This is a genomic window from Williamsia sp., from assembly GCF_016462415.1.
Lineage (GTDB): Bacteria > Actinomycetota > Actinomycetes > Mycobacteriales > Mycobacteriaceae > Williamsia_A.
Genome location: NZ_JAEMTF010000006.1, coordinates 10,369 through 65,662, shown reverse-complemented (window position 1 = coordinate 65,662; position 55,294 = coordinate 10,369). Strand labels below are relative to the sequence as shown.

Sequence of the window (55,294 nt, the reverse complement as noted above, 5' to 3'; positions counted from 1 at the left end):
CCGGCATCTTTTGCCTGAAACCGGAACGGTCAGCTCAGTCAGGGCAGAGGCCGTTGCACCTCGGTAGCGTGAACGACATGGACACCCTGGTGACGACCCCCACGCCCGGCGGAGAGATCCGCGGCGGTCACGGCGTCGAATGGCTTTCATGAGTTCTGACACCACGGGGCCGCTGACGCCTGTCCTGCACTGGGTGGCGACGCCGGCCGACCCGTCGGCGGTGGTCCTGGTGCTGCACGGCGGCAAGGTCCGCAGCACTGCGCCCGCGCAGACCAACCACCTCTCCGCCGCAAGGATGCGACCGTTCGCCCGGGCCGTCGCCAAGTCGGTGCCGGACACCGCGGTGGTCATGCTGCAGTACCGGATGCGTGGCTGGAACGGCGCCGACCAGAGTCCGGTCGCCGACGCACGCTGGGCGCTCGACGAGATCCGGTCGCGCTTCGGTGACACCCCGGTGATCCTGCTCGGACACTCGATGGGCGGACGGACCGCGGCCGCGGTGGCCGACGACCCGTCGGTGTGCGCGGTGATGGCGTTGGCGCCGTGGTGGATGGACCCGAGCGCGACCGACACGTTCCGACCCGGACAGCAGCTCGTGGTTCTGCACGGGACTATGGACCGCTGGACCAGCCCGCGGATCTCGCGCGCGGCCACCGAGCGCGCTGCCGGTCGTGGCGTCGACGCCACCTGGACGTCGATGACCTTCGCCGGACACTTCATGCTGATGCGCCCGTGGGTGTGGACCCGCAGGGTGGTCGCGACGATCACCGCCATGACGCAGCGCTGCCGAGACGATCACCCCGAGCACCGGGCCCGACAGGAGAACCGACGATGAGCATCACCGAGACCACCCCCGCGCAGGCCACGACCGGCGCGGCCGGCACCGTCGCCGACCTGCTGGCGCCGTACGTCGGCGGCGAGATCCCCGTGCACCTCACCGCCTGGGACGGCAGCACCGCCGGCCCGGTCGACGCTCCGCACGTGACCCTGCGCAGCCCCGACGCGCTGCGCCGATTGCTGTGGAGTCCGGGCGAACTCGGTGCCGCACAGGCCTACGTCACCGGTGAGATCGACGTCGAGGGCGACCTGAACGAGGCGCTGACCCACATCTGGACCGTCATCGCCGAGCGCAACCTGTCGCGCATCAAGATCACCCCGGCACGCGTCGCGCAGCTCGTCCGCGCGGTCGCCAAGCTCGGTGTCCTCGGTCGGCCGCTGCCCGCTCCTGCATCGCAGGCGGTGGTGAAGGGCAAGCTGCACACCCTCGCGCGCGACCGCGCCGCGATCAGCCACCACTACGACCTGTCCAACGACTTCTACTCCATGGTGCTCGACCCGAACATGGCGTACTCCAGCGCCTACTTCACCTCCGACGCACCGGATTACACGCTCGAGCAGGCGCAGCGCGACAAGCTCGACATGGTGTGCCGCAAGATCGGACTCGATGCACGGCCCGGCATGCGGTTCCTCGACGTCGGCTGCGGCTGGGGCTCGCTGAGCCTGTTCGCCGCGAGCGAGTACGGCGCGCAGGTCACCGGCGTCACCATCTCCAAGGAGCAGAAGGCGTTCATCGACGCACGCATCGCCGAGCGTGGTCTGGGTGACCGCGTCGAGATCCGCATCCAGGATTACCGCGAGATCCCCGACGGCCCGTTCGACGCCGTCGCCTCGATCGAGATGGGTGAACACGTCGGGCAGGAGAACTACCCGACCTACACGAAGGCGTTGTACGACAACGTGATCGAGGGTGGTCGCGTCCTGATCCAGCAGATGTCGCGCAAGCACGGCGACAACCCCGGTGGCGGACCGTTCATCGAGCAGTTCATCGCCCCGGACATGTTCATGCGTCCGGTCGGTGAGACCGTCGCGATGATCGAGGAGTCCGGACTCGAGGTCCGCGACGTCCACGCGATGCGCGAGCACTACGTCCGCACCGTCGACGTCTGGTACGACACCTTCGAGCGCCGCTGGGACGACGTCGTCGCCATGGTCGGCGAGGAGACCGCGCGGGTGTGGCGGCTCTACCTCGTCGGCGGCGGCATGGCTTTCCGTGATGGACGGATGGGAGTCGACCAGATCCTCTCCGTGCGCAACGATTCGCGTGGCCGGTCGTCGATGCCGCCGGTGCGGAACTTCTGATGACCTTCGATTGGAGCCAGTTCGTCCTGGTGTCCGCGTCGAGTCTGGCCGGCGTCATCATCCTGCTGGGCATCACCGCCGCCATCGGCTTCTCGATCGGCAGGCACAACGTCGTCGACGTGACCTGGGGTCTCGGATTCGTCGTGATCGCGGCGATCACCGCGGCGCTCGGCAACGGCGATCTCTGGCGCAGGCTGCTGGTTCTCGTCCTGATCGGTGCGTGGGGACTTCGCCTGGCGTCGTCGATGTTCCGACGTTCGCGCGGCAAGGGCGAGGATCCGCGCTACGAGAAGCTCCTCGACGACGCGGGCGGCAACCGTGCGCTGACCGCGATCACCAAGATCTACGCGACACAGGGGCCCGCGCTGTGGTTCGTCTCGCTGCCGCTACAGGTGTCGTCGGTCGCGCACGGCACGCTCTGGTACCTCGCGGTGATCGGTGTGATCATCTGGATCGTCGGCGTGACGTTCGAGACCGTGGGCGATCTGCAGATGGATCGGTTCAAGGCCGATTCGTCGAACAAGGGCACCGTGATGGACAAGGGGCTCTGGCGATACACGCGGCATCCCAACTACTTCGGCGACGCCTGCGTCTGGTGGGGCACATTCCTCGTGTGCATGACGTTCTGGCCCACCGTCGCGACGTTCCTGTCCCCGATCGCGATGACCTACTTCCTGGTCTTCGCGACCGGTGCCCGGCTCCTTGAGCGTCACATGGAGCAGCGCCCGGGATACAAGGAATACCAACAGCGCACCAGTTACTTCATCCCCCTGCCGCCCAAGAAGTCGAACGCCTGACGGCGAAAAGATTCTGGGGACGGAATCGGGTGGCTCTGGACCTGCGCTGTTGACTCGCGTTCGCATCGTTTCCGGGGTTCGCACCCAGATGCGCTGTTCGCACCGCGCATGGGCGAGGCGAATGACTCGAAACCGCGCGAATCCATGGCTCGCACGCTGATGCACCGCCCGCATGCCGTCGGCGGCATGCGACGAGTGACCGGGCGTGCGAGGAGTCAGGGACCATGCGAACGCGAGCCGGCAGGGCAAGTTTCGGGCCACCAGACCCTGTCCCGAGCATCTTCTGCAGTAGAACGTGACGCGAAGACTAGGCAGGCGCGGCAGCAGGCAACTCGTGCAACGCCCGCACCAACGGAGCGAGTTCCGGTGCGCGACAGGCGGCGTCGAGTGCTGATTCCAAGGTCTTGTCATGCGTGGGACGTGCGGCGGTCAGCATCTCCCGCCCGCTGTCGGTGAGCTCGGTGTAGATCCCGCGCCGATCGTCGTCGCACAGGTATCGCGACAGCAGCCCGCGCTGCTCGAGGCGATTCACCAGACGGGTGGTGGCACTCGAACTCAGTGCGGCGGCGCGGGCGAGCTGTGCCATCCGCATGTGCCAACCGTCCTGCCGGTTCAGTGCGTCGAGAACCGTGTATTCGACGACCGACAGGTCGTGTTCACGCGACAGCGCTCGCTCCAACTCCGCTTCCAACGATCCGTGGAGCGCGGCCAGCGTCCGCCATCCCTGCGCGCGCACCTCGACGGCATCGTCGGCGATCGACATCCTGACCTCCTCGTTCAGAGCCCCAATCTATCAGCTTGCGACGACTACAGGCGTGTGCAACTATCTAGCCCGCGTCTGCAATAGATGCAGACGCGCTATAAACGCTTGCGACACGACGTGGATCGGAGTGCAGACATGCCAGTGGGACTTTTCGCCCTCGCGCTCGGGGGATTCGGCATCGGACTGACCGAGTTCGTCATCATGGGCCTGTTGCCCGAGGTGGCGGCGGATTTCGCGGTGTCGGAGTCGACGGCCGGTTACCTCATCTCCGGATACGCACTCGCGGTCGCGGTGGGCGGCATCGGCGTGACCGCGGCGGTGTCCCGGTTCGACCGCAAGCGCGTCTTGCTGGGGCTGTTGGTGTTGTTCATCGGAGGCAATCTGCTGTCGGCGCTCTCGCCGACCTATGAAGCGATGCTGGGCGGACGGATCATCGCCGCGCTGTGCCATGGTGCGTTCTTCGGCATCGGCGCCGTGGTCGCCGCCGACATGGTGCCCCCGGCCAAGCGTGCGGGCGCGATCGCGATGATGTTCGCCGGCCTGACCATCGCCAACGTTCTCGGTGTGCCGTTCGGGACCTTCCTCGGCCAGCAGTTCGGATGGCGCTCGGCGTTCTGGGCCATCACGGTGATCGGTGTCCTGGCCATGATCGGTGTGGCCACGCTGGTGCCCGACGACAGCACGACCCGCCCGCCCGTGGTGGGAGCGGACGGTGTGGCGGTGTCGAGCGCTCCACAACTGCGTCACGAACTCGCTGCGTTCCGGTCGACCCAGGTGTGGCTGTCGATCGCCATCACGATCCTCGGATTCGGCGGCATGTTCGGCGCCTTCACCTACATCGCCTACACGCTGACCGAGGTGACGGGGTTCGCATCGTCGACGGTGCCGTGGTTGCTGGTGCTGTTCGGGCTCGGTCTGTTCGTCGGCAACTACGTCGGTGGCAAGGTGGCAGACCGGGCGCTCGCCCGCGGATTGATGGTGATCCTCGCCGTCCTGGTGGTGGTCCTCGTGTTCTTCGCCGCGACTGCGCAGAACAAGGTCGCAACGGTCATCTCGTTGATCCTCATGGGTGGCTTCGGTTTTGCCATCACGCCGGGCGTCCAGACCCGGATCATGAGTTACGCCGCCGCGGCGCCCACGATGGCGTCGGGTGCGAACATCGCGGCGTTCAATGTCGGTAATGCGCTGGGCGCCTACATCGGCGGGTTGACCATCGCGGCCGGGCTCGGGTTCACGTCCCCGATCTGGGCGGGTGCGGTGATGACCGCGGCCGGGCTCGGTGTCCTGATCGTCGCGACCCGGCTCGACACCAGGGTTCGCGGTGATGCCGAGAACGCCGCGACCGCGGCCCCGTCGATGTCGTGAACGCGCGCTGTGCGCACTTCGTCGCTTTTCGAGATTCACGGCTCGTTCACGTTCCCGACACCGTGTGCTCACCCTGCGGCACAGCTGATGCCGTGATCTTTGATGCATGCCCGTGAATCCTTTAGGCGAGACCGTCGACACCGGAATCCCTCGTTCGGTGGCCGCGCAGATGACCACCGCCGAGCAGCACGACTGGCACGTCGGGAACCTGAAGCGGCACGCGGTCTCGCGCCGCAACTTCCTCGCGGGCAGCGCCGCCGCCGCGGCTGCGGCCGGAGTCGGGAACCTGGCGTTCTCCGGCATCGCCTACGCCGCGGACGCTCCGCTGGCCGTCGGCGGACGACACGTCTCGTTCGGCTCGGATGCAGCGAGCCAGCTGCGGTTCTCCGCCCAGCTCTCGCGTAACCCGGGCAGCGCGAAGGTGTTCCTCGACCACGGCCCGACGCCCGCTCTGGGTGCCACCACCGTTGCCGAGGTCCGCAACCTGGTGAGCCAGGTGCCCATCAGCTCGGGCGGCATCCTCGGTGCCGAGCAGTTCTACGTGCACGCCCCGGTCGACGGTCTGCCGTCGCGGCTGCCGCACTTCTACCGCTGGCGCACCTCCGACGGGCGCACCACCGACGTCCGCAGCGCCGCACCGGCGCTGGGCCGGGGGCGCAGCGCACCGTTCCGGTTCACCATGATGGGCGACCAGGGCGTCGACGAGACGCCCACGCAGCCCGCCGGTCTCAAGGCCGGTGACTACGACGACCTGTACTACAAGGCCGACAACCAGCCGTCGGTCAAGCACGCCGCCAACATCGTCAACCAGATCGCGGCCCGCAACGGCGCCTTCCACATCCTGGCCGGCGACATCGCCTACGCGGATCCCTCGGGTGCGGGCAAGCCGCCGAACTTCGTCCCCAGCGGCAGCGCGCCGTCCGGGTTCGACAAGTTCAACCCCTACGTGTGGGACGGCTACTTCGCCGCGATCGAGAAGTCGGCGTCGCGCACACCGTGGATGTTCGCCACCGGCAACCACGACATGGAGGCGCTGTACTCGCCCAACGGTTACGGCGGACACGCCAAGCGTCTCGACCAGCCGTCCAACGGGCCGGCGGGATGCCCGTCGGTGTACTCGGTCGTCTACGGCAACGTCGCCGTCCTCTCGCTCGACGCCAACGACGTCTCCTACGAGATCACCGCGAACACCGGTTACAGCGGTGGGCGTCAGAACAGCTGGGTCGCGAGCTCGTTGGCGAAGTTCCGCGCCGACCCGAACATCGACTTCATCGTCTGCTTCTTCCACCACTGCGCCTACTCGACCACCGATTCGCACGCCAGCGACGGCGGCGTGCGCGCGGCGTGGGCGAAGCTGTTCGACCAGTACCAGGTCGACGCCGTCTTCCAGGCGCACAACCACATCTTCGAGCGCACCGACCCGATCCGGAACAACCAGCCGCGCAAGGCCGCTCCCGACCGGTCGACGGTGTCGGCGAAGACGGACGGCACGGTCTACTACACCGTCGGCGGCGGAGGACGGCCGCGCTACGGCTTCCAACCCGGCGAGTCCGAGAGCTACCGCGGCAACGTGGTCAAGGACAACACGGTGCCCAACAGCTACGTGTGGACCCCGGACGGTCAGAAGAAGGCCGAGAGCGTCGAGTGGTCGCGGGTGCGGTTCCGCAACTACTCGTTCATCAGCATCGACGTGGTACCCGGTATCCCGGGCATCACCCGCAGCCGCATGGACATCTCGGCGATCGACGAATACGGCCGCGAGTTCGACCGGCTCACCTTCACCCGTGCGATCGAGATCGGCGGCGTCCCCTTCGGTTCCTGACCGACCGTCGAAGCGGTGCCGCCGCCGTAGGCTTGGCTCATGGAGGTGTCCCTGCGTGCGTCGGCGAGTCGCGCCGCACGATTTCTGGTCGTGTCCGACCCGGGCGCCCTCCGTCTGCGCAGCGCCAGTCAGACCACGCTGACCCTCGTGTTGGCGCTGCTCGTGCTCACGGTCACCACGAGGGCACTGGGCCAACCGATCACCGTCGCGATGCTGGGCTCGGTGGTGGCGATGTTCTCCTCGTTCGTCGTCAAGGACCGCACCGCGCACGCGCGTCTGCTGACGACGGTGATGATCACGCTGCCCGCGATCGCCGCGGTGACACTCGCCGCCGTGCTGACGCAGTACGGGGTGGTCGCCGACGTCGGCTTCGTGGCGGTGCTGTTCACCGCGGTGTACGTGCGCCGCTTCGGGCCGCGCGGGTTCGCACTCGGGATGGCGTCGTTCATCGCCTACTTCTTCTCGCTGTTCCTGCGCGCCACCCCGTCGCAGATCCCGGTCCTGGCGCTGGCGATCGCGCTCGGTGTCGCGTCGTCGCTCGTGGTGCGGTTCGCGTTCCAACACGAGTGGGCGGGCGCCGAGCTGAGCCGGCTCACCAAGTCGCTGCGGGCGTCGTCGCTGACGGTGGTCGACGCGGTGACGCCGACCACGACCGGCACGACGCCCGATCCAGATGAGATGAGGCGTGTGCTGGAGCGGCTGGCCAACACCGCCCTGATGATCGAGGACTGGCTCGACCGAAACGTGGCGTCGGCTCACCTGTCGGTGACCGGCAATGATCTCTCGCGACGGGTGTTCGACGCCCAGCAGGCCACCGAGCAACTCGCGTTCGCCCTGCGCGCCTTCGACCCCGTCAACTGGACGCCCACCGTGGGCGAGGTGATGGCCGCGGTCCGGGGGGCGCTGCGCAACCACCCCACCGAGGACGAGCTGCGGTCACTGCGTCGCACCGCGATGGCTGCGGATGCCTCCACGAGCGGCAGCGATCAGACGACCATCGCGATCCGTTCGGCCGCCCGGGTCGTCCGAGCGCACATCGCGGTGCACCGCGTGACCGCCCACGCACTCACCCCGCCCGAACCGTCGACGCATCGGATCGGCAAGCTGCCCGCACTCGGGTGGACGCGGGAGCCCACGCCCGAATCGCTCGAGGGCGGCGCACCCGGCACCTCCGCCGACAGCGACACCGACGACGACACCGGCGTCACGGCGCCGCACGACACCGACCGGGCCGGACGGTGGCCGAGGCTGACCGATGCACTCGCGCGGCTGCGGCCCAGCACGCGTGCGGCCATCCAGGTGGCCATCGCGACATCGGTGGCGACCGTCCTCGGGGAGCTCGTGTCACCGAACCGGTGGTACTGGGCGGTGCTCTCGGCGTTCGTGGTGTTCACCGGGACCTCCACGCGCGGTGAGATCCTCACCCGGGCGGGACACCGGATCGTCGGCACCGTGGCCGGTGTGTTCGCCGGGGTGGTGCTGGCGGCCCTCGTCGGACATCGACCACCGCTGCAGCTGGCGTTGATCGTGGTCTGCGTCTTCTGCGCGTTCTACCTCGTCACCATCGCCAACGGTCTGCTCGTCTTCTTCGTCACGGTGCTGCTGGCGATGCTGTACGGACTGCTCGGCACCTTCAGCATCGCGGTGCTCGAACTGCGGATCGCCGAGACGTGTGTGGGCGCCGCCGTCGGCATCGGTGCGGCGTACTTCATCCTTCCCATCCGCACCCGGGAGACCGTGCGCGAGAAGGTCGACACCTACCTCGACACCCTCGACGAGGTCATCTCGGACTCGATCGACTCGGTGCTCGAACCGGGCTCCGGAGTCGACCTGGTGCCGGTGTCGCGGCGCCTCGACACCGCGCTACAGGAACTGCAGACCTCGGCCAAGCCGTTGGGGATGGGACCGACGAGCCGGGCGCGGCGGGGAACCGCACGGTTGGTCCGTGTGCTCGAGGCCTGCGACCGCGCCGCCCACGCACTGGTGCGGGCGGGGATGCTCTCCGCCGGCGCGGAACTCGACAGCGGACCGACCGGTGACCTCGCCGAGGGATTGCGACGCGGGTCCCAGGAGGTGCGTGCGGCAGTGGATTCGCTGCGGGCGGTGGTGCGCGGCGACACCGACATCTACGACGGCGTGCTGGCCGACGACTCACCGGTCGTGGAGCTGATGAACCGTGACCCCGAAGAACTCTCGACGGCGACGCGGGTCGCGGTGCGCGCACTCGACCGACTCGATCACGCCGCCGCGCTCACCCGCGTCCCGGTCTGAGTCGTACGGGTCGGTCTCGTTCGGAGGAGGCGTCAGACGCCGAGCGCGGCCAGCACCAATCGCGCCATCGCGGCCCCGCCGGCCGGGGTCGGATGGTTGGGGGGAGTCTGCGCGCGCCGTACCGAACCGGTGAACCACCGGTCGCCGGCGGCCGCGCACGTGTCGTGACCCTCGGCGGCCGCGGCCACATCGACATAGACGGCGTTGTTCCGTAGCGCCGACCCGGCCAGGACGTTGTCGAAGCGGTCGAAGAACGCACGCACGAACGTCGCGTCGCCGGGACTGAGTCGGGCGTCGGGCGCGCAGCCCTGCGTCCCGAAGTATCCGCCGTGGCCGACCACGACGATGCGGGCGATCGGGGAGCGTTGTCGGATCACCTGCAGGACATGGTCGGTCGCGGCGGCGAGGGTGACGAACCTCGACTCCATCGTCGACCGGATCGTCGGGTTGTCCCGACAGAACCGGTCACCGGAGGTGGGGGTCCCGAAACAGGGGGTCAGCAGTCCGCGCCAGCGCAGGTCGTTGCCGCCGATCGACAGCGTGACGAGGGTGGTGTCGGGCCGCAGCACCGATGCCTGCACCGGAACTCGCTTGCGCACCGGCGGATTGGTGATCTGATCGCGGTCGACGACGTCGGCGGTGGTCGCACCGCCACACGCGACGTCGGTGAACGACGCGGGTGCCAGGGCGGCGGCGACGAGGTTGGGGTACCCGTTCGAGGTCCGGCCGCAGCCCTCGGCGACCACCTGGGAACCGACCGTGGGCCCTGCCGCACGCGAATCGCCGAGCGCCACGTAGTGGATCGGGGCCTCGCCCTCGGACGCTGAGGCCGGACCGGCGGCGGCCAGGGCCAGCACACTCGCCGAGGCCACGACGACTGCCCCGACGCGGTGCAGGGGTGCGTGCGCGCGAGAGCGCCACCAACGCATCGGACGCCCTCGTTTCCCTGGGTGCTCGGCGGAAGATTCGTGCCCATGATGACTTATCCCGGCGCGCGAGGTGGACTCGGCGCGCCGGGATGGGTCACGGCCACCGGTCAGGTCGGGGCCAGCTCGGTCCCGTCGGCGTCGGTCACGGTGATCGCCGCGGCCGGGCACGTGTCGGCAGCGTCGATGTAGCGCTGGTCGGGCGTCACCTGTGCACCCTCGGTGCGAGCCCTGCCGTTCTCCAACGAGAAGTGCTCCGGGTCGAGTGCGACGCACATGCCCGAGCCGATGCAGTGCTCACCGACACGCACCGACCAGCGCTCCTGTCCGGTCTGATCGGTGGGGTCCACCGACTGCGCGCTCACCACGTGATCATCAACTTCTTCGGTCCACGGACGACCATCTCGCTCTTCCAGTCCACCTCGGTGACCGCGAGATCGGGGAAGTTGCGGGTCAACGCCAGGAGAGCCTCCTGCAGTTCCAGGCGTGCGAGCGCGGCCCCGAGGCAGTGGTGGGCGCCGTGCCCGAAGCCGATGTGCGGTGTGCGTCCGCGCTCGAGGTCGAACACCTCCGGGTCGTCGAACACCTCGGGGTCGCGGTTGGCCGCTGCTATCGCGACCAGCACCGGCTCACCCTTGGCGACGGTGATGTCACCGAACGTGACGTCCTCGAGCGCGTACCGCGCTTGACCGCCGCCGAGGCCGAGTGGGACGAGGCGCATCAACTCCTCCACGGCGGCCGGGATCAGCTCCGGATCGTCGTGCAGGCGTTGCCAACTGCCTTCCTGCGACAGCAGGTACAGGACGAAGTTGGGGATCTGCGACGCCGTCGTCTCGTGCCCGGCGACCAGGATCCCGTTGCAGAGGTCGATGAGCTCGAGCTCGGTCAGCTTGTCGCCCTCGTCGCGGGCGGCGACCAGTGCGGTCATCAGGTCGTCGGTCGGTGTCTCGCGCTTGATCGCCAGGAGTCCGCGCATGTAGTCGCGGAACTCCTCGCGGCTCGCCTGGTACTCGTCGGCGGTCATCGACGTGGTCGACAGGGCGGCGTCGCTCCACGCCCGGAACCGTGGCCGGTCAGACGTCGGTACCCCGAGGAGTTCGCAGATGACCTGCACCGGCAAGGGGAGTGCGAAGCGGTCGACGATGTCGGTCGGGGCGCCGGCGGCCACCGCGTCGTCGATGAGGTCCTGACACAGTTGCTTGACCGTGGGTCGCAGCGCCTCGATGCGCTTGACCGTGAACGCCTTCGCCACGAGCACCCGTAACCGGGTGTGATCGGGTGGGTCGACCGACAGGATCCCGCCGGTCTGCCTTCCCTCGCGCATGCGCGGCTCGTCGTGGGTCACCGACTCCGCCCGGCTGAACCGCGGATCGGCCAACACCGTGCGGGCGTCGGCGTAGCGCGTTGCCAGCCAACCGATCTCGCCGAACGGCAGACGAACACGGGCCAGGCCCGAGCCCTCCCGGATCGCGGCGTACTCGCCGGCGAGCTCCAGGTTGTCGGGCCGGTTGAACGGGTAGTCGACAACCTCGGGTGTCGGATCCAGGGACAGTGTCATCGCGTTCCTCGCATTCTTTCGGCTGCTGCTTTGCACGCGGCTTCATTGACCGATGTTCAGGGGTTGCTTAGCACCACAAACGAATGTAGCGGACGTCCGCCGTGTGCGCCAGGACACAGCGGATCAGCGTGTGATGGCAGCGAGGACGAGACGCGCGATCGCCGCGTTGCCCATCTGGGTCGGATGGTTAGGCAGTCCGTTGCCCCGGGGCAGTTGCCCGGTGAACCACCGTCGTGATTCCGGTGCGCAGGCGTCGTGACCGACGGCCGGGCCGGCGACGTCGACGAAGGTGGCGCCGTGCCGCTGAGCGGAACCGGACAGCACCGCGTCGAAGCGCCGGAAGAAGTCCCGGATGAACGCGGCGTCGGCGGGGCTCACGTTCGCGTCGGCGACGCATCCCCGCGGACCGTAGTAGCCGCCGTGCCCCACGACGAACACGCGGGCGTTCGGAGCACGTGCGGAGACGACGCGCAGCACGTGGTCGACGGAAACGCTCAATGCCGCGAGCCGGGCCGTGATCAGTGCTCGCAGAACGCCATTCGAGCGACAGTGCTCATCGGTCCGAAGCGAGAAACCGAAGCACGGGCTGATGAGCGATCCCCACTTCATGTCGTTGCCACCGACCGAGAGCGTCACCAGACCGGTGTCGCGACGCAGCGCACGGGCCTGCGCGGGCACGGTCCGGACAACGGGGAGCGAGGTGGTCTGTGGACGGTCGGCAACCTCGTCGCTGGTGGCGCCTGCGCATGCGACGTCGGTGAAGGACGCCGGACGCAGGGCGCGTGCGATCCGTTCGGGGTACCCGCCGCCGGATCGGTTGCACCCGTCGGCGTCGAACGACGTGGTGATGCTGGGACCGGAGGCGCGTGAATCACCCAGTGCGACATAGTGGACACCGCCGGAGCCGGCGGCGTGCGAGGGTCCGGTGATCGCCAACCCCATCGTCGCGACGGTGGTGATGATCACGACGAGCAGACGCCGGAGGTACACGCCGGCCGCGCTCCGCACGGGCATCTGTGCCTCGCCTCATGATTTGTGATCGACAATCGAATACCGGCTGATAATGAACCATCGTTGGCCAAAGCGCCAGAGGCTGGTCGGCCGCGACGGCATCACTGCTTGCTAGCGTTGTCATACACCCGGTGAATGAACGGCCGGATCGAAGACCACACCGCCGGTACGCCGCGGAGTGAGGAGTGGACATGTCCAGCATCGCCATCGTCGGAGGCCACGGGAAGATCGCATTGCAGGCCGCACGCCTGCTGGTCGACGACGGCCATCAGGTGAGCTCGCTCATCCGCAATCCCGATCAGTCCGACGACATCACCGGTACCGGTGCGGTCCCCGTGGTCGCCGACGTCGAGCACCAGTCGACCGAGGAGATCATCGAGACCCTCGCCGGCCACGATGCCGTCATCTTCGCCGCCGGTGCCGGTGGGGGAGACGCCGACCGCACCTTCGCGGTCGACCGTGACGCCGCCATCCGGTGCATCGACGCCGCCTCGGCCAACTCGATCAAGCGGTTCGTCCTGGTGTCGTACTACGGCGCCTCGGTGGATCACGGTGTGTCGCCGGACGATTCGTTCTACGCCTACGCCGAGGCCAAGGGAGACGCCGACCAGTACCTGCGGGCCAGCGATCTGGACTGGACCATCGTCGCACCCAGCTCGCTGTCCGATGAGTCCGGTTCGGGTTCCATCGTCACCAAGGCGCAGGGCGCCGACCGTGAGACGAAGACCAGCCGCGCGAATGTCGCCGCCGTGATCGTCGCCGCCCTCGCGACGCCCGCGACCGTCGGTCAGATGATCGAGTTCACCGACGGCGACACCCCCATCGCGCAGGCACTCGCAGGCTAGAGCCGCTCGATGATCGTGGCGTTGGCCTGACCGCCCGCCTCGCACATCGTCTGCAGTCCGTACCGACCACCGGTCTGGTGCAGGGCGTTGACGAGTGTCGTCATGATGCGCGCCCCGCTGGCGCCGAGCGGATGCCCGAGCGCGATGGCCCCGCCGTTGACGTTCGTGCGGGTCAGGTCGGCGCCGGTGTCGCGAGCCCAGGCCAGCACCACCGGGCTGAACGCCTCGTTGACCTCGAACAGGTCGATGTCGCCGATGGCGAGCCCGGCCTTGGCCAACACCTTCTCGGTCGCCGGGATGACCCCGGTGAGCATCAGGATCGGGTCGGAGCCGACGACGGTGGTCGTGTGGATCCGCGCCAGCGGCGTCAGGCCGAGTCGCCGCGCGGTCTCCGACGAGGTGATCAACACCGCGGCGCTGCCGTCGGAGAGCGGACTCGAGTTGGCGGCGGTGATGTTCCAGCCGATCTCGGGGAAGCGCTGTGCCATCGACTCGTCGTAGAACGCCGACCGCAGCCCGGCCAGTGATTCGAGCGATCCGCCGGGCCGGATCATCTCGTCGTGGTCCAGACCCGCAAGAGGTGCCAGCTCGGTGGCGAACCGCCCGTCCTTGGTGGCGGCCACCGCCTTCTCGTGACTCGACAGCGCGAACTCGTCGAGTTGGGTGCGAGTGAATCCCCACCGCGCGGAGATCAGTTCGGCGCTGTAGCCCTGCGGGATGAACCCCTCCGGATAGCGCTGGGCCAGGTCGACACCGAACGGGTCGGCCCCCGGCCGCACGTCGGACATCATCGGTACGCGGCCCATCGACTCGACGCCGGCGGCGACGACGACGTCGTATGCCCCGGACATCACACCCTGCGCGGCGAACGAGATGGCCTGCTGACTCGATCCGCACTGCCGATTGATCGTCGTCGCGGGAACGGACTCGGGGAAGCCGGCGGCGAGGACGGCGTTGCGCGCGATGTTCTGGCCCTGTTCGTCGGCCTGTGTGACCGTGCCGGTGATGACGTCGTCGATGAGCGTCGGGTCGATGCCGGTGCGCTCGACGAGGGTGCGCAGGCTGTGGGCGAGCATGTCGACCGGATGGACGCCGTGCAGCGCCCCGCTCGCCTTGCCCTTCCCGATGGGGGTGCGGACCGCGCCGACGATGACGGCGTCGGTGATGGATGAGCGTGTCATGGGAACCTCCGGTGTTCTGACTATTGTCGTACATAGTCAACTCTGACCGCGTGTCGATGATTCCCCGCCGGGTCGACCGAAACCGCGGTCGGATCGTCGGCGGCACGTCGGTACTGTGACGAGAGTGATCCGCAAACTCGCTGCCAGCGCAGCCACCAGCACCGTCGGAGCCTTCACCTCGGGTCTGGCCGCGACGGGGGTACCGGCGGGGCGGGCGTTCGGGGCGTCGCCGGAGGCGATCGCGCCGCACATCGCGTCCTCGCCGAATCAGACCGACGGGTTCTTCGCCAATCGCGAACCGGCGTCGCCGATCACCCCGACTGCCGGCAACACCCGCGACATGCTGCGTGAACGTCGTCGAGGCCAACCGCGCGGGATCGTGCCGGTGCGTACCCCGCACTTCGAGACCACCGTCGGCGCGCTCGCGGTGACGTGGTTGGGCCACGCGAGTTCGCTGATCGAGATCGACGGCAGGCGGGTGCTCACCGATCCGGTGTTCTCCAAGCGGTGCTCGCCCTCGCAGGTGGTCGGGCCGAGCCGACTGCACCGCGCGCCGTGCTCGGCGGCCGACCTGCCCGCCATCGACGTCGTGCTTCTCAGTCACGACCACTACGACCACCTCGACATGGCGACGGTCGTCGAGATCGCACGGCGTCAGCCCGACGCGCACTTCGTCGCCCCGATCGGTGTCGGAGCCCATCTCGAGTACTGGGGGATCGCGGCGGGCCGCATCTCCGAGAGCGACTGGGGCGGGCAGGTCACGCACCTCGACCTGACCTTCGATTGTCTACCGGCACGCCACTTCTCGGGTCGAGGTGTGGTCCGCAACCTCACCCAGTGGGCCAGCTGGGGCATCCACGGGCCGACGCACAACGCGTTCTTCACCGGCGACACCGGCTTCACCGAGGCCTACGCCGACTCCGCGCGGACCACCGGTCCCTACGAGCTCACGCTCGTCCCGATCGGGGCGTACGGCGAGCTGTGGCCCGACATCCACGTCAACCCCGAGGAGGGTGTCGAACTGCACCGGTTCCTCGCCGGGTCGTCGCTGTCGGAGTCGCTGATGGTCCCCATCCACTGGGCCACGTTCAATCTCGCCATGCACCCGTGGGACGAGCCGGTGAGCCGCATGCTCACCGCGGCCGACGCCGCCCACGCGGAGGTCGCGACTCCCGCTCCGGGCGCGCGCATCGATGTCGTCGCCCGTACCGGGGCCGGGATCGCCGATCAGACCTGGTGGGAGAACGTCGGCTGACGCGTCGAGATCTCGCCTGAATCGGACATGTCGCCCGCGCGGCTAGACTGGCGTGCGATCGAACAACACCACGAACAGGGGTCGGACATGGATTTCAAGCAGCTCGCCAACAAGGCCAAGACGGCCATCAGCAAGAACTCGCAGTACATCGACAAGGGTGCCCAGGCCGTCGACAAGGCGACCAAGGGCAAGTACACCAGCCAGGTGAACAAGGGTCGCGACGCCGCCAAGGACGCGGCCCGCAAGCTGGGCGACGAGAAGAAGTAGGACCACCCATCATCGGCATCCGGTCGGCGCGATCGGCGATCACCCTCGCGGTGCTCGCGACCCTGGCGATCGGATGTTCGACATCCGCGCCGACCGGTTCGCCGAGCTCGTCGGACGTCGAATCGTCCTCTGCGACACCGTCGGCGCTGCCACCGGCTCCGGTCGGTGACGCGCGCGGGGAGATCCTGAGCAGGGCGGCGCTGGCGGTCGATCCCGATGGCCGTCTCGCCGGCGAGAACCTGACCCGGGTGGTGTACCGATCGACGGCCGGGTACGCACCGGGGGATCCGGCGGGCAGTTTCGGGACCCGGGTGTCTGGGTACGTCGCGGTGCCCTCGGGCACGCCCCCGCAGGGCGGCTGGCCGGTTGTCGCGTTCGGTCACGGGACCACCGGCACCGCAGCGAACTGCGGTCCGTCCGGGTACCCGGATCTGTTGGGTGAGACATCCACCGTCGCATCCCTGCTCGATGCCGGCTACGTGGTGGCCGCGTCGGACTACCAGGGCCTCGGCGAGCATGACGTCCCCCATCCCTACCTGAACTCGCGGACCATCGCCTACAACATGATCGACATGGTGCGCGCGGCGCGAGCGATGGTTCCGCAGGCGGGAACTCGTTGGGCCGCGATCGGGAGCTCGCAGGGCGGTCAGGCCGCCTGGGCATCGGCCGAGCACGCGAACGACTACGGGGACGGCCTCGACTTCGTGGGTGCCGCGGCGCTGGCCCCGGCTGCCGACGTGGCCCCGATCGCCGACGGCGCCGACGCGCAGCCCTATGTCGCCCCGCGCTTCACCCCGATACAGCTGGGGTTCATCCCGCTCATCGTCGACGGGCTGCGTGCGGTCTACCCCGATTTCCGGGCGAGCGACTACCTGCGAGGGGCATTGGCGCAGGGGGCGTCCGACCTGACCTCCTGTGGTCAGGGAAGCGAGTTCCGCAAGTTCTCCGCGATCACCAGGGCCCAGCCGGGTGACGCGACGATCACCTCGGCGGATGCGTTGCGACGACTCCACGACATGCTCGTCGTCAACTCTCTGCCGCAGCGGCGTTCGGCCGGACCGCTGTTCGTCGGGTACGGCGACGCCGACCAGATCATCGACCCGTCGTGGACTGCCGGGGCCGTCCGGCGCGCGTGCGCGATGGGCGACACGCTGTCGGTGTCGGTGGCACAGGGCAAGGGCCACACCAACACCGGACTGACGCCGAGCGCGATCTCCTGGATCGGCGACCGTTTCGCCGGCGATCCCGCGCCCTCCACCTGCTCGCGCTGACCCGCCGCACCCCTCTCACCCGTCTCACCCCTCGCACCCGTCGAGTGGGCGGCTGCGGACAGCGAGTGGGCGGCTGCGGACAGCGGGTGGGCGAGGCCTGCCGGTCGGCGTCCGCAAACGCCCAGTCATCGTCCGTAAACGCCCACTCGACGTCCGCATCCGCCCACTCGACGTCCGCATCCGCCCACTCGACGCCGTCGTGGGGTCAGGCGGGGTGGGAGTCGGGATCCTCGTGGGTGCGGCCGAGGGCGGTGACGACCGGGTCGAGCCAGGTGTCGGCGACGCGACGCAGCAGGTAGGTCGTGAGCGACTCGTCCATGTCGTCGACGGGCAGGACCGCGTATTCGGCGCGGTCCACCGAGAGCACCGCCTCCGACTCCAGCGGCACGATCGTGAACGCCGCTGCGCTGCGCAGGAACAACAGCAACCCGCTGATGTCGGTGAAGCTCGCGTCGGCATCGACGACCGCGCCCGCGGCGGCCAGACGGTCGGTGCGTCCGGCGCCGAGATCCCAGTGACGCGGGCCCTGGATGTAGCGCAGCCCGCGTAGGTCGGCCATCGACAGCGACGTCCGGTCGGGAAACCGGCTCGCATCGACGACGGCCCCGAGCGGCTCGCTGTAGAGCACCCGGGTCGACAACCGATCGTTCGTGGTGCCCACGTGCGCGATGGCGATGTCGATCGAACTGCTCAGCAACGCCGACTCCATCTGCAGTGACGGCATCTGTCGGATGGTGAACGAGAACGACGCGTCGAGGCCGCGGATCGCGTCGGTCAGCGCACGACGGTGTCGGGGGTTGAGGACGTCGGGGACGGCGAGCCGCACATCGGCCCGACCGACGCCCTGGCCGACGAGGGTGGGGATGGCATCGAAATCGGTGACCACCGACGCCGCCAGCGGTAGCAGGGCCTCACCCGCGGGGGTCAGCTTGGTGTGGTGGGTCGAACGCTCGAACAGGGGAGTGCCGAGCTCGTGCTCGAGGGTGCGGATGCGCTGGCTGAGCGGCGGCACCGACATGTTCAACGACCGCGCCGCACGCGTGAAGTTCAGTTCGCGGGCGACGGCCAGGAAGTACCGCAGGTGATGCATCTCCACAGCTGAGCAGCGTAGCCCCGGTGTTATCGCCGTGGACACACCGATCTGAGTCAGACGGTAATTCCCTTACCCCTGGTAACGACCTACCGTCGAAGACATGAGCAACACAGAAGGCACGAGCACCACAGCAGACACCGCCACCACGGCCGACATGACCGCGCAGAACTCCGGCCCCCTCGCGGGCGTCACCGTCATCGACATCTCCACCGTCGTGATGGGGCCGTACGCGACCCAGATCCTCGGCGACTTCGGTGCCGACGTGATCCGCATCGAGCCGCCCTTCGACACCGCCCGGCAGTCACCGGCCAACACCGGTCGCAACCCCGGCATGGCGCCGCTGTACATGCAGGTCAACCGCAACAAGCGCAGCGTCGCGATCAACCTCAAGGACCCGCAGGGACTCGAGGACCTGTTCGCGCTGCTCGCCGACGCCGACGTGCTGGTGACCAACATGCGCGCCGCCGCACTCGACCGACTCGGCCTCGGCTACGACGAGCTGCACGAGCGCTTCCCCCACCTGATCTACGCACACGCCCAGGGCTTCGCCCCCACCTCGTCGCAGGGCAACCGTCCCGCGTACGACGAGGTCATCCAGGCCGTGTCCGGACTGGTCAGCCTGCAGGACCGCGCCGGTGGCTCGCTACAGTTCATGCCGACCTTCATCGCCGACAAGACCGCAGGCCTCTACCTGCTCAACGGCGTCCTCGCCGCGCTCTACCACCAGCTGCGCACCGGCGAGGGCCAGCACGTGCAGCTCGCCATGGCCGACGCGATGATCGCGGTGAACATGGTCGAGCACATGGCCGGCGACGTCTTCGTCCCCGCCGCAGGTGAGGTCGGCAACCCGCTGAGCCTCACCGGAGCCCACGCCGCCATGCGTACCGCCGACGGCGGCGCCATCGCCGCGGTCCCGTACACCAACGACGCCGTGCGCAAGCTGCTCATCGGCGCCGGACTCACCGAGGACGCCGCCGACCCCGCGTGGGACTCGCCGACCATCGACCGCCCCACGTTCACCGCGGGCATCGAGAAGGTCCTCGCGCACTCCACCGCCAGGACCACCGCGGAGTGGGAGCAGTACCTCACCGACAACGACATGCCCTACGGCCTGGTGGTCGACATCGCCGACCTGCCGCAGGACCCGTATGTGCGCGAGGTCGGACTCATCACCGAGATGGAACACCCCACCGAGGGCACCATCCGCGTGGTGGCCAACCCGCTGCACCTCTCGCAGACCCCGACCGGCTTCTACCGCCACGCCGAGCGGGCGGGCGCCAGCACCGACGAGGTGCTCGACGCAGTCCGTACCCCCGCGACCGCCTGAGCGGGCCGTCGACCCGTTCACTCCACATCCACGAAGGAGAACCGCCATGGACCTCGAACTCTCAGGTGCCGACATCGAATTCCGCGACCACCTGCGCGAGGTGTTCCTCGGTGAGATACCCGCCGACATCCGGCGCCGCAGTGCGCTGAACCAGACCACGCACGACGACATCGTCACCAGCCAGCGCATCCTCAACCGCCACGGTCTCGCCGTGCCGCACTGGCCCGCACAGTGGGGTGGCAAGGACTGGAGTGCGACGCAGTCACACATCTACGGATCGGAACTGCAGCGCGCCGCCGTGCCGCAGCCGCTCGCGTTCAACGTGTCGATGGTCGGCCCGATCATCGCCGAGTTCGGCAGCGAGGAGCAGAAGCAGAAGTTCCTGCCGGCGACCGCGAATCTCGACATCTGGTGGTCACAGGGCTTTTCCGAGCCCGAGGCCGGCTCCGACCTGGCCTCGCTCAAGACCACCGCACGGCGCGACGGCGACGTCTACGTCCTCAACGGGCAGAAGACCTGGACCACTCTGGGGCAGTATGGGGACTGGATGTTCGTCCTCGCCCGGACGAACCCCGAGGCCGCCCGCAAACAGCAGGGCATCTCGTTCCTGCTCCTCGACCTGACCACACCCGGAATCGAGCGCCGACCGATCACCCTGGTCGACGGCAGCGCGGAGGTCAACGAATTCTTCTTCGACAACGTCGTCATCCCCGCCGAGAACCTCGTCGGCGAGGAGAACATGGGCTGGACCTACGCCAAGTTCCTGCTCGGCAACGAGCGCAACAGCATCGCTCAGGTCGGTACCGCTCAGCGGATCTTCGCCGACCTCGCGGTGAGCGCCGAGACGACCCCGACCGGAACCGGGTCGCTCGCCCGGGACGCGGCGTTCCGCGGCTCCATGCACGCGATCAAGACGAAGCTGCTCGCCCTGGAGGCCACCCAGCTGCGGGTCACCGGCGCCTCCGAGAACGGTGCCGCGAGTCCGGTGTCGTCGTTGCTCAAGCTCGAGGGCACACGCACACTGCAGGAGTTGACGCGTCTGCGGATGACCGCGGCCGGAACCGACGCGGCGTTGGTGCACACCGACGGCCCGCTACGCGCCGACGAGGCCGCGACCGCCTCGGCCACCCAGTACATGAACCTGCGCAAGCTGTCGATCTTCGGCGGCTCCAACGAGATACAGCGCGGCGTCATCGCGAAAACCATCCTCGGCCTGTAGACCACTTCGGCCCGCGACCATTCCTCACACTCCACGGAAGGGGTCATCACCATGAACCTCGATCTGAACGACGACCAACAACTGCTCTTCGACACCGTGCACGCCGCGGTCGGCCGTGACTACGGCACCGGCGGCCGCGCGGCCGCCACGTCGACCGAACTCGGGTGGAACCGACGTGTCTGGGACACCCTCGCCGAGATGGGCCTGATCGGTCTGACCATCGCCGACGAACACGGCGGCTCCGGGGCCGGCCCCGTGGAGCTCTACGCCACCCTCGAGGCCATCGGTCGCCACGCCGCCACCGAGCCGCTGCTCGACGGTGTCGTGCTGCCCGCCTGGCTCATCGCTGCACTCGGAACCCCCACGCAGGCCAAGGAACTCCTCGGCGCGCTCGCCGCGGGCGAGTTCACCATCGCCGTCGCACATGCCGAGCCAACCCGCGCATGGGACGCCGTCCCCGAGTCCACCGTCACCGTGCACGACGACGGAACCGCCACCGTGAGCGGGGTGAAATCGCCGGTGCTGCATGCCGATCAGGCACAGAAGCTGCTGGTGACCGTCGTCGGTGCCGACGGCCGCGCCCACGTGGTGGTCGTCGACGCCGACGCCACGGGCATCACCCGCACCGACGGACGCACCAGCGACTGGACCCACGCCTCTCAGGTGGCCTTCGACTCGACCCCGGCGGTCCTGCTCGGCGACACCCCCGCGCAGTCCGATGTCGCGGGCGCGCTGCACTCCGCGTTCGCCCAGGCCCGGATCGCCGTCACCGGTGAGGCGATCGGATTGATGGAGGCCGGCCTCACCCAGACGGTCGACTACCTCAAGAGCCGCAAGCAGTTCGGTGTCCCGCTGTCGTCGTTCCAGGCGCTCGTGCACCGCGCCGCCGACCTGTACGCCCAGGTCGAGCTCGCCCGGTCGATGGCGCTGCGGGCCACCGCCGTCGCCGAGGCGGCCACCGCCGAGCGCACCGAGGGCGTCGACCTGCGCGAGACCGCCGACGACGCGTTCGTCTACGTCTGCGACGCGGCCACCACGGTGGCCGAGGAGATCATCCAGCTGCACGGCGGCATCGGTATGACCTATGAGTCCGAGGTCGGTCACCACGCGGCACGCCTCATCGGACTGACCGCCAGCTTCGGCGGGGTGTCGGCCGCACGCCGACGGGCCATCGCATCCGACGCGGTCCTGCGCGCACCGAGCGCCCTGCTCAACAACGCCGACGCCGTCCACGCCTGAGGGAGGCCGATCATGTTCAACCATCTGTTGGTTCTCGACATCGTCGGTGCCGCGGTGCGTCGGATCGATCTCGACGGCACGGTGAGCACCGTGGTCGCCGACACCGGTTCGGCTCCCGACGGCATCGTCAGCGATCCCACGACCGATCGCATCTACTGGACCCTCATGGGTCGCCCCCGTCGCGGCGAGTCGCAGGGCACCGGCGACGGAGCCGATTTCACCGAGCGCAACGGCGGTCTCCGATCGGCGCGCGTCGACGGCACCGACGTCACCACCGTCGTCGCCGACGGCGACATCACTACCGGCAAGCAGCTCGCGATCGCCGACGGTTTCCTCTACTGGGGTGACCGGGAGGGAGGGCGTGTCAGCCGATCACGGCTCGACGGAAGCGATCTCACCGACCTGGTCGTCACGAAGCGGGATCCGGTGACCGGGCTCGTGGCCATCGACGACCAGTGCGTCGGCGTCGCCGTCGACGCAGCGGCCGGCCTGCTCTACTGGACGCAGAAGGGTCCGTCGAAGGGCGACGCCGGGCGGATCTTCCGCGCCGGCATCGACATCCCCGACGGCGAGACCGCCGAGTCGCGCACCGACATCGAGACCCTGTGGTCGGGCCTGCCCGAGCCCATCGATCTCTGGATCGACACCGCATCGGACACCCTGTTCTGGACCGACCGTGGGGCCGCTCCACGCGGCAACACCCTCAACTCCGCACAGGTCCCGGCCCCCGGGACCACCGCGCGCACACCGACGATCCTGGCCGACGGCTTCGCCGAGGCGATCGGACTGGCCGTCGATTCCGACGCGGGCATCGCGTACGTCACCGCACTCGACGGCACCGTCCGGGCCGTGCCGACCCGGTCCGATGCACCGGCGCAGCGCGTCGTCGCACAGGTCCCCGGCAGTGCCTTCGCCGGCATCGTGGGAGTCGCATCATGACCACCATCGCGATCGTGGGCGCCGGGGTCATCGGACTGTCCTGGGCCCGTCTGGCCGACGCCCACGGCTGGACCGTGGCGATCACCGACCCACGCCCCGACCTCACCGAGATCGTCGCCGGTGCTTTCCCGGATTCGACGACCGTGCGCGCCGCCGCCGACCTCGCCGACGCCGTCGCCGGCGCAGATCTGGTGCAGGAGAACGGCCCCGAGCGGCTGCCGATGAAACAGCAGCTGTTCGCCGACATCGGTGCAGTCGCCCGACCGGACGCCGTGCTGGCGACCTCGAGTTCGTCGATCACCGCCTCGGAGATCGCCGTCGACCTCGACGCCGACGTCGCGGCGCGGCTGCTCGTCGGGCACCCGTTCAACCCGCCGGAACTGATGCCGCTGGTGGAGGTGCTGCCCGGCACCCGCACGCTGTCCGAGACCACCGACCGCGCGGTGGCGCTCTATCGCGCACTGGACCGGGAACCGGTCGTCATCGGCACGGAAATGCCCGGGTTCGTGGCGAACCGGTTGCAGGCCGCCATCTCGCGCGAGGCGCGCTATCTGGTGCAGGCCGGGGTCGTCTCACCCGCGGATCTCGACACCATCCTGCGCAACTCGCTCGGCCTGCGGTGGGCCACCATCGGTCTCTTCGAGGGCAACGTCCTCGGTGGCGGTCCGGGCGGCATCCGGCACCTGCTCGCCGGTGTGGGCGCGCAGACCGGGGGCATCGAACCGGGCGTCCCGGCCACCGACCCCGACTCCATGGAACGACTCGTCGACGCGGTCGAGGCCACCTACGGGACCGGCGAGGAGGTCTACGCCGAACTCAGTGCTCGCCGAGACCGTCGCACCCGCGCGGTTCTCGCCGCACTCGCCGACACCGACGAGGAAACGACGACGCGCTGAGATACCGCCACCCACCGATGGCGCTCGACCGAATATGGTGACTCACATGGCCTCAGTGAGTGACAGTGTCGACGTCCCCCTTACCCCCGACGTCGCGTGGAAGTACGTGTCCGACCTCTCGCGATTCGACGAGTGGCTGACCATCCACGACGGATGGCGCGGCGATGTCCCCAAGTCCGAGGACCTGAAAAAGGGTCTGAAGATCTCATCGGTCGTCGCGGTGAAGGGCACTCGCGTGCGTTTTGAGTGGACCGTCGACAAGTTCGATCCCCCGAAGCTGGTGGCCCTCAAGGGCAAGGGCAAGGGCGGGGTCAAGGTCGACCTGACCCTGGCGGTCACCGAGTCCGGCGCCGGGTCGACGGTGAAGTTCGACCTCGACCTCGGTGGTCTGCCGATGATCGGGCCCGCGGGCAAGGCCGCCGCCAAGCTCGTGCACTCCGACCTGCACGCGTCGCTGGCCAAGTTTCAGCAGGTCTTCGCCGAATAGGGGTTCGGCACTCCCATCCGAGCGCGTCCTCGGAGAAGTTCCAGCAGGTCTTCGCCGGAGGGCGTCGCTGCACTAAGATCCCCGTCGATACCGCACAGTTCTCCGGTGCGACGACGACAGGGGAGACATGGGACGCCACACCGCCGACGGATCATCCGCCGACGGCGCCTCGGCAGGCGCGCGCGGCGACTCGACGCGTGGTCGGACCCGGCGTCCTCGCCGCCGCGGATGGCTGATCGTCGCCGTCGTGGTGGTCGCGGCTCTCGTCGCAGGCGGTGTGGTGTGGGCGACGGTCCTGCGTGATTCCGGACCCGACTGCGCCACGCGCACCGACATCTCCATCGCTGCCGACCCGTCGATGACGTCAGCACTCAAAGCCGTTGCGCCACAGGCGTCGGCGGATTCGTGTTACGACTTCGCCATCGCGGCCGCGTCGGGCACCCGCATCCCCGGTGAACTGACCCGCGGCGATCAGGCGCCCGATCTGTGGGTGGCCGACTCGACGGGCCGTGCGACCACCGTCACCAAGCAGGTCGGTGTCCCCACCGACATAGTCGTCCCGTCGGTCGCGACATCGCCGGCCGTGGTCGCCGGGACCGCGGTGCCCGCACTGGCGAACTGGGTCGAGGTGATGAAGCTGCCCAACCTGCGGATCGGCAGCCCCCTGGACTCCAGCACCGGTGACGCCCCGATCGTCGGTGCGCTCGCGGCCGTGGAGAAGGGCACGCTCACCGCCAAGGAGATGAGCGACGCGATGACGATCCTCGCGATCCAGCAGGGCAACCTGCGTGGCGACGACGACAGCGAGGCCAACCGGTTGGCGTTGGCCAACGCCTCGGACACCCCGGTCGTGACCACCGAGCAGGAGTTCGTGACGTTCACGCGGGCGAACCCGACGTCGACGCTGAAGGCATCCGTCCCGACGGCGGGTACCACCCTGCTCGACTATCCGATGCTCGTCACCGCACCCGCCGCGAAGCGGGACGTGGCCCGCACCGCGGGGGAGGAGTTCGCCGGGGCCCTGAAGTCGAAGGCCGGGATCGCCGCGCTCACCGGCGCCGGCTATCGCGACCCCTCGGCCACGCCGCTCGCCGGCGCGGGAGTGGGCCAGGTCGGCACGATCGTGTTGAAGGACCCCTCGCAGGAGCAGAAGACCCTGCGCCAGTGGTCGGTGCTCGCCGTGCCGATCCGCACATTGGTGGCGATGGATGTCTCGGGATCGATGGACGAGGCGGTGGGCGACACCACTCGGGCCGACCTGCTGGTGCAGGCCGCACTCACGGGCAACAAGCTGTTCCCGAACAACACCGAGATCGGCATGTGGTACTTCTCCATCGACAAGGGTGGGCCCGGACAGGACTGGGTCGAGATCGCCCCGATCGCGCGCGAGGACTCCGTCCGTCCCGACGGGCAGACCCAGCGGCAGTTCCTGAACAAGCGGGCCGACGACTACCGCCAGTACGTCGGCGGCGGTACCGGCCTCTACGACACCACCCTGGCCGCGTTCCAGAAGGTGCAGGACAGCTACGACCCGAACTACTCCAACAGCGTCATCATCCTCACGGACGGCCGTAACGAGGACCCGGGCAGCATCGGCCTGCAGGCCCTGCTCGACCGTCTGAAGAAACTGCAGGACCCGGCACGTCCGGTGCTGGTCCTGACCATCGGCATCTCCGACGACGCCGACACCGACGCCCTCAAGCAGATCGCCGACGCCACACCGGGCGGGACCAGTTACGTCGCCCAGGATCCGCGCGACATCCCGACAGTGTTGATCGACGCCGTCCAGGCCCGCGTCGCCGCCGCGGGGCGCTGACCGCCCCACTTCAGAACCGACCAATCCACGCGCCGTCCCACTACGAAGTACTCACCGGTAACACGTCTCGTCATCGAGCGAACAACGAGTGCCGACGAGGAGGGGAACAGCGTGCCCACCCTGGCTGCAGGTACCGCTCCCGTCGCGGTCTACGTCGAACTCGACGGCGCGCTCGACCGGGATGCACTCGCCGCCGCCGTGGACGAGGTGGGCGCACGGTTCGGTGCGACACGGCCCTGCGCTGACCCCGCCCCGATCGTCACCTTCGGCACGGTCGACCTGAGCGGGCAGGACCGTCCCCGGGCGGCCGCCCTGCGGTGGATGGAATCGTTCGACCACGTCGTCGCGGGCGCCCCGGACATCGCCGGCCACCTGATCGACATCGGCCCCGAGGGCCAGATCCTGCACCTGAGCGGCCGACCTGCCGCCCACGCGAGGCTTCTGCACGACCTCGCCGGTGTCTACAGCGCGCGGATGACCGGACGGGCCGACGCCCCGCACGGCGAGACCGCATCGGGTCACACGGTCCGCCGCGTCGTCGCGACACCCGACCCCGACTTGTCCGACGTCGACTTCTGGGACGCCGAGTTCGACCCGATCCCGGTGCCGACGAGCCTCTCGCACCGGCCGCTGCCCGCGCCGTCGACGACCGGGTCGGCGTGGTCTGTGCTGACCGAGTCGCGCACCATGTCGGTGTCGGCCTCCGATGAGCTGCGATCCGCCGCCGCCGCTGCGGGCACCCGGGTCGAATCCGTCGTCGTCGCCGCGGTCGCCGGATACGTCGCGGGGCTCTGCCGCTCGGACGACGTCCTGATCGGGATCCCGACGGCCGTCGCCGCGGCGGCCGATCAGGCACTGACGGCCCCGACCCTCCCGCTGCGCCTTCGGGCCACGTCGCACACCACGGTTGCCGACGCCGTCACCACGACCGCCGCCCGTATCGGCGAGGTCCGCGCGCGCAGCGCCGCCTGGCCGGCCCATCCGCTGTGTGCGCGTCTCGCCGATGCCCCAGCGGGCCCGGGGCCGGTCGTCAACGTCATCCCGTTCCTCGGCCCGGTGCAGTTCGCCGACGTGGTCGGCGACGTGTTCGTCCTGTCGAGCGGACCGACAGACGACCTGAGCGTCAACGTCTACGACGCGCGCGACGGCCGGATCCGGGTGGACCTCGAGGCCCATCCCGACCGCTACCTGCGTGCCGAGGTGCGCGCGCACCACGCGCGTCTGCTCGACTACCTGTCGCGTTTCGTCGCGGCGTCGACCACGACCCGGCTCGCCACGCTCGACGTCATCAGCGTGGCCGAGCACATCGAGGTCGTCGACGAACCCAACGCGACCGACATCCTGATGCCACCGGCAACGGTCACCGAACTCGTCGAGATCGGGATGGCACGCGACCACGACCGCGTCGCACTGGTCGGCGACGGAGCGCCCGCCGAAGTTCTCACCCACGGCGAACTCGACTGTCGCGCAAATCAGCTGACGCGTGCGCTGCTCGCCGCCGGAGTGGGCCCGGAGAGCGTGGTCGGGGTGATGACCGCCGACCGGGTGGCCGGACTCACCGCGATGCTCGCGGTTCTGCGTGCCGGTGGTGCGGTCCTGCCCCTCGACCCGGCGGACCCCGCGACCGCCATCGCGCACCGGATCTCGCGTACCCGGCCCACCTGCGTGGTGAGCGACCGTGTCCTCGACGACCTCGTCGGGGATCCCGACGACGCCGCGCAGCCGTGCGCCCCCACCCCGGCCACCGGCTACGACGCGATCCCGCCGTGGGTCGAGGTGATCCCGTTCGGCGCCGCCGAGCTCGACGAGGTGCCCGACGACCCGATCTCTTCGGGCGAACTCCTCGCGCCGGGCCACCTGGGTAACCCCGTATGGATCTCGTTCGGCGACGACGCCGAGAGCGACGGGGTCGTGCTCACCCATCGCGCGGTCGCCAACCGGCTGCAGTGGATGCAGTCGCACCGCTCGCCGGTGACCGGCGAGCGGGTGTGTGTCGACGCCACGCCGACTGCCGACTGGCTCTGGGAATCGCTGCTGCCGTTGGTCCTCGGCGCGACCATCGACCTCAGCCGTGTGCGCGGGCCTGATGCCGTGCTGAGCGGGTCCGCCGAGACCGCGTTCGGGGTGGTGCCCCGCACGGGTGATCACGGTGCGTCGGCCTCCACCGTCGGCCGGCCGGTGTGGAACACCGCCGTCTACGTCCTCGACGCCTTCCTGCGACCGCTGCCGGTCGGTGCCGTCGGTGAGATGTACGTCGCCGGTGCGCAGCTGGCCCGCGGATACACCTCCGACCCAGGCGCGACCTCGGATCGCTTCGTCGCCAACCCGTTCCGCCCCGGAACCCGCATGGTCCGCACCGGCGTCACGGTGCTGCGGCGGCCGGACGGCAGTGTCGAACACGTCGGCGCCGACCGTGTGTCCCCGGTTGCATCGCACGAGATGTCGGTGTCCGCGCCGCCGCGCACCCTGGCCGCGATGGTCGCCGACGTGGCGAGCGCCGCACCCGATGCCGTGGCCGCGATCGTCGACGACGGCGCCGACCGGACGTCCATCACCTTCCGAGAACTCGACCAGCGCTCGAATCAGTGGGCGCGGTTGCTCATCGCCTGCGACGTCGGCCCCGAAGACGTCGTCGCTCTCGCCCTGCCACGTGGCCTCGAGGCATTGATCGCCATCTGGGCGATCGCGAAGAGCGGCGCGGCCTTCGTCACCGTCGATCCGCAGACGGTGACCGATCGTGGGATCACTGATCCGGTCGTGCACCAGGTGATCGCCGACTCGCGGGTCCGGTTCGGATTCGTCACCGCCGCCACCGCGCCGGACATGTCGGACGCGGCGGGTGCGGTCCGATGGATGTCGATGGACGGCGCGAACTACCGCACGGTGGTCGCGTGCCTCAGCGTCCGGCCGATCCGCGACGCCGCCCGACACGCCCGGCTCGACGTCGATCACCTCGCATACGTCGCCTACAGCGCCGCCGACGGTGCGCCCGTACGGGGCGTCGCGGTGTCGAACCGTGTGCTGTCGATGGTCGCCGACGAGCAGCGGATCCGGTGCGGTGTCGATCGACGATCACGCCTGATGCACGCCACGTCGGGCGACGGCCCGATACCGGTTCTCGAGGTGCTGCTGGCCATGTCGACCGGCGCGCGGATGACCATCGTGACCGATGCCGCCCGCGAGCACGCCGACCACCTCATCCGCGTGCTGCGCGGTGATGCCATCAGCCACGCATTCCTCGACGTCCAGACGGCGGAGACGCTGTCGCCGAACGGGTTACCTGATCTCCGTGTCCTGGTGACCGGGCAGGGGCGTAGTACTCCGGAGCTGATCGGCCGGTGGACCGCGCCGCATCGCCGCGTGCTCAGCGCCCTGGGCGATCCCGACGCCACCACCGGGCTCGTCGTCCTCGACCACGAACTGCGTCCGGTCCCCGCCGGCGTGCGCGGCGAGCTCTACGTCACCGGACCGGCGCTCGCACGCGGCTTTCTCGGCAGTGCGGCGCTGACCGCCACGCGTTTTGTCGCCACGCCAACACATCTCGGGACCGACCGCGCAGGGTCGATCCTCTACCGGACCGGTGACGTCGTCACGATGTCGTCCGACGGCCACCTGACCTATCTCGGCCGCAGCGACAGTTTCGCCTGAATCACTCCGCGTATCGACGACAACGGCGGCGGCCGTCCGCAGCGTCTGCTGCGTCCGACCACCGCCGTCGGCGATGTCGCGTCGATCAGAGGATGGTGAGCATCTCGTTGTAGGTCGGCAGCGGCCACAGATCGTCGGCCACCAGCGACTCGAGCGTGTCGGCGGCCACGCGGACCTCGGCCATCGCCGGGATCAAGGTCTCCAGCGCGTACGTCGACTCCTCGAGCTCGGACTCGCCGTGGAACGCCTCGATGCCCTTCTCCAGGCTCGCCAACGCGGTCCCCAGAGCGGTGACCGCGGTGCTGAGGTCGGTCAGCAGCGGGTTGGCGGCGTCGAGTCCGGCGGCCTTCACGTTGACCGCGATGCCGGCCAGTTCGCCCTGGTAGCGCAGGGCGGCAGGCAGGATCATGGTCTTGGCGATCTCGGCGGTCTCCTTGGCCTCCACCAGGATCGTCAGCGCGTACTGCTCGAGGATGACGTCCTTGCGGGCCTCGAGCTCGCGTGCGGAGAGGACTCCGTACTTCTCGAACAGGTCCTCGTTCTCCTTCTCGGCCATGAACGGGACGGCGTCGACGGTGGTGCGCAGGTTCTTCAGACCACGCGCGGCCGCCTCCTCCTGCCACGCGTCGGCGTAGCCGTCGCCGTTGAAGATGACCGCACCGTGGTCGGTGATCACCTTCTGCAACACGGTCTGCACGGCTGCGTTGAACTCGGTGCCGTCGGCGGTCAGCGTCTCCAGCTCGGTGGCCAGGAAGTCGATCGAGTCGGCCAGGATGGTGTTGATCGCGACCATCGGGTCGGAGATGGACTGGTTCGAGCCGGGCGCGCGGAACTCGAACCGGTTGCCGGTGAAGGCGAACGGGCTGGTGCGGTTGCGGTCGCCCGGGTCGGCCTTCATCGGGGGCAGGCTGTCGACGCCGAGCTCGAGTACGCCCGACTCCTTCGATTCGGTGGCACCGCCCTTGGCGATCTGGTCGAACACGTCCATCAGCTGCTCGCCGAGGAAGATCGAGATGATCGCCGGGGGAGCCTCGTTGGCGCCGAGGCGGTGATCGTTGCTCGCCGACGCGACCGAGGCGCGCAGCAGTCCGCCGTACTTGTGCACGCCGCGGATGATGGCCGCGCAGAACACGAGGAATTGCACGTTCTCGTGCGGGGTGTCGCCGGGGTTGAGCAGGTTGCCCTGATTGCTGTTGCCCAGCGAGAAGTTGACGTGCTTGCCCGAGCCGTTGACGCCTGCGAACGGCTTCTCGTGCAACAGACAGGTCATGCCGTGGTTCTCGGCGACCTTCTTCATGATGGTCATCATCAGCTGCTGGTGGTCGTGGGCGAGCACCGAGCGCTCGAACACCGGGGCCAGCTCGAACTGGCCGGGGGCGACCTCGTTGTGGCGGGTCTTCGACGGGATGCCGTGCTTGAACAGCTCGCGGTCCAGATCGATCATGAAGCCCAGCACGCGGTCGGGGATCGCGCCGAAGTAGTGGTCGTCGAACTCCTGGCCCTTGGACGGCTTGGCGCCGAACAGGGTTCGCGAGGTGGTCATGATGTCCGGGCGTGCGTAGTAGAAGTGCTCGTCGATCAGGAAGTACTCCTGCTCGGCGCCCGCGTAGGACACCACGGTGTCGACGTCGTTGTGGCCGAACAACTTCAGCAGACGCATGGCCTGCTTGCTCATCGCCTGCTGGCTGCGGAGCAGCGGGGTCTTCTTGTCCAGGGCCTCACCGGTCCACGAGATGAACACCGTCGGGATACACAGCGTGTTGCCGGCCGGGTTCTCCAGGATGTACGCCGGGCTGGTGACGTCCCAGCCGGTGTAGCCGCGGGCCTCGAACGTGCCGCGCAGACCACCGTTCGGGAAGCTCGATGCGTCGGGCTCGCCCTGCAGCAGCGTCTTGCCCTGGAACTCGGCGAGCGATGCGCCGGACGCATCGGGCTCGAGGAACGAGTCGTGCTTCTCGGCGGTGAAACCGGTCAGCGGGTAGAAGACGTGCGCGTAGTGCGACGCACCCTTCTCGACGGCCCAGTCCTTCATCGCGTTGGCGACGACGTCGGCGATGGTCGGGTCGAGGGCGACGCCCTCGTCGATCGTGGCCGAGATCTTCTTGAAGACACTCTTGGGCAGTCGGTCCTTCATGGCCGACTTGTCGAAGACGTTGACTCCGAAGAGATCGGCAAGCGGTGCCTGCGCCGTGGCGCATTCCGGCGTGCTGTGGGCCGTCACGGCCTTGATCGCCTCACGGCGGGAAATGCTGCCACTCATGGGTCACTCCTGGATTCCGATCCCCCCGGATGGGCGAGATTCTCGTCAAGTGAAATCTCTGGTGACGGTAGGGGCGGCAGATCGCCAGTGCGTTTCCGGTATGTGACGCCCATGAAACACAGCAGTACGAGGGGTGTTGCGACGGCCTCGGATCGTGCGTGCGGGCCCGTACGGCGCGGTCGCGAAGGAAGTAGTTCGTGAGCCTAGCGGACGAACGGTCCGGGCGTCAGCCGACGACGTCGAGGAAGATCTCGATCGATCGCAGCGGGGGAGTCCGCTCGCGCCAGGCGACGTGGACCGTCGAGTCCGGGATGCCGGGGATGTCCCGGTAGGTCACGGCCGGGTGCTGCGCACGGTCGCGCACCACGTCGGGAACCGCACTGATCCCCCGACCCGCCGCCGTCAGCTCGATCCACTCGTCGAAGTTGTTGCACCGGACGATCACGCGATCGGGGTCGGAGTGCGTCCAGGAGTCCTCGGTGGTGGTCCCGGAGAGAACGTTGATGATGAGCGGTTCGGACGCGAGGTCGTCCCAGTGGAGGTCGGCTCGGGTGGCCACCTCGGACGCGGTGGCCACGGCGAGCAGTCGGTGTTCGGACCCGGCGGCCCGATACCGGATGGACGCGTCGACACCGGAGTGGTCGGCGGGCGGGCGGCGGGTGATCGCGACATCCACCTCACCGCGCGCCAGCGCACGGATCGGATCGTCGGTGCGGTGCAGGCTGATCCGGCCCCCGCGTGCCTCCACACCCGCGGTGATCTCGCCGAACCACTCCGGCAGCAGCCACGCGAACCCGACGCGGATCGTCGCCGACATCCGCATCTCGTCGCCGACCGCGTCGATGTCGGCGACGATGCGGCGAGCGTGGTCGGCGAAGGTGCGGCCGGCCTCGGTCATGCTCAGTGCGCGTGACGTTCGGGTGAGCAGCTCGCATTCCAGGATGCGTTCGAGTTGCTGGATGGTGCGCGTCAGGGCCGGTTGGCTGACGTGGAGTCCGGCGGCGGCCCGGGTGTAGTTCATCTCGTCGGCGAGCGCGACGAATGCGCGCATGTGGCGCACCTCCAGATCCATGCGTCCAGGTTATCGGTCATGTTCATCCGGCATTTCCGATCGACCACGATGGCCCATAGCGTTGGCGACCATGACCGATGTGGTGCGGAGTCGATGGGCGGCCGGGCAGGGTGTGGCACTGGCCGGTGCAGCCGGATTGGCGGCCTCGATGGGGGTGGGCCGGTTCGTCTTCACGCCGCTGTTGCCGCTGATGATCAGCGATCACGCGATCAGCACGACCTCCGGTGCCGCGGTCGCGACGGCGAACTACGCCGGCTACCTCGCAGGCGCGGTGGCGTTGTCGGTCCGACCGAGAATCAACACCGCCGCTCACCTGCGGGTGTGGGCGGTGGCGCTCGTGGCCAGCGAGGCGTTGATGGCGGTGGGCGCGGGAGTGGTCTGGCTGTCGTTCCTGCGTTTCGTGGCCGGGGCGGCCAGTGCGGTCATCTTCGTCGGATGCGTGAGCACGGTGGCCCGCGCGCGGGCGGCCGGGGCGTCGACCAGTCTGGCTTTCGCAGGGGTCGGCACCGGCATCGCGGTGAGCGGGGCGGTCACGCTGCTCGCCGGGCCGCATCTGAGCTGGCAGCAGCTCTGGCTGGTCTCGGCGGCGGTCACCGGGTTGCTCCTGGTGCCGATCGGGTCGATGCGGATCCACGCGGAGGCGGGGACGGTGACGTCGGCCGTGGCCGAGACGGATCGGCCCCACCACGCGGCGTGGCGGCTGCTGCTCGCGGCGTACTTCCTGGAGGGCCTGGGCTACATCGTCATCGGTACGTTCCTGGTGGCCGCGGTCGGTGGACACTCGGGCTCGTCCGCCTCGACGGTCGGTCCGATCGTGTGGATCGTGGTCGGTCTTGCGGTGGTCCCCTCGGTGGTGGTGTGGACGGCGATCGCCCGGCGGATCGGTGGGCACCGGGCACTCGGCATCGCGCTGCTGGTGCAGGCGTGCGCGGCCCTGCTGCCCGCGGTCGCATCATCGACGGCCGCCGCAGTGGTCGCCGCGGTGCTCTTCGGCGGCACGTTCATCGGGATCACCGCGGTGACCATGTCGGTGGGTGCCGCGCTGCCGGTGGCGCGGACCGCGGCCATCCTCACCGCGGTCTATGGCGTCGGTCAGGTGCTCGGTCCGCTGGTCGTCACGCCGGTCCTGGGGTCGTCGTTCACGCTGGCGTTCGTCATCGCGACAGCAGTCCTGCTGCTCGCGGCGCTCGCCGCACTCGGCGTCGCGAGGACCATGCCGCGGCGGCGCGAGCTGGTTGGGGCCTGAGGCGGTCGGTTAGACTCGCCACGCGTGGCGATCTGCTGATCGGCGCAGTTGCCTTCGTAGCTCAGGGGATAGAGCAACCCTCTCCTAAAGGGTAGGTCGCAGGTTCGAATCCTGCCGAGGGCACCCATGAACTGATTGCTCGTCGATGTTGCTGAGGGCCAGTAACTTTCACCGGGACACGTTCCTGTCGTCCGATCGGATGGTTCTCCGCGCCGGAGCCGATACGCCGGTACCGATCTGTACGAATCCAGCCCGTCGATGGCTAGACTCGGCCCGAGCGGGGGGCTCCTTCGCGTGCGCACCATGAGCTGGAGATCCCGTGTCGAAGATTCGCTCGCGTCCGTTCCCGTTCTCCACGGTGATGGTCGCCGTCACCGCTGTCCTCACGGTCATCGCGGTCGCCGGAGCGTCACTCCTGTCGGCGGAACGACCGCGGTCCTACTCCATCGTCGACACCGCGACCGTCTCGGTACGGTCCACGACGCTGGGCGTCGCGGACAGCGACCTGTACTTCGCCACCCAGGCTCAGATCGACGCCGCGCTCACAAAGGTGGCGGCCCTCGGGGTGAAGAACGTGCGGGTGCTGATCCCGTGGTACGACGTGAACCCCGACCCCGGCGTCTTCGACTGGACCAGGATCGACCGGGTGGTCGCGTCGGCCACGACCCGGAAGATGGGCATCGTGGCGGTCGTCACCCATTCGCCGGACTGGGCCGTGGCCCCCGGGGACACTCCGGTCATCAGTCCACCGGCCAAGGTCGGCGACTACGGCGACTTCACCGCAATCGTCGCGAAGCGCTACAAGGGCAAGATCTCGGCGTACGAGATCTGGAACGAGCCCAACGGGGGAACGTCGTTCTATCCGACGCCCGACCCCGCGAGGTACACGCAGCTGCTCAAGGCCGCCTACGTGAAGATCAAGGCCGTCAGTTCCGCGGTGACGGTGATCGCAGGTGTCCTGGGGGCAGTGCCGACCTCGACCACGGACAAGACCATCAACGCGCCCACCTTTCTCACCGCGATGTACAACGCGGGGGCGAAGGGCTACTTCAACGCGATCTCGTTCCATCCGTACCAGCTCAGCACTCCCTACTCGCAGGGACTGAGCCTCGCCGGGTCGCCGTACAACGAGGACACGGCCATGCACAACACGATGCTGTCGAAGGGCGACGGCGGCAAGCGGATCTGGGCCACGGAATACGGCCTGCCGACATCGGTCGTGACCGAGGCGCATCAGGCGGCGTACATCAAGGACTTCATGGACGCGTGGGGGCGCAGGTCCTGGCACGGCCCGATGTTCCTGTACACGACCCAGGACGCGACCTCGGGGTACGACGCGGGCCTACAGTTCGGTCTCTACCGTGCGGACGGGACAGCGAAGCCCGCCGTTCAGACGGTCAAGGACTACACCGCGACGCACCGGTAGCCCGCCTCTGCTCAGAAGCCCAGGCCCATCCAGTCGGTCGCGGTGAAGTCGCGTTCGAGGGCTTTCGCCTCCACGGTGACCTCGTCGGGATCGGGATCCATACCGTCGGCCGCGATGGCGCGCAGCACACCGATCACCCCGGCCTCGTAGCTCGGGTAGACGCCGATCATCTCGCTGTCGGTGTGGTCGCCGGTGGTGTCGCGCCACCAGGCGAACAACGACATCCCGTCCGGTGACGGACTGAACCCGGCGGTCTGACCGTCGCGGGTGAGGGTGGGGCAGTCGTCGGGGAAACGCTCGCTCATCCTCGGAGACTAACGGCGACCCAGGACATCCCCGTCAGGCCGTCAGAGGACCTTTTCGATCTTTCCCGACAGCGACGCGGGCTTGGCGGTCGGCGGGAACCGGTCGACGACCTGACCCTCTTTGTTGACCAGGAACTTGGTGAAGTTCCACTTGATGCGGCTACCCAAGACGGTGGACTTCTCCGACCGCAACCATGCGAACAGCGGGTGCGCGTCCTTGCCGTTGACGTCGACCTTGCCGAACATTGGGAAGCTGACGTCGTAGGTCAGGTTGCAGAAGTTCTTGATCTCCTCGGCGTCGCCGGGCTCCTGGTGCCCGAACTGGTTGCAGGGGAAGCCGAGAACGACGAGGCCCTTGTCGGCGTAGGCCTTGTTGAGCTCCTCGAGGCCGGTGTACTGCGGCGTGAACCCGCACTGAGACGCGGTGTTCACGATGAGCAGCGGCTTGCCTCGGTACTGGCTGAGGTCGATCTCTTCGCCATCGATGCTCGTGGCGGTGAAGTCGTACGCGGTGGTCATGGGTGTCCTTCGTAGCGGGATGACAGATGGATGGCAGGTCGTGCCGGTGCCGGCGTCAGCCGTCGGCCCCACGCCCGGACGAACTGTAGTGACGGTGGGCGATCGGTGCGGCGATGACCTCCCCGACGGCATGGATCTCGTTTTCCTCCGCCGACCGCTGCGCCTCACCCGATCCGAACAGCGCGACCAGGACCGCCCCGACGATCGCGAGGACGAACCCGGCCACGGCGAGCCACTCGAGGCCCGATGCGGTGGTGTCGCCGAGCAGCCACACGCCGAGGATGCCCGGAACCGCGGTCTCGCCGACCACCATCGCCGCGGTCGATCCGTTGACCGCGCCGAGCTGCAGGGCGACGGTGTGCAGGTAGAAACCGAAAGCACCGGCGATGGCGATGGTCCACGCGGCAGGGTCGGTCGCGATGGTGGCGATCGAGAACGGGTGCAGGCCGCCGAGCACACGAACGGCCATGGCGATGGCGCCGAACAACAGCCCGGCCGCCATCCCGGCCGCGATCGAACCCGCGCGACCCATCCGGCGCACGGCGAGAAGTGAGATCACGATGATGGCGATCGTCGCGGCGAGCAGTCCGGACCGGAACGCGAAACTCGCCTCCGTCGCGCCGTGACTGTGTGAGGCCGTACCGAGCAGGCACAACGACACGATGACCAGCACCATGGCGGCCCAGTCGCGCGGGTGCAGTCGGATGCCGAGGGCGAACATCCCCAGGATCGCGGTGATCACCAGGTTGCCGGCGACGATGGTCTGCGAGAGGAACAGCGGCAGCATGCGCGCCGCGCCCGCGCCGGCGACGAAACCGAGGACGTCCATGACCGCGCCGACGATGAACACCCCGGTCAGCGCGGCGGCCATCGTCGATTTGAGTGTGGGACCGCCGGATTCGGTGGTCCACCCCTCGCCGGATGACTGAGCGGCAGCCTGGCGCGCCCCGAGAGCCTGCATCACCGAGGAGAGTCCGTACCCGAGTGCGGCGAGGACGGCGAGACCAATCCCGATCAGCATCGCGCACCTTCTTCCCCACCGAAACGAACAACCGCACCGAGCATGTCCAACCCTGAGGATCTCCTGATAATTCCTGTGATCGCCACTTGTTTTCCGATGGCGATCCGCGGACCCCTACAGTGATCGGCGTGAGCGCATCGGGAGCATCGCCCAGCCGTCAGTCGGATCGATCGAGGACGGTGCTGGTGACCGGCGCCTCCAGCGGCATCGGTGCCGCGGTCGCGGAGAGGTTCGTCGCGCGGGGGCACACCGTCATCGGCACCAGCCGCCACCCCGATCGCATCCCTGCGGGGGACCGGATCACCGGCGTGCACTACATCGCGCTCGATCAGACCGACGCCGCCAGCATCGAGCGGTGCGCGCGGGAGGCCGGCGATGTCGACATCCTGATCAACAACGCCGGCGCGAGCCTGATGGGCTCCCTCGAGGACACGCCGATGTCGGCGATCGAGGAGCTGTTCGCCACGAACGTCTTCGGGCCGATCGCACTGACGAAGGCGCTGCTGCCCGGCATGCGGTCCCGGCAGTCCGGCGTGGTGGTGATGGTCGGGTCGATGCTGTCGAGCTTCCCGATCGCGTTCCGTTCCACCTACTCTGCCGCGAAGAGCGCGATCAAGGGATTCGCCGACGCGTCCCGCCGCGAACTCGCGCCGTTCGGGATCGCCATGCTCACGGTCGAACCGGGGACCATCGCCACCGGCATCGGGGACCGACGCAGCTACCACCTCGCCGACAACTCGCCCTACCGCGAGGACTACGCCAAGGTGGCCGCGGCCACGCGTCGCAACGAGCAGCACGGACTCGACGTCGGTCCGATCGCCGAGCTGATCGTCACCGCGGCACTGTCACCGAACCCGAAGCCGTTGTATGCGTTGGGTAACCGCGCGCCGGTCGTGTTCGCGCTGCGACGCATCCTGCCGCGTGCGGTGATGCTCGACGTCACGGCCCGGTTCCACGGTCTGCGCCGCGCACGCCCGTGACGACCACCTCGACGCCGGCTGCGACCACCCGCACCCTGCGGATCATCGGCATCGGCCCGGGTGACCCGCGTCAGGTCACCGTCGAGGCCATCGACGCGATGCGCGGCGTCGACACCTTCTTCGTCCTCGACAAGGGGGCGACCAAGGAATCCCTGGTCGCCGTGCGCGAGCAGATCTGCGACCGACACCTCGGCGCGGGCAACTACCGGTTCGTCGAGATCGAGGATCCGCCGCGCGACCGGAACCCCACCGACTACGACGCCGAGGTGCGGCGCTGGCACGACGCCCGCGCCACCCGGATCGAGGCGGCCCTGAGCGGTGAGCTGTCCGACGACGGGGTCGGGGGGATCCTGGTCTGGGGCGATCCGGGCCTCTACGACAGCACCCTGCGCATCGCCGACGCGATCGTCGACCGCGGCCGCGTGTCCCTGCGCATCGAGGTGGTCGCCGGTGTCACGAGTGCCTCGGCACTGACCGCGGCCCACCGGATCCTGATGAACCGCATCGGCGAACCGATACTCATCACCACCGGCCGCCGACTCGGCGAGACGCCGCCGGGCGTGGACGCCAACCAGATCGTCATGCTCGACGCCGACTGCACCTTTCGCCACACCGCCGACCCGGGTGACCACATCTGGTGGGGCGCCTATCTCGGTACGCCGGACGAGATCCTGCTCAGCGGCACGGTCGGTGAGGTGGGGGAACAGATAGCGACGACGCGGGCGCAGGCCCGCGCGCGACATGGCTGGATCATGGACATCTATCTCGTGCGCAAGCCCTGATCGCACCCCGTGCCGCGCCGGGACCAGGCGTCATCGAGTTCGTGCGGCCGCCAGATCGGGGTAGCGGACCGCGACCGAGGACGCCAGTGCCTCTTTCGCCGATCGTGAGTCGTCGTCGACGAACACCTCGTCGGCGCCCTCCCGCACGGCGGTGAGGATCGCCGCGGCCACATCGGCGGGATCGTTCTTGAACACATCCCAACCGGACATCATGTCGGTGTCGGTGGAGGCGAGGAACGCGGTGACCACCTGGGTGCCCTGTCCGGCGAGCTCCAGGCGGATCCCGTCGTTGGCCGACCATGCGGCGGCCTTCGACGCCGCGTACGAGCCGGCCCCCTCGAATGCGGTCATGGCCAGCACGGAGGCGACGGTGACCACGGCGCCGCCGCCGGCACGCGCGAGCGCCGGGGTGAACGCGCGGGTGACGAGCAGCGGGCCCCAGAAGTTGGTCTCCATCTCCAGCCGCATCTGATCGAGGTCGCCGGTCACCAACTGCTGCCGCGCGGCGACACCCGCGTTGTTCACGAGCACGGAGACGTCGGTTGCCTTCTCGGCCGCTGCGGCGACCGATGCGGGGTCGGTGACGTCGAGGGCCAGGCCCACGACGCGGTCGTCGTCCACCGGTGGGCGGCCGGATCGGGAGGTGGCGTAGACCCGCCGGGCTCCGGCGTTGATCGATGCGTGGACGAGTGCCGCGCCGATTCCGCGGTTGGCTCCGGTGATCAGGATTGACGAGTTCTCGAGGTTCATGTCACGAGCGTAGAATCTGACACCGATGTGAGGTTCAAGTCCTTGCACTGTGATCTACGCAACAGGGAGTCGGAATGCGGATCGGCGAATTGTCCACGCGCACCGGATCGTCGGTGCGGTCGCTGCGGTACTACGAGGAGCGGGGATTGATCACCTCCCGCCGTACCGGTGGTGGTCATCGCGAGTTCGACACCCTCGCCCAGCAGCGGGTGGAGACGATCCGCTGCCTGCTCGACGCCGGTGTCCCGACACGCGACATCGAGGAGATGTTGCCGTGCGTGCACACCGGTGTCACCACGCCCACGACCATGGATCGACTGTCCGACGCACACCGGCGTCTGTCGCAGCAGATCGACGATCTGTTGCAGACGCGGACCACCCTCGAAAGCGTCATGGACGACGTGCGCGCGAACATCGAGGCCAACGGCGACCGTCGCCTGGCCGGCTGAGGTCGGCCGGCCTCAGAACACGACGGCGAGCATCTCGATGATGTCGGCGGCGAGTTCGGGGCGGCAGATCAGGAAGTCGGACATGTACGAGCTGCGCTGGTTGTAGACCAGCGGGGAACCGTCGATGCGGCTGCAGTGCAGACCTGCGGCGAGTGCGACACCGACCGGTGCGCAGTTGTCCCATTCGTACTGCCCGGTCGCGTGCACATAGACGTCGGCGTCGCCGCGGACCACCGCCATCGCCTTCGCTCCGGCCGAGCCGACCGAATAGGCGCTGAGCGAGAGGCGATTGGCCACCAGCGCCGCCTCGTACGAGCCGCCGTACCGCGACGTCACCAACCGTCCCGATGGTGTGGCCGGCGCGATGACGGTGTCGGTGCGGAACACCTCGCCGGTCGCGGGCAACGACACCGCGCAGTCGGCGGGCTCGCCGTCGATCGTCAGGGCCACGTGCACCGCCCAGTCGTCACGGCCCGCGGCGTATTCGCGGGTCCCGTCGAGCGGGTCGATGATCCAGACCCGGGACGACCGCAGCCGGTCGCGGGAGTCGGGGGCCTCCTCCGAGAGCACCGCGTCGGCGGGTCGGTGCGTCCCCAACACCGACGCGATCCAGGCCTGGGCGATGGCGTCGCCGACATCTCCGAGAAGGCGGCCGCGGAGCAGGACTTCGTGTCGCGCCGCCACGAGGATCCGGCCGGCACCCTCGGCGATCCGCGCGGCGAGTTCGGCATCGGTGAGGGCGCCGGAGGACGCGTCGTGCAGCGTCGGAGCCATGGCCGGACCCTACCGCGACAGCCGAGGGGGTGGATCGCACGCCTGCCGACCCGGCGGGTGTGAGTACCCGTTATCCGCCGGCCGCCGCGGTGAACTCATCCTGGGCGTCGTCGCAGATCTTCCACGCGCCGCCCGTCCGGGTGAAGTACAGGGTCGTGGGCGTGCCGCCGCCCGTGGACATCTCGGCCGACGCGGTGTCACCGCGCACCGTGACCGAACTGACCGTCAGTCCGTCGGTCACATCGGGTCCCTCGAGGGTGTCGTTCATCGGTGCGATCTGTTGATTCGCGGCTGTCTCGAGGTAGAGCTCCGCCTGAGCGGCGCACAGACAGTCGGCGGCCTTCTGTGTCTGATTGGTGTCGTCGAACCGGAGAAAATCCTTGGTCACCGTCGCGATCTGGTCCGAGTCGGAGGGCTTTGATGTGGACATGACCAGCAGGGTGACCCCGGTGGCGATGCCGGCGACCACTGCGAGCGCAACCACCACGATCGCGGCGATGAGTCCGCGTCGGCGGCGTGGGGCAGGTGGCGGACCCGCCGGCCCGTGGTACGGGAACGGTGGTTGCTGATATCCGTGCGGCGGCCCGAACTGCTGCGGCGGCCCGAACTGCTGCGGTGGGCCGAACTGCTGCGGTGGCCCGAAGTGTTGGGGTGGCCCGAACGGTGGTGGGCCGTACGGGGGCTGAGGCGGGTACGGCTGGTTCATCGGAGGTGCCTGACCTTTCCGCCCGCTCGACGCGACCTGCTCGCACCGACGACGGAATGGTACTGTACCGGCGTCCAATTGCTTGTTCGCAGCGCAGGTCAGTGTCCTGTCGGCCGTCTCCGGAGGTCTGAGTGTCGAGCCGATCCCGCATGACGATGACCGCGCGGGTCGTCCTCGCCGTCGCGACCGTGATCGTGTTTCTCCTGGGCGTGCCTGCGCAGAGCGCATTCGCGGCGCCGGACCCGGCTGCCGACATCTGCCGCGTGCCGATCGCACAAGCCGACGCCGATGCGGCTCGTCGGGACGCACACAACGCCCGTCCGCATCTCTTCGAGATCCCGGCACAGCAGGCGGCATCGAACGCGTACGACGCCGAGGCCGCCGAGATCAACGCCGACCTCGCACGGGATCGGGAGGCCCTACGGCAGTGCGACGAGACGGTGCGCAGACTCCTCGACGCAGGTAAGTCCACCTACACCCCCGACACCGGGTCGAAGGGTGCCCAGGCCCAGATCGCCAGAATCGCAGCGTTGCCCACGGTCTCGAGCACGTGGGTGCCCCCGAGTCCACCGGCCGCCCCACGGCGGATGACCGTTCCGAAGGACTCGCCGATCCGCGGCGTCTACGACATCCTGCGCGACGAGAACCCCGGCGACCTCGGCGATCCCACCTTCCAGGGCGAACCGAAGCCGAGTGTCGGCGACCCCGACCCCGCGTTCGGGGGCCAGACGATCAGAGAGGTGAACGGTCTGCCCGATGTCGCGGCCGACCACATCGTGCCGCTGGCCGAACTGGTCCAGCTGCCCGGATTCTCTCGACTCACGCCGGAGAACCAGTGGCTGGTCGCACACGCCCCGTTGAACTTCCAGTGGATGTCGCGACGGGCGAACACGGCGAAGAATTCCGGCTATGCGGGCCGGATCAAGAACGCCGATCCGAAGTGGGTCGAGGAGCAGGACGAGCTGCAACGGACCACCCGCGCAACGCTGCTCGAGCTCATCGCGACCCTGATCGCGGCGCAGTGACCGAGGTGGGTTTCGATCGGACCGCGGTCGCCGCGTTGATCGCCGGCGGCGACGTCGAGTGGATCGACGTCGATTCGGCGACGGCGTCCACGTTGCCCGAGGTCTGGCGGACGATCGCGGCTGCGGAATCGGCCTCCGAACGTGCACGCGTGGCCATGTCCCGGTGGGACGGTGCGTTCCTCGGTCTGCTCCCACGGTTCGCTGCCCTGATGCGCGAGCAGCTCGTCGACGTCGTGCCCGCGGTCATCGCCGGCCGGTCGGTGCTGATCTACGTCACGACCGACGGTGACGCCTACGCGCCCTGGCTGGGTACCGATCCGCGCGACTTCGGTGAGGCCTCGCCGATCTGGGACGTCCTGCCGCAGGAGTTGCAGGCGTTCCAACGCGACACACATCCGGGCTTCGGACTGACGTGGCCCGGCGTCTACGGAATCCGCACACCAGCCGACCAGATCTCCCGGTATGAGCGCCTCGAACTCGCGGACCTCGGGGTGGAGCCGGAGGAGGCGATCGTCGGTGAGTACGACGGCGAACCGGTCCGTGAGGACGAGGTCTACCTGCTCTCGTTCGATGAGGCGCAGGCCTACTACTGCGTCTCGCCACGGTTTCGCGTCGGCGAGATCGTGCTGATCTACCACCACGATTTCGATGTCGAGGACCTCTGGCCGACCCTCGACGACGTCATGGTCATGCATTACCGCAACGTCGTGTACTGACCGTCCTCACGCTCCACCGGTCAACTCGGGCGCAACGGTTGACGTGTGAGGGAAACTGGATGGCATGCCGGAGTTGCCCGAGGTACAGGCCATTGCCGACTTCGTCGACGGACGTGCGGCGGGGTTGCCGATCCGTCGCGTGGACATCGCGTCGCTGGCGGTTCTCAAAACTGCCGATCCGCCGTACTCCGCGTTGGCCGGACGCGTTGTCGTCGGGGTCACCCGCATCGGCAAATATCTCGTGATCAGTACCGATCCCGCCGACGGACCGCCCGTCGACGGCACGGTCGATGTGATCCACCTGGTCATCCACCTCTCGCGTGCGGGGTGGTTGCGATGGTCGTCGAACCTGTCGCCGACACCGCCGCGGCCCGGTGGAAAGGGGCCGATCGCGCTGCGGGTGCACTGTGGTCTGCCCGGCGAGGGGTTCGACGTCACCGAGGCGGGCACCCAGAAACGGCTGGCCGTCTGGATCGTGCGGGACACGATGGAGGTCGAACGCATCGCGACTCTGGGCCCCGACGTGTTGGCGTTGACGCGCGACGAGTTCGCGGAGGTGCTGAAGGGGACCTCGGCCCGCATCAAGACCGTGCTCACCGATCAGCGGACGATCAGCGGGATCGGCAACGCCTACAGCGACGAGATCCTGCACACCGCCAGACTGTCGCCGTTCGCCTCGGCCAAGGCGCTCTCCGACGAGCAGGTGGATCTGCTGTTCGTGTCGATGCACGGTGTCCTCACCGATGCCACCGTGCGCCTCGAGGGTCAGGAGGTGGCAACGATGAAGGGCGAGAAGCGATCGGGGCTGCGAGTCCACGCGCGCACCGGTATGCCGTGTCCGGTGTGCGGGGACACCGTCCGAGAGGTGTCGTTCACCGACCGGTCGTTCCAGTACTGCCCGACGTGCCAGACCGGGGGCAAGATCCTCGCCGACCGTCGGATGTCGAAGCTGCTCAAGTGAACACCCGCCGACTCGCGGGCCACGGACCGGCCAACAAGGTTTGCAAAGGTCACTAACTTGTCAGGCGGCCGCCGCTCCGACGATCCCGTTCCCTCATGTTCGGGAGTCGAGATGGACGGGTGCCTGCCATCAGACGTCGTGCCGTCCTGCTCCTGGTCTCCGCCCTGCTCGGCAGCGGTCTGGCCGCGACCACCGGCCCGGCCGCCGCGCGTGACCTCCCGCCGGTCACCGACGCCCTGCGGCTCAACCAGATCCAGTTCATCGGCACGCACAACAGCTACCACCAGATGCCTGCCGCCGACGAGCTCCCGGGATCTCTCGTCGGCTCGGCCACCGACGGGTTCCGCTACCAGCACGCGAGTCTCACCGACCAACTGACCGACCAGCGCGTCCGTGCGGTGGAACTCGACCTCAACCCCGACCCGACCGGCGGCCGCTACCGATACCCGTTGGCACGCAGGCTCGCCGGGCACGGCCCGCTCGCCGACCCCGAGTACCGGCAACCGGGGATCAAGGTGCTCCACAGTGCCGACGTCGACTACCGGACCAGCTGCATCAGCCTGCGGCGCTGCCTACGCGAGATCCGCGCCTTCTCCGACTCGCACCCACGACACACACCGATACTGATCCAGCTCGAACTCAAGTCGACCGACGCGACCGCCCGGCGACTCGGCGGGGTCGACGTCCCCGCGTGGGATCGCGCGCAGCTCGCCGAACTCGATCGGGAGATCGCCGAGACGTTCGCGCCGGAGGACCTCATCACCCCCGACTCGATCCGACTGCCGGGGCGAACGGTCGAGCAATCGGCGCGGGCCGGCGGATGGCCGACCCTGGCCCGGGCGCGCGGGCGGGTCATGTTCTTCTTCGACAACGCGTCGAGCGAACCGGGCGCCCCGTCGCGACTGCGCGCCGACTACCTGCGCATGCACCCTGGGCTGCGCACGGCGCCGGTGTTCACCCGGGGCGCAGTGGGGCAACCGGATGCGGCCGTCACGATGGTCAACGACCCACGCGGATCGCATCTCGACGAGATACGTCGGCTGGTGTCGGCCGGATACCTGGTGCGGACCCGTGCCGACGAGCCGATGTCGACGGTGAAGGCCGACGAACACACCCGGGTCGCGGTGGCACTGGCCTCGGGCGCGCAGGACGTCACCACCGACTTCCCCGTCGCCGGCATGGCGTCGCGGTGGGGCGACGGCACCTTCGTCGCGCAGCTCCCCGGGACGGACGTCGTCCGGTCGAACCCGATCAGCGCGCGATGACGGCCCGTCGGGCGATCCCGGTAGATTCACCGGCGTGACGCGATCGAAGATTCTCATCAGTGGTGCGAGCTCCGGACTGGGCGAGGGAATGGCCCGCGCCTTCGCCGACCGGGGCCGGTCGCTGGCCCTGTGCGCCCGCCGGGTCGACCGGCTCGAGGCCCTTGCGTGGGACCTGGCCCCGATGGCGGCACAGGTCGCGACCGCGGCGCTCGACGTGACCGACACCGCCGCGGTGCCGGCCGTCTTCGGTGCGCTGCGCGACGAGCTCGGTGGGCTCGACAGGGTGATCGTCAACGCCGGACTCGGCAAAGGTGCCCCGCTGGGCACCGGTCGCGCCGACGCGAACATCGAGACCATCACCACCAACCTCATCGGTGCGCTCGCCCAGATCGAGGCGGCGATGGAGATCTTCCGGGCGCAGGGACACGGCCATCTCGTGCTGATCAGCTCGATGAGCGCCGTGCGCGGCCTCCCGAGGGCCCAGGCCGCCTACTCGGCGTCCAAGGCGGGCCTGTCCGCGCTCGGCGAGGGACTGCAGGCGGAGCTGGCGTCGTCGCCGATCACGGTCAGCGTCATCCTGCCCGGCTACATCCAGACCGACATCAACGCCGGCGTGAAGACCACTCTGATGACGAGTCAGGCCAAGGGTGTGAAGGCCCTCGTGTCCGCGATCGAACGGGAACCCACGCGTGCGGTGGTCCCCACGTGGCCGTGGATCGGAATCGACGCGGCGTTGCGTCACCTTCCCGCATCGGTGGCACGTCGCCTTCTGTGAGCGCGACCAGTGGGGTGACAGTGTATTTTTGTGGCACATCACTGTAGTTCGTGCAGCCTGTGGGGGTGGGGCCCCGCCGGACAGAGGGGGAGTGACTCGCGATCAGCCGTTCGAAGCCGGGCGTGATCCGTTTCGAGGTGGGGCTGGCCCAGCTGGGGTGGGCCCTCTCGCACTGGTGGAACCGGCAGGACCAGTTCGAATGGTTCGGAAGCTACCTCGGCGACCGGCAGCTGATCGAGCCGACCCGGGTCCTGCTCGCCATCTCCGCGGGCGCGGTGACGCTCGTCCCTCTCGTCACCCTTCTCGACACCGCCACCCGGCCGGGGTTCGGCTTCGCCGCCGCGGTGGTGGCCTCCGTGCTCGGCGTTGCGCTGTCGTTGATGTGGCTGGTCCTACCGTGGCCGTCGGCTGACCGGTCCCGGTGGTGGGTCATCGGTTCCGACGTCGCCATCGCGCTCGCATGCGTGGCCCGGGAGGAGCTGATCGGTGGACTCTCCGGCTGCGCATTGTTCGGCCTCGTCGGTGGGTACATCGCCTTCTTCCACGGCGCCCGGATGCTCACCGCCCACATCGCGTTCACGTTCGTCGTCGCGGGGACCCTGGCGGGCCTGTTGCTCGGCGACGACCAGGCCGCCGTGTCGACCATCGCCGTGGCGGTGATCCAGGCGGTCCTGGTCGGCATCGCCATCCCGATCGCGACGCAGTTCGTGTTGGAGATGCTCGCCTCCGACGCGGCGGCGTCGGAGGTCGACACCCTGACCGGCGTGCTCAACCGCCGCGGTCTGGAGCGGGCGCTCGAACGGATCACCTCCGCGGGCCGACAGAACGCCCACGGCCTGGCGGTGCTGGTCGCCGACCTCGACAACTTCAAGGAGATCAACGACCGCTACGGACACCGCCACGGCGACCGCGTGCTGGCGGAGATCGCGGCGCGACTCCGCGGCGCGGTCGGGGCGAGTGGCGTCGTCGCACGGATCGGCGGGGACGAATTCGTCGTCGCCGACAGCCTGCGCTGGACCGAACCGACCCGCCTGGCCAACCACGTGCTGCACACCATCGCCGCGGTCAGCGATCCGCCGGTCACCGCGAGCGTCGGGGTCGTACACCTCTCCGGCAGGATCCCGGGCCGTCAGTCGGTGATGTCCACGGTGCTGTTCACCGACCTCGCCGACGCCGCGATGTACGAGGCGAAACGCTCGGGCGGCAACACCGTCCGTACCCGTTCACACCACTACGCCTAGGTCAGCTGGTGGGTGCCGGCGCCGAGGTCGACGCGGCCGGTGGCGGCGAACCGTCCGACCACACCACCGGGGCGGCCTTGTAGTCGAATTCCGGGTCGGTGGTGGTCTGTGCCCAGTAGACGACCCGGGAGAGGTCGGTGTCCGGATCGGCGACCGCGATGAAGCAGGTCGCGTACGAGTTGCCGCGTCCGAGGTCCTTGGGCGCGGTCGCGGCGACGCACTTGCCGAAGCCGTCGGGTGGTGTCTCGGTGAGTGTCGCGGTCTTCCCGTCCGCGCTGCCTGCCAGTCCGACCGTCGACGGGACATCGAGCTGCCGGGTCCCCAGCTGGGTGACCGTGACATGGACGTAGAACGGCACGCCACCGTGGGTCACCGACTCGGGTAGCTCCCCGGAGACGCCCGGTTCGATCCCGGTGACGGTGAACATCGCGAGCTGGCCGTTGGGCCGGAAGGCGTTCGCGGGCAGGAAGGCGCTCTCACCGAACTTCAGCTGCGTGGCGGCCGCTGTGCGCTGCGCCGGTCCGGTGGGTGCGACCACCGACGCCGACACCGGGACCGATGTGCTCGGGCGGGCGGGGGCTGTCGGGTCCGAGGACCCGGAACCGGATGTGCACGCAGCCGCCAGTGCGGTCACCGCGAGCACGGTCGCGACCAGCACGGTCCGGGAGGTGGCTGCTCTCACCGTCATCGTCATGGAAGCAGCGTAAGCGGTGACCGCCCGGTGTCGGGCTATTCGGCCCCGCCGGGTCCGCCCGCGCCGACCGCCCCGGCCAACGCCGGCATGACGATCCCGTTGCCGTCATACGCCTCGAGCACCTTCTTGCGGACCACCCGCGCGACCGCCCACTGGGCATTCGGCTGGGTCTTGATCAACATCCGCAGTGTGACCATCGATGCCGACACCTCCTGTACCCCGAGCATCTCGGGCTCGCCGAGCACCGAGGTCGAGGTCGGCTCGGTCGAGACCGCATCCTGGGCCGCGGTGAGTGCGACGCGTTGGGCCAGGTCGATGTCGGTGTTCGGCGCGACCGGGATCTCGACGCGTGCAACCGCGTAGTCCTGGCTCATGTTGCCGACGCGGACGATCTCGCCGTTGCGGACGTACCAGACGGTCCCGTCGACGTCGCGGATCGTGGTGACCCGCAGCCCCACGCTCTCGACCTCACCGGACGCCTCGCCGAGGTCGACGACGTCACCGACCCCGTACTGGTCCTCGAGCAGCATGAACACCCCGGACACGAAGTCCTTGACCAGGTTCTGTGCACCGAAACCGATCGCGAGACCGACCAGTCCGGCCGACGCGATGAACGGTGCGATGTTGACGCCCAACACACTGAGGATCGACAAGACCACCCACAGCAGCAGCACGATCGACACACAGGACTTCAGCACCGAACCGATCGTCTCGGCGCGTTGCTGTCGGCGCTCGATGACCTTGGGGTCACGCAATGCCTTGGGTGTGCGGTCGCGGAGGTGACGGATCAGCGCGGGCGACGCCCCCGGGTCGCCTGCGCCGGCAATGGTCGGCCGACGGGTCGCCCGGTTGATCACCCGGTGGATGAAGAAGCGGACCACCAGGCCTGCCACCACATAGGCGACGATGCGGATCGGGTTCTCTATCAGCCACATTCGGTTGGTCTCGGTCCATTCGAAAGCGAGTGCGGTCGAGGTCATCTGCCCGACCCTACGGATTTCGTCTGTGATGTCGACCCCACCGGGAGGGCTCCCGCCCGCGTTTCGTGGCGTGTCTCACCACACGGTTGCGGTCAGTCCCCGGTGGGCCAGGGCGCTGCGCACCAGGTCGGCGGGGGACCGGCCGGCGGGGTCGGTCCGGGCGACCAACGACAGCACGACACGACCGCAGTTGCGGGCCGACCACACCCCGAGCAGCGTCGACGACTGCGCCGCCCCCGTCTGGTCCGATCGTGGATACGCCGAGCGCACGGCCAGTCCGCGCGAGCGATGGCCGGCGAGTTCGTCGAAGCCGGTACCGAGGTCGCCGAGCGGCGACACCAGCGCGTCGCGTCCGCCGGGATCGGGCACGACGGCGTGTGCGAGGCGGTCACCGAGCAGCTGGAGGAGTTCGGCGGGCATCCCGCCGGGTGGACCGAGCCCGCGACCCGATCCGGCGCGGGCGTAGGCGGCCCGCAGGTCGGCGGCGCAGGTACCCGGGTCGGCACCGGAGTCGACCGCGACCTCGGCCACGGTCAGGGCCTGCCCGGAGCCGCCGGCCATCGGCACGACGGTGTCGACACGGCCCGGCCCACGCAGTTCACCGACGACATCGGCGGCGAGGACCGCGACGACCGCGGTCGAGGTCGACCCGGTGTCGGCGACGTATCGATCCCACTCCGCGGCGTCGATGTCGACCACCGCGGTCGCCTGCCGTCCGGTCGTGGTCGCAGCCGAGGGGGTGGGACGCGCGGGTGCTGGTCGCAGCGCGCCGAACAGCTCCGCGCGGACCTGTGGATCGATCAACCCGCGCAGGAGTGCACGCAGGATGCCGGTGATCACGTGGACCCACAGCCACACGGCGTCGGCGATGTCGTCGGTCAGGCGCGACGGTCTCGTGGTGACCGGACGCTGCCGTCTCGGCTCCGGGCGCGCCGACCCGCCGGACGCGGAGTCGGCCTCCGACACCAACCCCAACCCGTCGGACACCAGATGCGAACAGGTCAGACTGACCACCGAGCCGCCGCCGTCGACGTGCGTCAGCGCGAGGTCCCAGGCCGGACCGGTGTCGACGTCCAGGCGCGCCTGCGCGTGCTCGTCGGACCAGGTGAGGATCCCGTCCGCGGCGATCGGGGTCGGCTCGAAGCGCAGTGGGGCGACCACCGCGCCGTCGACGAAGTACCGGCGCGCCCACGGCACCCGGGGGGAGACGACCCGACGCGTGAGGGGACTCGCGGCCAGCAGCGCGTGGAAATCGGCCAGCTCGGCGGGCTCGAGACGGTCGTCGAACCGCCACATGCCCTGCATGACGACCTCGACGCCGCGACCGTGGTGGCCGCGGTAGAACATGTCGTCGACCACCGACAACCGGGCAGGCGTCACGGTCGGGCTCTACGCGTCGCGTCCGCGCTGCTCCCGGTACCAGCGGACCAGCGCGTCGGTCGACGAATCATCCTGCGGCGCGGGCGATGCCGCGTCGACGATGACGGCGAGTAGTTCCTTGGCCTGGGTCTTGCCCAGTTCGACGCCCCACTGGTCGAAGGAGTTGATGCCCCAGATGGCGCCCTCGACGAACACCTGGTGCTCGTAGAGCGCGATCAACTGGCCGAGCACCGACGGCGTCAGCTCCGGCGCCAGTATCGACGTCGACGGCCGGTTGCCGGGCATCACCTTGTGCGCCACCACGTGCGGGTCGACGCCCTCGTCGGCGATCTCGTCGGCGGTCTTGCCGAACGCCAACACCTTGGTCTGGGCGAAGAAATTGCTCATCAGCAGGTCGTGCATCGACCCCGACCCGTCTGCGTCGACCGGCAGGTCGTCGGTGGGTGAGCCGAACCCGATGAAGTCGGCGGGCACGAGGCGGGTGCCCTGATGCAGCAGCTGGTAGAACGCGTGCTGGCCGTTGGTGCCCGGCTCGCCCCAGTAGATGGCGCCGGTGTCGGTGGTGACGTGGTGACCGGCCGAGTCCACCGACTTGCCGTTGGACTCCATGGTGAGCTGCTGCAGGTAGGCGGCGAAGCGGGCCATGTCGTTGGAGTAGGGCAGCACGACACGTGACTGAGCGCCCCAGAAGTTGTTGTACCAGAGCCCGATCAGCCCGAGGATGACCGGCGCGTTCTGGTGCAGCGGTGCCGACCGGAAGTGCTTGTCCATCACGTTGAACCCGTGGAGGAACTCGCCGAACGCCTCCTTGCCGATCGCCGCCATCACCGACAGCCCGATCGCGGAGTCGACCGAGTAGCGTCCGCCGACCCAGTCCCAGAAGCCGAACATGTTGTCGGTGTCGATGCCGAACGCGGCGACCTTCTCGGCGTTCGTGCTCACGGCGACGAAGTGCTTGGCCACCGCCGGGTTGTTCGAGTCCGTGGCGTCGACGCCGAGTTCGCGGAGCAGCCAGCTGCGGGCCGCGGTCGCGTTGGTCAGCGTCTCCAGGGTGGAGAACGTCTTCGACGCGATGATGAACAGCGTGGTCTCGGCGTCGAGGTCGGCGAGGGTGGCGACGAGGTCGGCCGGGTCGACGTTGGACACGAAGCGACAGTGGATGTCGGTGTCGACGTAGTGGCGCAGCGCCTGATAGACCATCGCCGGGCCGAGGTCGGAGCCGCCGATGCCGATGTTGACGACCGTGCGGATCGCCTTGCCGGTGTGCCCCTTCCACTCACCGCTGCGCAGTGAGTCGGTGAAGGTGCCCATGGCGTCGAGCACGCCGTGCACGTCGGCGGCGACATCCTGGCCGTCCACCTTCAGCGTCGCCTCGGCGGGCAGGCGCAACGCGGTGTGCAGGACGGCGCGGTCCTCGGAGGTGTTGATGTGCTCGCCCCAGAACATCGCGTCGCGCTTGCCCTCGAGGTCGACCTCACGGGCCAACGACAGCAGCAGATCGATGGTCTCGCGCAGCACGCGGTGCTTGGAGTAGTCGATGTGCAGGTCACCGACGTCGAGGACGAGGTCGCGACCGCGCTTGGGGTCGACGGCGAAGACCTCACGGAGGTGCATCGCGTAGACGTGCCCCTGGTGGGCCGACAGCTCCTGCCAGGCGTGGGTGCCGGTGATGTCGGTCGCGGTGTGGTTGTCGTGGCCGTGCTCGGTGTCGCTGGTCATGGATGGACCCTTCGTGAAGCGCGTGCGGCTCGTGGCTGTCGCTTTCAACACTAGTGGGCCTGTCCCGGCGCGAGGGCGGCGAGTTCGAACCACGCTGCGCAGTACCGCCCGCCGACATGAAAGCGTCGCTGCGGAGTCCATATATTGAGCGCATGACCGCTGTGAACCAGGCGTATCTGGTGTGCGCGAGCCAACGCAGCGGGAGCACCCTGCTGGTGGCCTCGCTGGCCGCGACCGGGGTCGCCGGGCGTCCGGCCGAGTATTTCGAGGACCTACCCGACACCGGACTGCCGCCCCAGTCGCAGGATTGGTTCGCCGACTACGCAGGCCCGGACCCCGAGGGTGTCGCGGAGCTGCTGCACCCCGCGGTCGAGGGCCCTGGCGACGATCGGTCGGCGCAGCGGTGGCGTGACGACATCCTGGACGCGGGTACGACGCCCAACGGCGTGTGGGGCGGAAAGCTGATGTGGAACCAGACCCCGCTGCTGATCGATCACGCGAGCGGACTCGATGCGACCGGTGATCTGCGCACCGCCGTCCGGGCCGTGCTCGGGGTGGAACCCACCTACATCCTGGTCAACCGCGACGACGTGGCGGCGCAGGCGGTGTCGATGTGGCGGGCGGTACAGACCCAGACCTGGGTCGACGATCCGTCCGGCGGCGGACCGACGGTGACCGCCGGCGCCGAGCGGGACGACGCCGCGCGGTATCACGCCGGTGCGATCGCCCACCTCGCCGCGGAACTGGCTGCGCAACAGCAGGCCTGGGACAGATGGTTCCACGACGAGGCGATCGACCCGATCCGCGTCGAGTTCGCCGAGCTCGTGCGGTCGCCGCAGTCGACGACCGCCTCGGTGCTCACCGAGCTGGGCCTCGATCCCGATCTGGCACCGCCTCCACCCCTCAAACGTCAGGGTGACGGTCGCTCGGCGGAATGGGTGGCGCGCTACCGGGCCGATGCCGAGGTCCACGGCTACCCCGTGACCCGGAACTGACCCGGCGATGAGCGACGCGTGTTGCATGCCCGGTCGCGGCTCTGCCCCGCCCGAGGATGTCGCCGCGCCGACCGGCCATGCGGCGGACGCCGGCCCTCGCCATTCGATCGACCAGTGTCCGATCGCAGGGGGCACGTTCGTGATGGGCGACGCGCACGGTGACGGTCTGCCTGCCGACGGCGAGTTGCCGCTACACACGATCGACGTGGGTGGTTACGTCATCGACGAGACCGCCGTGACCACCGCGGACTTCGCCACGTTCGTCGACGCCACCGGCTATCGGACGTCCGCCGAACGAGCGGGGACCTCGGCAGTGTTCGGTGCCCTGGTCGCCGACGAGTCGACCGTGGTCGGGCAGGCACCCGCGACGCCCTGGTGGCTGGAGGTGCGCGGGGCGGACTGGGCGCACCCGGAGGGTCCCGGTTCCGACATCGACACCCGGTCCGACCACCCGGTGGTGCACGTCTCGTTCGTCGACGCGGGGGCCTACTGCGACTGGGCGGGGCGGTCGCTGCCGACCGAGGCGCAGTGGGAGTACGCCGCGCGCGGGGGTCTGCACGCAGCGCGGTTCCCATGGGGCGACGAGTTGGTCGATGGTCCCGGCGTCCGGCGGTGCGCCGTCTACGACCCCGACGTCTGGGGTGCGCCGTTCCCGGCCGAGCCGGGGTCCGGGGTGGGGGTGGTCCCGACGACACCGGCGCGGTCGTTCGCGCCCAACGGGTTCGGACTGTGGCAGACGGTCGGCAACGTGTGGGAGTGGTGTGCTGATCGCTACGACCCGCGGTACTACCGCCGATCGCCGCGCCACGATCCGGCCGGTCCCGACCGCGGAGCCTCCCGCGTACTGCGCGGCGGGTCGTATCTCTGCGACGACTCGTACTGCTCGCGCTATCGAGTGTCGGCGCGCTCCCACAACACGATCGAATCATCGGCAGGCAACACAGGTTTCCGTACCGTGGCCCGCCCATAGCGCTGACCCGCAACCCTCGCCAAGGGGTGTCGGGCGTAACCCCACGTGCTGACTGTGTGGAAAGCGCGCCAGGGATGTCGGGCGGAACTTCATGTGCTGACTGTGTGGAAAGCGCCATCGAGTGTGCTGACAGCGTGGCGTGGGTTGC

At 69.0% G+C, this 55,294-nt stretch carries 50 protein-coding genes and 1 tRNA gene; 32 read left to right on the top strand and 19 right to left on the bottom strand.

Going from position 1 to position 55,294, the window contains the following annotated elements:
* The first annotated feature begins 148 nt into the window (after positions 1 to 148).
* From JHC79_RS02700 to JHC79_RS02690, 3 genes are read left to right on the top strand one after another with little or no spacing between them, the layout of a single operon-like run.
* On the top strand, positions 149 to 835 hold the full coding sequence (locus JHC79_RS02700; RefSeq protein WP_296388325.1) for an alpha/beta fold hydrolase: 687 nt from the start codon (positions 149 to 151) through the stop codon (positions 833 to 835).
* Positions 832 to 2,139: a cyclopropane-fatty-acyl-phospholipid synthase family protein gene (locus JHC79_RS02695; protein ID WP_296388324.1), complete on the top strand. Its 1,308-nt coding sequence runs from the start codon at positions 832 to 834 to the stop codon at positions 2,137 to 2,139. The genes JHC79_RS02700 and JHC79_RS02695 overlap by 4 nt, the downstream gene beginning before the upstream one ends.
* Positions 2,136 to 2,936, top strand: a complete 801-nt coding sequence (locus JHC79_RS02690) for a DUF1295 domain-containing protein (protein WP_296388354.1) — start codon at positions 2,136 to 2,138, stop codon at positions 2,934 to 2,936. Before JHC79_RS02695 ends, JHC79_RS02690 begins: the two co-directional genes overlap by 4 nt.
* A gap of 307 nt (positions 2,937 to 3,243) precedes the next feature.
* Here the strand turns inward: JHC79_RS02690 and JHC79_RS02685 are convergent, their stop codons facing one another.
* On the bottom strand, positions 3,244 to 3,699 hold the full coding sequence (locus JHC79_RS02685) for a MarR family transcriptional regulator (protein WP_296388323.1): 456 nt from the start codon (positions 3,697 to 3,699) through the stop codon (positions 3,244 to 3,246).
* 135 nt (positions 3,700 to 3,834) lie between these two features.
* Here JHC79_RS02685 and JHC79_RS02680 point away from each other — a divergent pair, with 135 nt between their 5' ends.
* The 3 genes from JHC79_RS02680 to JHC79_RS02670 all read left to right on the top strand — a co-directional run bounded on the left by JHC79_RS02680 (position 3,835) and on the right by JHC79_RS02670 (position 9,157).
* Positions 3,835 to 5,064 carry an MFS transporter gene (locus JHC79_RS02680; RefSeq protein WP_296388322.1) on the top strand — a complete coding sequence of 410 codons (1,230 nt, stop codon included), beginning with the start codon at positions 3,835 to 3,837 and terminating at the stop codon, positions 5,062 to 5,064.
* 106 nt (positions 5,065 to 5,170) lie between these two features.
* Positions 5,171 to 6,886: a metallophosphoesterase gene (locus JHC79_RS02675; protein WP_296388321.1), complete on the top strand. Its 1,716-nt coding sequence runs from the start codon at positions 5,171 to 5,173 to the stop codon at positions 6,884 to 6,886.
* A gap of 39 nt (positions 6,887 to 6,925) precedes the next feature.
* Positions 6,926 to 9,157: an FUSC family protein gene (locus tag JHC79_RS02670; protein ID WP_296388320.1), complete on the top strand. Its 2,232-nt coding sequence runs from the start codon at positions 6,926 to 6,928 to the stop codon at positions 9,155 to 9,157.
* Between the two features lie 32 nt (positions 9,158 to 9,189).
* Here the strand turns inward: JHC79_RS02670 and JHC79_RS02665 are convergent, their stop codons facing one another.
* The 4 genes from JHC79_RS02665 to JHC79_RS02650 all read right to left on the bottom strand — a co-directional run bounded on the left by JHC79_RS02665 (position 9,190) and on the right by JHC79_RS02650 (position 12,655).
* Positions 9,190 to 10,029 carry an SGNH/GDSL hydrolase family protein gene (locus JHC79_RS02665; protein WP_296388319.1) on the bottom strand — a complete coding sequence of 280 codons (840 nt, stop codon included), beginning with the start codon at positions 10,027 to 10,029 and terminating at the stop codon, positions 9,190 to 9,192.
* Between the two features lie 164 nt (positions 10,030 to 10,193).
* Complete coding sequence (locus JHC79_RS02660; protein ID WP_296388318.1) at positions 10,194 to 10,448, bottom strand: ferredoxin; 255 nt, start codon at positions 10,446 to 10,448, stop codon at positions 10,194 to 10,196.
* Positions 10,445 to 11,641 carry a cytochrome P450 gene (locus JHC79_RS02655; protein WP_296388317.1) on the bottom strand — a complete coding sequence of 399 codons (1,197 nt, stop codon included), beginning with the start codon at positions 11,639 to 11,641 and terminating at the stop codon, positions 10,445 to 10,447. Before JHC79_RS02655 ends, JHC79_RS02660 begins: the two co-directional genes overlap by 4 nt.
* A 123-nt stretch (positions 11,642 to 11,764) precedes the next feature.
* Positions 11,765 to 12,655: an SGNH/GDSL hydrolase family protein gene (locus JHC79_RS02650; protein WP_296388316.1), complete on the bottom strand. Its 891-nt coding sequence runs from the start codon at positions 12,653 to 12,655 to the stop codon at positions 11,765 to 11,767.
* Positions 12,656 to 12,843: 188 nt separating this feature from the next.
* Here JHC79_RS02650 and JHC79_RS02645 point away from each other — a divergent pair, with 188 nt between their 5' ends.
* On the top strand, positions 12,844 to 13,497 hold the full coding sequence (locus JHC79_RS02645; RefSeq protein WP_296388315.1) for an NAD(P)H-binding protein: 654 nt from the start codon (positions 12,844 to 12,846) through the stop codon (positions 13,495 to 13,497).
* Here JHC79_RS02645 and JHC79_RS02640 read toward each other — a convergent pair.
* Positions 13,494 to 14,678: a thiolase family protein gene (locus tag JHC79_RS02640; RefSeq protein ID WP_296388314.1), complete on the bottom strand. Its 1,185-nt coding sequence runs from the start codon at positions 14,676 to 14,678 to the stop codon at positions 13,494 to 13,496. The genes JHC79_RS02645 and JHC79_RS02640 overlap by 4 nt on opposite strands.
* A 124-nt stretch (positions 14,679 to 14,802) precedes the next feature.
* Here JHC79_RS02640 and JHC79_RS02635 point away from each other — a divergent pair, with 124 nt between their 5' ends.
* From JHC79_RS02635 to JHC79_RS02625, 3 genes are all read left to right on the top strand, one after another.
* Positions 14,803 to 15,933, top strand: coding sequence for an MBL fold metallo-hydrolase (locus JHC79_RS02635; RefSeq protein WP_296388313.1), 1,131 nt, complete (start codon positions 14,803 to 14,805; stop codon positions 15,931 to 15,933).
* Positions 15,934 to 16,020: 87 nt separating this feature from the next.
* Complete coding sequence (locus JHC79_RS02630) at positions 16,021 to 16,200, top strand: Rv0909 family putative TA system antitoxin (RefSeq protein WP_296388312.1); 180 nt, start codon at positions 16,021 to 16,023, stop codon at positions 16,198 to 16,200.
* 50 nt (positions 16,201 to 16,250) lie between these two features.
* Positions 16,251 to 17,471: a lipase family protein gene (locus JHC79_RS02625; protein WP_296388311.1), complete on the top strand. Its 1,221-nt coding sequence runs from the start codon at positions 16,251 to 16,253 to the stop codon at positions 17,469 to 17,471.
* A 205-nt stretch (positions 17,472 to 17,676) separates the two neighbouring features.
* Here JHC79_RS02625 and JHC79_RS02620 read toward each other — a convergent pair whose 3' ends face one another.
* Complete coding sequence (locus tag JHC79_RS02620; protein ID WP_296388353.1) at positions 17,677 to 18,561, bottom strand: LysR family transcriptional regulator; 885 nt, start codon at positions 18,559 to 18,561, stop codon at positions 17,677 to 17,679.
* A 103-nt stretch (positions 18,562 to 18,664) separates the two neighbouring features.
* Between JHC79_RS02620 and JHC79_RS02615 the strand changes: the two genes are divergently transcribed.
* The 8 genes from JHC79_RS02615 to JHC79_RS02580 all read left to right on the top strand — a co-directional run bounded on the left by JHC79_RS02615 (position 18,665) and on the right by JHC79_RS02580 (position 30,135).
* On the top strand, positions 18,665 to 19,891 hold the full coding sequence (locus tag JHC79_RS02615; RefSeq protein WP_296388310.1) for a CoA transferase: 1,227 nt from the start codon (positions 18,665 to 18,667) through the stop codon (positions 19,889 to 19,891).
* A gap of 46 nt (positions 19,892 to 19,937) precedes the next feature.
* Positions 19,938 to 21,110: an acyl-CoA dehydrogenase family protein gene (locus tag JHC79_RS02610; RefSeq protein ID WP_296388309.1), complete on the top strand. Its 1,173-nt coding sequence runs from the start codon at positions 19,938 to 19,940 to the stop codon at positions 21,108 to 21,110.
* 51 nt (positions 21,111 to 21,161) lie between these two features.
* A complete protein-coding gene (locus tag JHC79_RS02605; RefSeq protein WP_296388308.1) occupies positions 21,162 to 22,349 on the top strand; it encodes an acyl-CoA dehydrogenase family protein in 1,188 nt (395 codons plus the stop codon).
* Between the two features lie 12 nt (positions 22,350 to 22,361).
* A complete protein-coding gene (locus JHC79_RS02600; RefSeq protein WP_296388307.1) occupies positions 22,362 to 23,288 on the top strand; it encodes a hypothetical protein in 927 nt (308 codons plus the stop codon).
* Positions 23,285 to 24,184, top strand: a complete 900-nt coding sequence (locus JHC79_RS02595) for a 3-hydroxyacyl-CoA dehydrogenase NAD-binding domain-containing protein (RefSeq protein ID WP_296388306.1) — start codon at positions 23,285 to 23,287, stop codon at positions 24,182 to 24,184. Before JHC79_RS02600 ends, JHC79_RS02595 begins: the two co-directional genes overlap by 4 nt.
* A 46-nt stretch (positions 24,185 to 24,230) precedes the next feature.
* Positions 24,231 to 24,671: an SRPBCC family protein gene (locus tag JHC79_RS02590; protein ID WP_296388305.1), complete on the top strand. Its 441-nt coding sequence runs from the start codon at positions 24,231 to 24,233 to the stop codon at positions 24,669 to 24,671.
* Positions 24,672 to 24,798: 127 nt separating this feature from the next.
* Positions 24,799 to 26,487, top strand: a complete 1,689-nt coding sequence (locus tag JHC79_RS02585; protein WP_296388304.1) for a VWA domain-containing protein — start codon at positions 24,799 to 24,801, stop codon at positions 26,485 to 26,487.
* Between the two features lie 111 nt (positions 26,488 to 26,598).
* Positions 26,599 to 30,135 carry an AMP-binding protein gene (locus tag JHC79_RS02580; RefSeq protein ID WP_296388303.1) on the top strand — a complete coding sequence of 1,179 codons (3,537 nt, stop codon included), beginning with the start codon at positions 26,599 to 26,601 and terminating at the stop codon, positions 30,133 to 30,135.
* An 85-nt stretch (positions 30,136 to 30,220) separates the two neighbouring features.
* Here JHC79_RS02580 and JHC79_RS02575 read toward each other — a convergent pair whose 3' ends face one another.
* Both JHC79_RS02575 and JHC79_RS02570 read right to left on the bottom strand, forming a co-directional pair.
* Positions 30,221 to 32,395 carry a glutamine synthetase III gene (locus JHC79_RS02575; protein ID WP_296388302.1) on the bottom strand — a complete coding sequence of 725 codons (2,175 nt, stop codon included), beginning with the start codon at positions 32,393 to 32,395 and terminating at the stop codon, positions 30,221 to 30,223.
* Positions 32,396 to 32,621: 226 nt separating this feature from the next.
* Positions 32,622 to 33,467: a LysR family transcriptional regulator gene (locus JHC79_RS02570; RefSeq protein ID WP_296388301.1), complete on the bottom strand. Its 846-nt coding sequence runs from the start codon at positions 33,465 to 33,467 to the stop codon at positions 32,622 to 32,624.
* A gap of 70 nt (positions 33,468 to 33,537) precedes the next feature.
* On the opposite strand from JHC79_RS02570, the gene JHC79_RS02565 reads away from it, so the two are divergent.
* The 3 genes from JHC79_RS02565 to JHC79_RS02555 all read left to right on the top strand — a co-directional run bounded on the left by JHC79_RS02565 (position 33,538) and on the right by JHC79_RS02555 (position 36,139).
* Positions 33,538 to 34,713, top strand: a complete 1,176-nt coding sequence (locus JHC79_RS02565) for a YbfB/YjiJ family MFS transporter (RefSeq protein ID WP_296388300.1) — start codon at positions 33,538 to 33,540, stop codon at positions 34,711 to 34,713.
* 50 nt (positions 34,714 to 34,763) lie between these two features.
* Positions 34,764 to 34,836, top strand: a tRNA-Arg gene (locus JHC79_RS02560).
* Positions 34,837 to 35,032: 196 nt separating this feature from the next.
* Positions 35,033 to 36,139 carry a cellulase family glycosylhydrolase gene (locus JHC79_RS02555; protein ID WP_296388299.1) on the top strand — a complete coding sequence of 369 codons (1,107 nt, stop codon included), beginning with the start codon at positions 35,033 to 35,035 and terminating at the stop codon, positions 36,137 to 36,139.
* Between the two features lie 11 nt (positions 36,140 to 36,150).
* Here the strand turns inward: JHC79_RS02555 and JHC79_RS02550 are convergent, their stop codons facing one another.
* Genes JHC79_RS02550 through JHC79_RS02540 form a run of 3 tightly spaced genes read right to left on the bottom strand, consistent with a single transcriptional unit; the run spans position 36,151 to position 37,984 of the window.
* A complete protein-coding gene (locus JHC79_RS02550; protein ID WP_296388298.1) occupies positions 36,151 to 36,444 on the bottom strand; it encodes a hypothetical protein in 294 nt (97 codons plus the stop codon).
* A 42-nt stretch (positions 36,445 to 36,486) separates the two neighbouring features.
* Entirely contained in the window at positions 36,487 to 36,963 is a 477-nt protein-coding gene (locus tag JHC79_RS02545) for a glutathione peroxidase (protein WP_296388297.1), read from the bottom strand.
* A gap of 55 nt (positions 36,964 to 37,018) precedes the next feature.
* A complete protein-coding gene (locus JHC79_RS02540; protein ID WP_296388296.1) occupies positions 37,019 to 37,984 on the bottom strand; it encodes a hypothetical protein in 966 nt (321 codons plus the stop codon).
* Positions 37,985 to 38,112: 128 nt separating this feature from the next.
* Between JHC79_RS02540 and JHC79_RS02535 the strand changes: the two genes are divergently transcribed.
* Both JHC79_RS02535 and cobF read left to right on the top strand, forming a co-directional pair.
* On the top strand, positions 38,113 to 38,964 hold the full coding sequence (locus JHC79_RS02535; RefSeq protein ID WP_296388295.1) for an SDR family oxidoreductase: 852 nt from the start codon (positions 38,113 to 38,115) through the stop codon (positions 38,962 to 38,964).
* Complete coding sequence (cobF, locus tag JHC79_RS02530; RefSeq protein WP_296388294.1) at positions 38,961 to 39,746, top strand: precorrin-6A synthase (deacetylating); 786 nt, start codon at positions 38,961 to 38,963, stop codon at positions 39,744 to 39,746. Before JHC79_RS02535 ends, cobF begins: the two co-directional genes overlap by 4 nt.
* 30 nt (positions 39,747 to 39,776) lie before the next feature.
* Here the strand turns inward: cobF and JHC79_RS02525 are convergent, their stop codons facing one another.
* Entirely contained in the window at positions 39,777 to 40,496 is a 720-nt protein-coding gene (locus JHC79_RS02525; RefSeq protein ID WP_296388293.1) for an SDR family oxidoreductase, read from the bottom strand.
* 74 nt (positions 40,497 to 40,570) lie between these two features.
* Here JHC79_RS02525 and JHC79_RS02520 point away from each other — a divergent pair, with 74 nt between their 5' ends.
* The gene (locus JHC79_RS02520) at positions 40,571 to 40,945 is read left to right on the top strand and encodes a MerR family transcriptional regulator (protein WP_296388292.1); all 375 of its coding nucleotides are present in this window, start codon (positions 40,571 to 40,573) and stop codon (positions 40,943 to 40,945) included.
* A 12-nt stretch (positions 40,946 to 40,957) separates the two neighbouring features.
* On the opposite strand, the gene JHC79_RS02515 is transcribed toward JHC79_RS02520, so the two are convergent.
* Both JHC79_RS02515 and JHC79_RS02510 read right to left on the bottom strand, forming a co-directional pair.
* Positions 40,958 to 41,719: a 3'(2'),5'-bisphosphate nucleotidase CysQ gene (locus JHC79_RS02515; protein ID WP_296388291.1), complete on the bottom strand. Its 762-nt coding sequence runs from the start codon at positions 41,717 to 41,719 to the stop codon at positions 40,958 to 40,960.
* A gap of 70 nt (positions 41,720 to 41,789) precedes the next feature.
* Positions 41,790 to 42,425 carry a hypothetical protein gene (locus tag JHC79_RS02510; RefSeq protein ID WP_296388290.1) on the bottom strand — a complete coding sequence of 212 codons (636 nt, stop codon included), beginning with the start codon at positions 42,423 to 42,425 and terminating at the stop codon, positions 41,790 to 41,792.
* 149 nt (positions 42,426 to 42,574) lie between these two features.
* On the opposite strand from JHC79_RS02510, the gene JHC79_RS02505 reads away from it, so the two are divergent.
* The 6 genes from JHC79_RS02505 to JHC79_RS02480 all read left to right on the top strand — a co-directional run bounded on the left by JHC79_RS02505 (position 42,575) and on the right by JHC79_RS02480 (position 48,408).
* The gene (locus tag JHC79_RS02505) at positions 42,575 to 43,450 is read left to right on the top strand and encodes a hypothetical protein (RefSeq protein ID WP_296388289.1); all 876 of its coding nucleotides are present in this window, start codon (positions 42,575 to 42,577) and stop codon (positions 43,448 to 43,450) included.
* Positions 43,447 to 44,166 (top strand): hypothetical protein, encoded by a 720-nt coding sequence (locus JHC79_RS02500; RefSeq protein WP_296388288.1) that lies wholly within the window; start codon positions 43,447 to 43,449, stop codon positions 44,164 to 44,166. Before JHC79_RS02505 ends, JHC79_RS02500 begins: the two co-directional genes overlap by 4 nt.
* 64 nt (positions 44,167 to 44,230) lie before the next feature.
* Entirely contained in the window at positions 44,231 to 45,127 is an 897-nt protein-coding gene (locus JHC79_RS02495; protein WP_296388287.1) for a DNA-formamidopyrimidine glycosylase family protein, read from the top strand.
* A 119-nt stretch (positions 45,128 to 45,246) separates the two neighbouring features.
* Positions 45,247 to 46,392, top strand: coding sequence for a Ca2+-dependent phosphoinositide-specific phospholipase C (locus tag JHC79_RS02490; protein WP_296388286.1), 1,146 nt, complete (start codon positions 45,247 to 45,249; stop codon positions 46,390 to 46,392).
* A gap of 34 nt (positions 46,393 to 46,426) precedes the next feature.
* Entirely contained in the window at positions 46,427 to 47,167 is a 741-nt protein-coding gene (locus tag JHC79_RS02485; RefSeq protein ID WP_296388285.1) for an SDR family oxidoreductase, read from the top strand.
* A gap of 122 nt (positions 47,168 to 47,289) precedes the next feature.
* Positions 47,290 to 48,408 (top strand): GGDEF domain-containing protein, encoded by a 1,119-nt coding sequence (locus JHC79_RS02480; protein WP_296388284.1) that lies wholly within the window; start codon positions 47,290 to 47,292, stop codon positions 48,406 to 48,408.
* A gap of 1 nt (position 48,409) precedes the next feature.
* Here the strand turns inward: JHC79_RS02480 and JHC79_RS02475 are convergent, their stop codons facing one another.
* The 4 genes from JHC79_RS02475 to pgi all read right to left on the bottom strand — a co-directional run bounded on the left by JHC79_RS02475 (position 48,410) and on the right by pgi (position 53,181).
* Entirely contained in the window at positions 48,410 to 49,102 is a 693-nt protein-coding gene (locus JHC79_RS02475) for a hypothetical protein (protein WP_296388283.1), read from the bottom strand.
* 35 nt (positions 49,103 to 49,137) lie between these two features.
* A complete protein-coding gene (locus JHC79_RS02470) occupies positions 49,138 to 50,082 on the bottom strand; it encodes a mechanosensitive ion channel family protein (RefSeq protein ID WP_296388282.1) in 945 nt (314 codons plus the stop codon).
* A gap of 75 nt (positions 50,083 to 50,157) precedes the next feature.
* Complete coding sequence (locus tag JHC79_RS02465; protein ID WP_296388281.1) at positions 50,158 to 51,462, bottom strand: hypothetical protein; 1,305 nt, start codon at positions 51,460 to 51,462, stop codon at positions 50,158 to 50,160.
* Between the two features lie 9 nt (positions 51,463 to 51,471).
* Positions 51,472 to 53,181 carry a glucose-6-phosphate isomerase gene (gene pgi, locus JHC79_RS02460; RefSeq protein ID WP_296388280.1) on the bottom strand — a complete coding sequence of 570 codons (1,710 nt, stop codon included), beginning with the start codon at positions 53,179 to 53,181 and terminating at the stop codon, positions 51,472 to 51,474.
* A gap of 152 nt (positions 53,182 to 53,333) precedes the next feature.
* Here pgi and JHC79_RS02455 point away from each other — a divergent pair, with 152 nt between their 5' ends.
* Entirely contained in the window at positions 53,334 to 54,176 is an 843-nt protein-coding gene (locus JHC79_RS02455) for a Stf0 family sulfotransferase (RefSeq protein ID WP_296388279.1), read from the top strand.
* A 106-nt stretch (positions 54,177 to 54,282) separates the two neighbouring features.
* Positions 54,283 to 55,146 (top strand): formylglycine-generating enzyme family protein, encoded by an 864-nt coding sequence (locus JHC79_RS02450; RefSeq protein ID WP_296388352.1) that lies wholly within the window; start codon positions 54,283 to 54,285, stop codon positions 55,144 to 55,146.
* Positions 55,147 to 55,294 lie beyond the last annotated feature (148 nt).

Bases quoted from the DNA above. Each gene is read 5' to 3' on its own strand.
- JHC79_RS02700 (WP_296388325.1), top strand. From the start codon at position 149: ATGAGTTCTGACACCACGGGGCCGCTGACGCCTGTCCTGCACTGGGTG.
- JHC79_RS02695 (WP_296388324.1), top strand. From the start codon at position 832: ATGAGCATCACCGAGACCACCCCCGCGCAGGCCACGACCGGCGCGGCC.
- JHC79_RS02685 (WP_296388323.1), bottom strand. From the start codon at position 3,699: ATGTCGATCGCCGACGATGCCGTCGAGGTGCGCGCGCAGGGATGGCGG.
- JHC79_RS02680 (WP_296388322.1), top strand. From the start codon at position 3,835: ATGCCAGTGGGACTTTTCGCCCTCGCGCTCGGGGGATTCGGCATCGGA.
- JHC79_RS02675 (WP_296388321.1), top strand. From the start codon at position 5,171: ATGCCCGTGAATCCTTTAGGCGAGACCGTCGACACCGGAATCCCTCGT.
- JHC79_RS02670 (WP_296388320.1), top strand. From the start codon at position 6,926: ATGGAGGTGTCCCTGCGTGCGTCGGCGAGTCGCGCCGCACGATTTCTG.
- JHC79_RS02655 (WP_296388317.1), bottom strand. From the start codon at position 11,641: ATGACACTGTCCCTGGATCCGACACCCGAGGTTGTCGACTACCCGTTC.
- JHC79_RS02650 (WP_296388316.1), bottom strand. From the start codon at position 12,655: ATGCCCGTGCGGAGCGCGGCCGGCGTGTACCTCCGGCGTCTGCTCGTC.
- JHC79_RS02645 (WP_296388315.1), top strand. From the start codon at position 12,844: ATGTCCAGCATCGCCATCGTCGGAGGCCACGGGAAGATCGCATTGCAG.
- JHC79_RS02640 (WP_296388314.1), bottom strand. From the start codon at position 14,678: ATGACACGCTCATCCATCACCGACGCCGTCATCGTCGGCGCGGTCCGC.
- JHC79_RS02630 (WP_296388312.1), top strand. From the start codon at position 16,021: ATGGATTTCAAGCAGCTCGCCAACAAGGCCAAGACGGCCATCAGCAAG.
- JHC79_RS02620 (WP_296388353.1), bottom strand. From the start codon at position 18,561: ATGCATCACCTGCGGTACTTCCTGGCCGTCGCCCGCGAACTGAACTTC.
- JHC79_RS02615 (WP_296388310.1), top strand. From the start codon at position 18,665: ATGAGCAACACAGAAGGCACGAGCACCACAGCAGACACCGCCACCACG.
- JHC79_RS02610 (WP_296388309.1), top strand. From the start codon at position 19,938: ATGGACCTCGAACTCTCAGGTGCCGACATCGAATTCCGCGACCACCTG.
- JHC79_RS02605 (WP_296388308.1), top strand. From the start codon at position 21,162: ATGAACCTCGATCTGAACGACGACCAACAACTGCTCTTCGACACCGTG.
- JHC79_RS02600 (WP_296388307.1), top strand. From the start codon at position 22,362: ATGTTCAACCATCTGTTGGTTCTCGACATCGTCGGTGCCGCGGTGCGT.
- JHC79_RS02595 (WP_296388306.1), top strand. From the start codon at position 23,285: ATGACCACCATCGCGATCGTGGGCGCCGGGGTCATCGGACTGTCCTGG.
- JHC79_RS02590 (WP_296388305.1), top strand. From the start codon at position 24,231: ATGGCCTCAGTGAGTGACAGTGTCGACGTCCCCCTTACCCCCGACGTC.
- JHC79_RS02585 (WP_296388304.1), top strand. From the start codon at position 24,799: ATGGGACGCCACACCGCCGACGGATCATCCGCCGACGGCGCCTCGGCA.
- JHC79_RS02575 (WP_296388302.1), bottom strand. From the start codon at position 32,395: ATGAGTGGCAGCATTTCCCGCCGTGAGGCGATCAAGGCCGTGACGGCC.
- JHC79_RS02570 (WP_296388301.1), bottom strand. From the start codon at position 33,467: ATGGATCTGGAGGTGCGCCACATGCGCGCATTCGTCGCGCTCGCCGAC.
- JHC79_RS02565 (WP_296388300.1), top strand. From the start codon at position 33,538: ATGACCGATGTGGTGCGGAGTCGATGGGCGGCCGGGCAGGGTGTGGCA.
- JHC79_RS02550 (WP_296388298.1), bottom strand. From the start codon at position 36,444: ATGAGCGAGCGTTTCCCCGACGACTGCCCCACCCTCACCCGCGACGGT.
- JHC79_RS02545 (WP_296388297.1), bottom strand. From the start codon at position 36,963: ATGACCACCGCGTACGACTTCACCGCCACGAGCATCGATGGCGAAGAG.
- JHC79_RS02540 (WP_296388296.1), bottom strand. From the start codon at position 37,984: ATGCTGATCGGGATTGGTCTCGCCGTCCTCGCCGCACTCGGGTACGGA.
- JHC79_RS02525 (WP_296388293.1), bottom strand. From the start codon at position 40,496: ATGAACCTCGAGAACTCGTCAATCCTGATCACCGGAGCCAACCGCGGA.
- JHC79_RS02520 (WP_296388292.1), top strand. From the start codon at position 40,571: ATGCGGATCGGCGAATTGTCCACGCGCACCGGATCGTCGGTGCGGTCG.
- JHC79_RS02515 (WP_296388291.1), bottom strand. From the start codon at position 41,719: ATGGCTCCGACGCTGCACGACGCGTCCTCCGGCGCCCTCACCGATGCC.
- JHC79_RS02510 (WP_296388290.1), bottom strand. From the start codon at position 42,425: ATGAACCAGCCGTACCCGCCTCAGCCCCCGTACGGCCCACCACCGTTC.
- JHC79_RS02505 (WP_296388289.1), top strand. From the start codon at position 42,575: ATGACGATGACCGCGCGGGTCGTCCTCGCCGTCGCGACCGTGATCGTG.
- JHC79_RS02495 (WP_296388287.1), top strand. From the start codon at position 44,231: ATGCCGGAGTTGCCCGAGGTACAGGCCATTGCCGACTTCGTCGACGGA.
- JHC79_RS02475 (WP_296388283.1), bottom strand. From the start codon at position 49,102: ATGACGATGACGGTGAGAGCAGCCACCTCCCGGACCGTGCTGGTCGCG.
- JHC79_RS02470 (WP_296388282.1), bottom strand. From the start codon at position 50,082: ATGACCTCGACCGCACTCGCTTTCGAATGGACCGAGACCAACCGAATG.
- pgi (WP_296388280.1), bottom strand. From the start codon at position 53,181: ATGACCAGCGACACCGAGCACGGCCACGACAACCACACCGCGACCGAC.
- JHC79_RS02455 (WP_296388279.1), top strand. From the start codon at position 53,334: ATGACCGCTGTGAACCAGGCGTATCTGGTGTGCGCGAGCCAACGCAGC.